This window comes from Chromobacterium sp. HL1 (assembly GCF_057418835.1).
Map to the genome: position 1 here is coordinate 4,521,723 of NZ_CP162399.1, position 54,469 is coordinate 4,576,191.

At 65.1% G+C, this 54,469-nt stretch carries 58 protein-coding genes and 1 pseudogene (2 of these 59 only partly in view); 13 read left to right on the plus strand and 46 right to left on the minus strand.

Annotated elements, in window-relative coordinates; genetic code table 11:
- Positions 1–219, plus strand: partial view of a TatD family hydrolase gene (locus tag AB1Z25_RS20605; protein WP_107800978.1) — the 3' end only. Its footprint begins 576 nt before the window's first position; 219 of the gene's 795 nt are visible here — the last part of the coding sequence; the start codon falls outside the window, past its left edge; the stop codon is at positions 217–219.
- A gap of 16 nt (positions 220–235) precedes the next feature.
- Here the strand turns inward: AB1Z25_RS20605 and AB1Z25_RS20610 are convergent, their stop codons facing one another.
- The 22 genes from AB1Z25_RS20610 to AB1Z25_RS20715 all read right to left on the minus strand — a co-directional run bounded on the left by AB1Z25_RS20610 (position 236) and on the right by AB1Z25_RS20715 (position 17,039).
- Positions 236–1,867, minus strand: coding sequence for a methyl-accepting chemotaxis protein (locus AB1Z25_RS20610; RefSeq protein WP_107800979.1), 1,632 nt, complete (start codon positions 1,865–1,867; stop codon positions 236–238).
- Positions 1,868–2,069: 202 nt separating this feature from the next.
- Complete coding sequence (locus AB1Z25_RS20615) at positions 2,070–2,423, minus strand: DUF2069 domain-containing protein (RefSeq protein WP_107800980.1); 354 nt, start codon at positions 2,421–2,423, stop codon at positions 2,070–2,072.
- Entirely contained in the window at positions 2,420–3,160 is a 741-nt protein-coding gene (tatC, locus tag AB1Z25_RS20620) for a twin-arginine translocase subunit TatC (protein ID WP_107802034.1), read from the minus strand. Before tatC ends, AB1Z25_RS20615 begins: the two co-directional genes overlap by 4 nt.
- 72 nt (positions 3,161–3,232) lie before the next feature.
- Positions 3,233–3,733 carry a Sec-independent protein translocase protein TatB gene (tatB, locus tag AB1Z25_RS20625; protein ID WP_107800981.1) on the minus strand — a complete coding sequence of 167 codons (501 nt, stop codon included), beginning with the start codon at positions 3,731–3,733 and terminating at the stop codon, positions 3,233–3,235.
- A gap of 14 nt (positions 3,734–3,747) precedes the next feature.
- Complete coding sequence (tatA, locus tag AB1Z25_RS20630) at positions 3,748–3,957, minus strand: Sec-independent protein translocase subunit TatA (RefSeq protein ID WP_043589548.1); 210 nt, start codon at positions 3,955–3,957, stop codon at positions 3,748–3,750.
- A gap of 72 nt (positions 3,958–4,029) precedes the next feature.
- A complete protein-coding gene (locus AB1Z25_RS20635) occupies positions 4,030–4,356 on the minus strand; it encodes a histidine triad nucleotide-binding protein (protein ID WP_107800982.1) in 327 nt (108 codons plus the stop codon).
- Positions 4,357–4,378: 22 nt separating this feature from the next.
- On the minus strand, positions 4,379–4,705 hold the full coding sequence (locus AB1Z25_RS20640; protein WP_043589545.1) for a phosphoribosyl-ATP diphosphatase: 327 nt from the start codon (positions 4,703–4,705) through the stop codon (positions 4,379–4,381).
- 124 nt (positions 4,706–4,829) lie between these two features.
- Positions 4,830–5,222, minus strand: coding sequence for a phosphoribosyl-AMP cyclohydrolase (gene hisI, locus AB1Z25_RS20645; protein WP_107800983.1), 393 nt, complete (start codon positions 5,220–5,222; stop codon positions 4,830–4,832).
- Between the two features lie 118 nt (positions 5,223–5,340).
- The gene (gene hisF, locus AB1Z25_RS20650; protein ID WP_019103912.1) at positions 5,341–6,105 is read right to left on the minus strand and encodes an imidazole glycerol phosphate synthase subunit HisF; all 765 of its coding nucleotides are present in this window, start codon (positions 6,103–6,105) and stop codon (positions 5,341–5,343) included.
- Positions 6,106–6,182: 77 nt separating this feature from the next.
- Positions 6,183–6,923 carry a 1-(5-phosphoribosyl)-5-[(5-phosphoribosylamino)methylideneamino]imidazole-4-carboxamide isomerase gene (hisA, locus tag AB1Z25_RS20655; RefSeq protein ID WP_107800984.1) on the minus strand — a complete coding sequence of 247 codons (741 nt, stop codon included), beginning with the start codon at positions 6,921–6,923 and terminating at the stop codon, positions 6,183–6,185.
- A gap of 20 nt (positions 6,924–6,943) precedes the next feature.
- A complete protein-coding gene (hisH, locus tag AB1Z25_RS20660; protein WP_107802036.1) occupies positions 6,944–7,585 on the minus strand; it encodes an imidazole glycerol phosphate synthase subunit HisH in 642 nt (213 codons plus the stop codon).
- 82 nt (positions 7,586–7,667) lie between these two features.
- Positions 7,668–8,261, minus strand: coding sequence for an imidazoleglycerol-phosphate dehydratase HisB (gene hisB, locus AB1Z25_RS20665; RefSeq protein ID WP_107800985.1), 594 nt, complete (start codon positions 8,259–8,261; stop codon positions 7,668–7,670).
- 3 nt (positions 8,262–8,264) lie between these two features.
- Positions 8,265–9,335 carry a histidinol-phosphate transaminase gene (hisC, locus tag AB1Z25_RS20670; protein WP_337882520.1) on the minus strand — a complete coding sequence of 357 codons (1,071 nt, stop codon included), beginning with the start codon at positions 9,333–9,335 and terminating at the stop codon, positions 8,265–8,267.
- 99 nt (positions 9,336–9,434) lie between these two features.
- Complete coding sequence (locus tag AB1Z25_RS20675) at positions 9,435–10,424, minus strand: ABC transporter substrate-binding protein (protein WP_235085897.1); 990 nt, start codon at positions 10,422–10,424, stop codon at positions 9,435–9,437.
- Between the two features lie 60 nt (positions 10,425–10,484).
- Positions 10,485–11,777: a histidinol dehydrogenase gene (gene hisD, locus AB1Z25_RS20680; RefSeq protein ID WP_107800988.1), complete on the minus strand. Its 1,293-nt coding sequence runs from the start codon at positions 11,775–11,777 to the stop codon at positions 10,485–10,487.
- 10 nt (positions 11,778–11,787) lie between these two features.
- Positions 11,788–12,429: an ATP phosphoribosyltransferase gene (gene hisG / locus AB1Z25_RS20685; protein ID WP_107800989.1), complete on the minus strand. Its 642-nt coding sequence runs from the start codon at positions 12,427–12,429 to the stop codon at positions 11,788–11,790.
- A 55-nt stretch (positions 12,430–12,484) separates the two neighbouring features.
- Positions 12,485–13,201, minus strand: a complete 717-nt coding sequence (locus tag AB1Z25_RS20690) for a flagellar brake protein (protein WP_227105543.1) — start codon at positions 13,199–13,201, stop codon at positions 12,485–12,487.
- 93 nt (positions 13,202–13,294) lie between these two features.
- A complete protein-coding gene (locus AB1Z25_RS20695; protein WP_227105544.1) occupies positions 13,295–13,882 on the minus strand; it encodes an SCO family protein in 588 nt (195 codons plus the stop codon).
- Positions 13,882–14,781, minus strand: coding sequence for a heme o synthase (locus tag AB1Z25_RS20700; RefSeq protein ID WP_019102802.1), 900 nt, complete (start codon positions 14,779–14,781; stop codon positions 13,882–13,884). The genes AB1Z25_RS20695 and AB1Z25_RS20700 overlap by 1 nt, the downstream gene beginning before the upstream one ends.
- 26 nt (positions 14,782–14,807) lie before the next feature.
- The gene (locus AB1Z25_RS20705) at positions 14,808–15,824 is read right to left on the minus strand and encodes a COX15/CtaA family protein (protein ID WP_486636074.1); all 1,017 of its coding nucleotides are present in this window, start codon (positions 15,822–15,824) and stop codon (positions 14,808–14,810) included.
- Between the two features lie 74 nt (positions 15,825–15,898).
- Positions 15,899–16,426, minus strand: coding sequence for a hypothetical protein (locus tag AB1Z25_RS20710; RefSeq protein ID WP_107800992.1), 528 nt, complete (start codon positions 16,424–16,426; stop codon positions 15,899–15,901).
- Positions 16,410–17,039, minus strand: a complete 630-nt coding sequence (locus tag AB1Z25_RS20715; protein ID WP_486636075.1) for an SURF1 family protein — start codon at positions 17,037–17,039, stop codon at positions 16,410–16,412. The genes AB1Z25_RS20710 and AB1Z25_RS20715 overlap by 17 nt, the downstream gene beginning before the upstream one ends.
- Positions 17,040–17,130: 91 nt before the next feature.
- On the opposite strand from AB1Z25_RS20715, the gene AB1Z25_RS20720 reads away from it, so the two are divergent.
- Positions 17,131–17,328 (plus strand): DUF2909 family protein, encoded by a 198-nt coding sequence (locus AB1Z25_RS20720; RefSeq protein WP_019102806.1) that lies wholly within the window; start codon positions 17,131–17,133, stop codon positions 17,326–17,328.
- A 57-nt stretch (positions 17,329–17,385) separates the two neighbouring features.
- Here AB1Z25_RS20720 and AB1Z25_RS20725 read toward each other — a convergent pair whose 3' ends face one another.
- The 7 genes from AB1Z25_RS20725 to AB1Z25_RS20755 form a co-directional block, all read right to left on the minus strand.
- On the minus strand, positions 17,386–18,249 hold the full coding sequence (locus AB1Z25_RS20725; RefSeq protein ID WP_227105548.1) for a cytochrome c oxidase subunit 3: 864 nt from the start codon (positions 18,247–18,249) through the stop codon (positions 17,386–17,388).
- A 21-nt stretch (positions 18,250–18,270) separates the two neighbouring features.
- On the minus strand, positions 18,271–18,447 hold the full coding sequence (locus AB1Z25_RS20730; protein WP_081544914.1) for a DUF2970 domain-containing protein: 177 nt from the start codon (positions 18,445–18,447) through the stop codon (positions 18,271–18,273).
- Entirely contained in the window at positions 18,444–19,001 is a 558-nt protein-coding gene (locus AB1Z25_RS20735; protein WP_253313901.1) for a cytochrome c oxidase assembly protein, read from the minus strand. Before AB1Z25_RS20735 ends, AB1Z25_RS20730 begins: the two co-directional genes overlap by 4 nt.
- 10 nt (positions 19,002–19,011) lie before the next feature.
- Positions 19,012–20,649, minus strand: coding sequence for a cytochrome c oxidase subunit I (ctaD, locus tag AB1Z25_RS20740; RefSeq protein WP_107800996.1), 1,638 nt, complete (start codon positions 20,647–20,649; stop codon positions 19,012–19,014).
- A 38-nt stretch (positions 20,650–20,687) separates the two neighbouring features.
- Positions 20,688–21,740: a cytochrome c oxidase subunit II gene (gene coxB, locus AB1Z25_RS20745; protein ID WP_253313900.1), complete on the minus strand. Its 1,053-nt coding sequence runs from the start codon at positions 21,738–21,740 to the stop codon at positions 20,688–20,690.
- A gap of 240 nt (positions 21,741–21,980) precedes the next feature.
- The gene (bioD, locus tag AB1Z25_RS20750) at positions 21,981–22,619 is read right to left on the minus strand and encodes a dethiobiotin synthase (RefSeq protein WP_107800998.1); all 639 of its coding nucleotides are present in this window, start codon (positions 22,617–22,619) and stop codon (positions 21,981–21,983) included.
- A 297-nt stretch (positions 22,620–22,916) separates the two neighbouring features.
- Positions 22,917–24,725 (minus strand): 2-isopropylmalate synthase, encoded by a 1,809-nt coding sequence (locus AB1Z25_RS20755; protein ID WP_107802039.1) that lies wholly within the window; start codon positions 24,723–24,725, stop codon positions 22,917–22,919.
- A 235-nt stretch (positions 24,726–24,960) separates the two neighbouring features.
- Between AB1Z25_RS20755 and asd the strand changes: the two genes are divergently transcribed.
- Complete coding sequence (gene asd, locus AB1Z25_RS20760; RefSeq protein ID WP_486636076.1) at positions 24,961–25,803, plus strand: archaetidylserine decarboxylase; 843 nt, start codon at positions 24,961–24,963, stop codon at positions 25,801–25,803.
- A gap of 128 nt (positions 25,804–25,931) precedes the next feature.
- On the opposite strand, the gene ilvC is transcribed toward asd, so the two are convergent.
- From ilvC to ilvB, 3 genes are read right to left on the minus strand one after another with little or no spacing between them, the layout of a single operon-like run.
- On the minus strand, positions 25,932–26,948 hold the full coding sequence (gene ilvC / locus AB1Z25_RS20765) for a ketol-acid reductoisomerase (RefSeq protein WP_048407995.1): 1,017 nt from the start codon (positions 26,946–26,948) through the stop codon (positions 25,932–25,934).
- 59 nt (positions 26,949–27,007) lie between these two features.
- A complete protein-coding gene (gene ilvN / locus AB1Z25_RS20770; protein WP_019101853.1) occupies positions 27,008–27,499 on the minus strand; it encodes an acetolactate synthase small subunit in 492 nt (163 codons plus the stop codon).
- 11 nt (positions 27,500–27,510) lie between these two features.
- Entirely contained in the window at positions 27,511–29,277 is a 1,767-nt protein-coding gene (gene ilvB, locus AB1Z25_RS20775; RefSeq protein ID WP_107801000.1) for a biosynthetic-type acetolactate synthase large subunit, read from the minus strand.
- Positions 29,278–29,472: 195 nt separating this feature from the next.
- On the opposite strand from ilvB, the gene AB1Z25_RS20780 reads away from it, so the two are divergent.
- The 4 genes from AB1Z25_RS20780 to AB1Z25_RS20795 are packed head-to-tail and all read left to right on the plus strand — an operon-like array spanning position 29,473 to position 31,330.
- Positions 29,473–30,039 carry an RNA polymerase sigma factor gene (locus AB1Z25_RS20780; RefSeq protein ID WP_107801001.1) on the plus strand — a complete coding sequence of 189 codons (567 nt, stop codon included), beginning with the start codon at positions 29,473–29,475 and terminating at the stop codon, positions 30,037–30,039.
- Positions 30,036–30,401, plus strand: coding sequence for a DUF3619 family protein (locus AB1Z25_RS20785; protein ID WP_107801002.1), 366 nt, complete (start codon positions 30,036–30,038; stop codon positions 30,399–30,401). The genes AB1Z25_RS20780 and AB1Z25_RS20785 overlap by 4 nt, the downstream gene beginning before the upstream one ends.
- The gene (locus tag AB1Z25_RS20790; RefSeq protein WP_235085878.1) at positions 30,394–30,783 is read left to right on the plus strand and encodes a DUF3106 domain-containing protein; all 390 of its coding nucleotides are present in this window, start codon (positions 30,394–30,396) and stop codon (positions 30,781–30,783) included. Before AB1Z25_RS20785 ends, AB1Z25_RS20790 begins: the two co-directional genes overlap by 8 nt.
- Entirely contained in the window at positions 30,770–31,330 is a 561-nt protein-coding gene (locus tag AB1Z25_RS20795; protein WP_235085876.1) for an RDD family protein, read from the plus strand. The genes AB1Z25_RS20790 and AB1Z25_RS20795 overlap by 14 nt, the downstream gene beginning before the upstream one ends.
- Here AB1Z25_RS20795 and AB1Z25_RS20800 read toward each other — a convergent pair whose 3' ends face one another.
- Positions 31,331–32,224: a LysR family transcriptional regulator gene (locus AB1Z25_RS20800; protein ID WP_486636077.1), complete on the minus strand. Its 894-nt coding sequence runs from the start codon at positions 32,222–32,224 to the stop codon at positions 31,331–31,333.
- A 112-nt stretch (positions 32,225–32,336) separates the two neighbouring features.
- On the opposite strand from AB1Z25_RS20800, the gene AB1Z25_RS20805 reads away from it, so the two are divergent.
- Together AB1Z25_RS20805 and AB1Z25_RS20810 are read left to right on the plus strand one after the other, a co-directional pair.
- Positions 32,337–32,765: a carboxymuconolactone decarboxylase family protein gene (locus AB1Z25_RS20805; protein WP_107801006.1), complete on the plus strand. Its 429-nt coding sequence runs from the start codon at positions 32,337–32,339 to the stop codon at positions 32,763–32,765.
- 132 nt (positions 32,766–32,897) lie between these two features.
- Positions 32,898–33,395, plus strand: a complete 498-nt coding sequence (locus AB1Z25_RS20810) for a MarR family winged helix-turn-helix transcriptional regulator (RefSeq protein WP_107801007.1) — start codon at positions 32,898–32,900, stop codon at positions 33,393–33,395.
- A gap of 91 nt (positions 33,396–33,486) precedes the next feature.
- On the opposite strand, the gene AB1Z25_RS20815 is transcribed toward AB1Z25_RS20810, so the two are convergent.
- Both AB1Z25_RS20815 and AB1Z25_RS20820 read right to left on the minus strand, forming a co-directional pair.
- Positions 33,487–34,128: a lytic transglycosylase domain-containing protein gene (locus tag AB1Z25_RS20815; protein WP_107801008.1), complete on the minus strand. Its 642-nt coding sequence runs from the start codon at positions 34,126–34,128 to the stop codon at positions 33,487–33,489.
- 7 nt (positions 34,129–34,135) lie between these two features.
- Positions 34,136–35,845, minus strand: coding sequence for a proline--tRNA ligase (locus tag AB1Z25_RS20820; protein WP_235085872.1), 1,710 nt, complete (start codon positions 35,843–35,845; stop codon positions 34,136–34,138).
- Positions 35,846–36,154: 309 nt separating this feature from the next.
- Between AB1Z25_RS20820 and kup the strand changes: the two genes are divergently transcribed.
- Positions 36,155–38,020, plus strand: coding sequence for a low affinity potassium transporter Kup (kup, locus tag AB1Z25_RS20825; RefSeq protein ID WP_107801010.1), 1,866 nt, complete (start codon positions 36,155–36,157; stop codon positions 38,018–38,020).
- Between the two features lie 62 nt (positions 38,021–38,082).
- On the opposite strand, the gene ampD is transcribed toward kup, so the two are convergent.
- Both ampD and AB1Z25_RS20835 read right to left on the minus strand, forming a co-directional pair.
- Complete coding sequence (ampD, locus tag AB1Z25_RS20830) at positions 38,083–38,670, minus strand: 1,6-anhydro-N-acetylmuramyl-L-alanine amidase AmpD (protein ID WP_486637355.1); 588 nt, start codon at positions 38,668–38,670, stop codon at positions 38,083–38,085.
- Positions 38,671–38,718: 48 nt separating this feature from the next.
- Positions 38,719–39,102 (minus strand): annotated as a pseudogene (locus tag AB1Z25_RS20835) (GNAT family N-acetyltransferase); the annotation flags it as partial.
- 234 nt (positions 39,103–39,336) lie between these two features.
- Here AB1Z25_RS20835 and AB1Z25_RS20840 point away from each other — a divergent pair.
- Positions 39,337–39,870, plus strand: a complete 534-nt coding sequence (locus AB1Z25_RS20840) for a hemerythrin domain-containing protein (protein WP_107801012.1) — start codon at positions 39,337–39,339, stop codon at positions 39,868–39,870.
- Between the two features lie 90 nt (positions 39,871–39,960).
- Here the strand turns inward: AB1Z25_RS20840 and tal are convergent, their stop codons facing one another.
- The 3 genes from tal to phoB all read right to left on the minus strand — a co-directional run bounded on the left by tal (position 39,961) and on the right by phoB (position 43,346).
- The gene (tal, locus tag AB1Z25_RS20845) at positions 39,961–41,022 is read right to left on the minus strand and encodes a transaldolase (protein ID WP_486636078.1); all 1,062 of its coding nucleotides are present in this window, start codon (positions 41,020–41,022) and stop codon (positions 39,961–39,963) included.
- Between the two features lie 320 nt (positions 41,023–41,342).
- Positions 41,343–42,650, minus strand: a complete 1,308-nt coding sequence (phoR, locus tag AB1Z25_RS20850; protein ID WP_107801014.1) for a phosphate regulon sensor histidine kinase PhoR — start codon at positions 42,648–42,650, stop codon at positions 41,343–41,345.
- Positions 42,651–42,656: 6 nt separating this feature from the next.
- The gene (gene phoB, locus AB1Z25_RS20855; RefSeq protein ID WP_048412957.1) at positions 42,657–43,346 is read right to left on the minus strand and encodes a phosphate regulon transcriptional regulator PhoB; all 690 of its coding nucleotides are present in this window, start codon (positions 43,344–43,346) and stop codon (positions 42,657–42,659) included.
- Positions 43,347–43,776: 430 nt separating this feature from the next.
- Here phoB and AB1Z25_RS20860 point away from each other — a divergent pair, with 430 nt between their 5' ends.
- A complete protein-coding gene (locus AB1Z25_RS20860; RefSeq protein ID WP_019100282.1) occupies positions 43,777–44,220 on the plus strand; it encodes an Lrp/AsnC family transcriptional regulator in 444 nt (147 codons plus the stop codon).
- Between the two features lie 95 nt (positions 44,221–44,315).
- Here AB1Z25_RS20860 and gap read toward each other — a convergent pair whose 3' ends face one another.
- The 6 genes from gap to AB1Z25_RS20890 all read right to left on the minus strand — a co-directional run bounded on the left by gap (position 44,316) and on the right by AB1Z25_RS20890 (position 52,887).
- The gene (gap, locus tag AB1Z25_RS20865) at positions 44,316–45,329 is read right to left on the minus strand and encodes a type I glyceraldehyde-3-phosphate dehydrogenase (protein ID WP_107801015.1); all 1,014 of its coding nucleotides are present in this window, start codon (positions 45,327–45,329) and stop codon (positions 44,316–44,318) included.
- A 231-nt stretch (positions 45,330–45,560) separates the two neighbouring features.
- The gene (gene nagE / locus AB1Z25_RS20870) at positions 45,561–47,243 is read right to left on the minus strand and encodes an N-acetylglucosamine-specific PTS transporter subunit IIBC (protein ID WP_227105579.1); all 1,683 of its coding nucleotides are present in this window, start codon (positions 47,241–47,243) and stop codon (positions 45,561–45,563) included.
- 159 nt (positions 47,244–47,402) lie between these two features.
- Entirely contained in the window at positions 47,403–49,907 is a 2,505-nt protein-coding gene (gene ptsP / locus AB1Z25_RS20875) for a phosphoenolpyruvate--protein phosphotransferase (RefSeq protein WP_486636079.1), read from the minus strand.
- Between the two features lie 124 nt (positions 49,908–50,031).
- The gene (locus tag AB1Z25_RS20880; RefSeq protein ID WP_235085859.1) at positions 50,032–51,054 is read right to left on the minus strand and encodes an SIS domain-containing protein; all 1,023 of its coding nucleotides are present in this window, start codon (positions 51,052–51,054) and stop codon (positions 50,032–50,034) included.
- On the minus strand, positions 51,035–52,156 hold the full coding sequence (gene nagA, locus AB1Z25_RS20885) for an N-acetylglucosamine-6-phosphate deacetylase (RefSeq protein WP_486636080.1): 1,122 nt from the start codon (positions 52,154–52,156) through the stop codon (positions 51,035–51,037). The genes AB1Z25_RS20880 and nagA overlap by 20 nt, the downstream gene beginning before the upstream one ends.
- On the minus strand, positions 52,153–52,887 hold the full coding sequence (locus AB1Z25_RS20890; protein WP_019101073.1) for a GntR family transcriptional regulator: 735 nt from the start codon (positions 52,885–52,887) through the stop codon (positions 52,153–52,155). The genes nagA and AB1Z25_RS20890 overlap by 4 nt, the downstream gene beginning before the upstream one ends.
- Before the next feature lie 438 nt (positions 52,888–53,325).
- Between AB1Z25_RS20890 and AB1Z25_RS20895 the strand changes: the two genes are divergently transcribed.
- Positions 53,326–54,469, plus strand: partial view of a lytic polysaccharide monooxygenase gene (locus AB1Z25_RS20895; protein WP_486636081.1) — the 5' portion only. The gene runs 20 nt beyond the window's last position; only the first 1,144 of its 1,164 coding nucleotides appear in the window; it begins with the start codon at positions 53,326–53,328; its stop codon lies off the right edge, out of view.

The following is a 54,469-nucleotide window of genomic DNA, read 5'->3' on the forward strand; positions in this document are numbered from 1 at the left end:
CGCATCCGCCGGCTGGCGGCCACGCTGCCGCTGTCCGGCCTGGTGCTGGAAACCGACGCGCCGGACATCCGCCCCGAGTTCGCCCAGGACCGGCCCAACGAGCCGGCCCATCTGGCCGCCTTCAGCGCGCAGCTAGCCGAGCTGCGCGGCCTGCCGGAGACGGCGCTGCGCCAGGCCTTGTACCGCAATAGCCTGGAGGCGCTGGGCATCGCCGGCTGAGATGAAGCCCCTTCCCTCAGGTGCGGAAGCGCCTGAGATTGGAGTCCAGATCCACCGACAACTGCTGCAGCTCCTGCGATAGCTGGCTGGCCTGGCCAGAGGCCTTGGCGGTGCTCTCGTTCATCTGCGCCATCTGCTCCACATTGCCCGCCACCAGCTGGCTGGCGTGGCTTTGCTCCTTGATCGCGTTGGCGATGTCGGTGATGCGCTCCACCGAGTGCTGGGACAGCTGATGGATTTCACGCAGCGACTCGGCCACGCTGGAGGTGCTGCTGACGCCGCTCTCGATGCGGGCGTTGGCCTGCTGCATGCTCTGGTAGGCGCGCTGGGTATCGGTCTGCACCCCTTCGATATGGGTGGAAATCTCGGTGGTGGCCTGGCTGGTGCGCTCGGCCAGCTTGCGCACCTCGTCCGCCACCACCGCGAAGCCGCGGCCCATCTCCCCGGCCCGCGCCGCCTCGATCGCCGCGTTCAGCGCCAAGAGATTGGTCTGCTCGGCGATGTCGCGGATCACCCGCACGATGTCGCCGATATCGCTAGAACGCTGATTGAGCTGCCCCATCACCGTGGAGGTTTCGGTAATGCCGCTGGCGATCAGCTGGATCTCGCTGGCGGCTTTTTCCGCCAGGCCGTTGCCGCGATCCGCCTGCGCCATGGTCTGGCGCGCCTGGCCTTCCACATCGCGGGTATTGTCCGCCACCAGATTGATGCTGACCGACATCTGCTCGATCGCCGCCGCGCCGCTGGCGGCGGATTCCGCCTGATTGGCCGCGGCGCCGGACACCTGGGAGCTGACGTCCGCCATCTGCCCCGAAGCGCTGGCCAGTTGCGTGGCGTGGCCCTGGGCTTCCTGCACCAGCCGGCGCACGGTGCCGACCAGCGAGGCCAGCGATTCGCCGACGCTGCCCAGCTCATTGCGGCCGAAGTCCGGCAGTTCCAGGTTCAGATCGCAGGTTTGCGCCAGTTGCTGCGCGGAATCCCGCATCTGCAGCAAGGGCACGCGGATGGAGCGGATGATGTACCAGGACACCACCAGGCTGGCCAGCAGGCCGACCGCCACCGTGGCCAGCAACTGGCTGCGCACCGCGTCCGCGGAGGCATCGATCTGGCCGCGCAGCCCCGCCACCGCGTCGGAAGCGCCCTTGGCCAGTTTGGCCGAGACCTCTTCCATCTGGTGGATGCTGCCCTTGTACTGGCCAAACGCCTTGTTGGCGTCGCTGGTGCTGGCCAGTTCCTGCTTGTCCACCTTGGCGCCCACCGTCTTGAAGCCGTCGGCGTAGCTGTTGAGCAGCCCGTCCAGCGTCGTCAGCTGCTGGGCGGCGTCGCCGTTCAGCGGATGGGTGCCGGCGCTCTTGATCGCCGCGTGCGCGCCGTCCAGCGTCTTGCTCCATTTCCCGCTGTACTCGCTCCGCTTGGCGGCGTCGCCCAGATTGATGAAATAGTCCTTCTCGAAACGCCGCAGATTGCCCATATGCTGCTGCAACTCCACCACGTCGCGGTAAAAGGCCAGTTCATGAGTGCTGACATCCTCCACCCGGCTGGAAATGCTGCCCAACCCCATGAAGGCCAGCAAGCTGGTCACCGCCAGCGCCACCAGCAACAAGGCGAAACCCAGGGTGATCCGGGCCGCAATCGTCATATTCCGCATTTACACACTCCCCAACCAAACTATGTTTTTTTGGATTCCCGCCGATTCAAGTCCGCGGTTTCGCCGCGATGGTAAACCAAGCCGTTCACGGTTTTCACCGCATGACTCCGGCAAGTTTCACACTCTGCGCCCGGCATGCGCGGTGGACGCAAAAAAAGCCGTCAGCATGAGCTGACGGCTTCCTTTTGGCTGCGCGCAAGGTCTACTGCGGCTGACGCGACAACTTGAAGGTTCTGGCAAAGCCCAATACACAGACGAAGAATAGTCCGCTTAAGAAGATTTCGCCCCATGCAAGTTGTTGCGACAGACCGCGATCCGCCCAACCGCGCATCACGCCCTCGGTGAAATAAGCCAAGATGAACATGCTGGCCCATTGATAGGTGTACAGGCGCTGGGCCAGGATGCCGCGCAGCGGCAGCAGCAGCACCGCCGCCTTGAGCGCCAGTAGCGAGCCGCCCGGACGCAGCGGCGCCAGCCACAGCTCCCAGGCCAGGCACAGCAGGATCAGGGCGATCAGCGACGCCGACGCGCCGTAATGCCAGGCGTTTCGATTCATGAACCATCCTCCAGCAAAGGGCGCTCCTTCTTGCGGCCCAGGAACACCGCCAACAGAATGCCCGCCTCGTACAACAGCCACAGCGGCACCGCCAGCAGGGTTTGCGACAGCACGTCCGGCGGCGTGACGACGGCGGCCACCACGAAGGCGCCGACGATCACGTAAGGCCGGCCCTGGCGCAGTTTTTCCACCGACACCACGCCCATGCGCACCAGCAGGATCACCACCACCGGCACCTCGAAGGTGACGCCGAAGGCCATGAACATGCCGAGCACGAAGGACAGGTATTTATCGATGTCGGTCATCATGCTGACCCCGACCGGCGTCACCGCCGACATGAAGCCGAACACCACGGGGAAGACCAGGAAGTAGGCGAAAGCCATGCCGGTGAGGAACAGCAACAGACTGGCCACTACCAGGGGCAGCACCAGCCGTTTCTCATGGTGGTAGAGCCCGGGCGCGACAAAGGCCCAGATCTGGTACAGGGTATTGGGCAACGAGATCAGGAAGGCCACCAGCATGGTCACCTTGACCGGTACGAAGAACGGCGCGGTGACGTCGGTGGCGATCATGTTCGCCCCCTTAGGCAGCGCGTCCAGCAGCGGCTTGGCCAGCAGATGGTAGATGTCCCCGGACCAATGGAACAGGCCGAGAAACACCAGCGCGACGCCGAGCAGCGCCCGTACCAGACGGGTGCGCAACTCGATCAGATGCGCGAGCAAGGGTTGTTCATTCATGCGCGGGATGTCCAATGGATTCAGGAACGGCCGGAGCGGGCGCCAGTCCCGCCCGGCCGGGTGCGGCCAAGCTCAACGCGGCGATGGCGGATCGGCCGGCTGGGGAGCCGGCGCCGCCGGCGGCAAGTCGTCGAACAGGTCCAGCTGGTTCTCGTCCTTGACCGGCGCCGCCTCGGCCTGCGCCTCGACGTCGGCCGGAAGCGGGTCCAGCAGATCCGGCTGCAGGCCGCCGTGGATGAGATTGGCCGCCTCTTCCACCGGCGCGCGCGCCTCGTCCGCCAGGGAACGCAGTTCGGCGCTGTTCTGCTCCATCGCCTCGCGCACGCCCCGCACTTCGGAGTCGAGCTGGCCTTTGAACGACTGCGCCGCGTCCTCGATGTCCTGCCGCAATTCGTTCAGGCCGGTCAGATTGGCCTGCTGCTGGATGTCGGACTTCACCGTGGCCACGAAACGCTGGGCGCGGCCCACCAGCGCGCCCAGGGTGCGCGCCACCGTGGGCAGGCGCTCCGGCCCCAAGACCACCAGGGCCACCACGCCTATCAACAGGATTTCGCCAAAGCTGATTTCAAACACGCTTGAGCCGCGCCTTATTTCTTGTCGGCGTCGCCGTCGATGATGCGGCCGGTTTCAGCCGGCTTGTCCTTGGCGGCCTTGTCGTTCTCGCCGTTCATGCCTTCCTTGAAGCCTTTGACCGCGCCGCCCAGATCTTCACCGATATTGCGCAGTTTCTTGGTGCCGAACACCAGCACCACGATCAGCAATACCACCAGCCAGTGCCAGATGCTGAAAGAACCCATGATTCACTTCCTTATCAAATCGAATTAGTACGCGGAGGCCGCCCGGCCTCCCGCTTCGGGCCCGCGGGCCGATCAGTTATTCTTGTGGCCGAACACATGCACGTGCAGGTGGAACACTTCCTGCCCGCCGCCGCGGCCGGTGTTGATGCCGGTCTTGAAGCCGCCCTCCAGGCCCTGCTCGCGCGCCAGCTTGGGCGCCAGGGTCAGCATCTTGCCCAGCACCGCCTCGTGCTCGGGGCCGCAATGGGCCAGCGAATCCACGTGCAGCTTGGGAATCAGCATGAAATGCACGGGAGCGATCGGACGGATGTCGTGGAAGGCCAGCACATCGTCGTCTTCGTAGATTTTATTGGCCGGAATCTGCCCGGCCACGATTTTGCAGAAGATGCAGTCTGTCATTATTGTCGGCTCTCGCTCAATCTTAAGGGGTGGGGGCGCGGGAGGCCTTTTCATCCAGGCCGGAAATACCCTCGCGCCGCTTCAACTCCATCAGCACGTCCTCGGGCCGCAGGCCATGATAGGTCAGCAACACCATGCTGTGGAACCACAGGTCGGCCACTTCGCGCACCAGATGCAGCTTGTCCTTGTCCTTGGAGGCCATCAGCGTTTCCGCCGCCTCCTCCGCCACTTTCTTCAGAATGGCGTCCTCGCCCTTGTGAAACAGGGACGCCACATAGGAAGACTGGGAACTGGCCTCGCGCCGCGCTTCCAGCGTGTCCGCGATGGTTTTCAGCACATCCTGGCTCATGTCGCTATTCCTTTACGCCGCAACCCCGGCAAGTATATGTCGTTCCGATGGCAAAACGATAACAATCGCCTTGCCGGCAGCCATTCTAACGGCCAGCCGCCGCAAGGCGTTGACCGCGCGCAAGTCAGGCCTTGCCGTAGATGGCGCCCGGGTCCTTCAAGACCGCGTCCACCACTTCCCAATCTTGCCGCGCCGGATCGAAGCGGCGGTAGAAGCAGCTTTCGCGGCCGGTATGGCAGGCGATGCCGCCGGCCTGCTCGATCTGCATCACCACCACGTCGCCGTCGCAGTCCAGCCGCAACTCCTTGACGCTTTGCAGGTGGCCGGAGTCCTCGCCCTTCTTCCACAGCTTGCCGCGCGAGCGGCTCCAGTAATGGGCTACGCCGGTTTCAGCGGTCAGGGCCAGGCTGTCGCGATTCATCCACGCCACCATCAGCACCCGGCCGCTGGCGGCATCCTGGGCGATGGCGGCGACCAGGCCCTTGTCGTCCCATTTGACTTCATCCAACCAATTCATGGCTCACCTTTAGAAGGCCGCGCGCCTTGGCTATGAGTGGCGGCGCGGCAAATGATTCAGCGCGGCGCCCGCTTCGCCTCAAATTAAGACGCCGGCAAGAGTGTCGATCGGAAAGCGCTCACAGCCGCACTTCGATGCCGGCGTCCCGCATCGCCTGCTTGGCCTCCGCCACCGTGTGCTCGCCGAAATGGAAAATGCTGGCGGCCAGCACCGCGTCAGCCTTGCCCAGTTTGACCCCGTCCACCAGGTGCTGCAGCGTACCCACGCCGCCGGAGGCGATCACCGGAATGTCCACCGCTTCCGACACTGCGCGCGTCAGCTCCAGATTGAAGCCTATCTTGGTGCCGTCGCGGTCCATGCTGGTCAGCAGGATTTCGCCCGCCCCCAGTTGCTGCATCTGACGCGCCCACGCCACCGCGTCGATGCCGGTGCGCGTGCGGCCGCCGTGGGTGAACACCTCCCAGCGGTCGTTCTCCGGCGTCACCGCCTTGGCGTCCACCGCCACCACAACGCACTGGCTGCCGAAGCGATCGGCCGCCTCGCTCACCAGCTGCGGCCGGGTCACCGCCGCGGTGTTGATGCTGACCTTGTCCGCGCCGGCGCTGAGCAGGCGGCGGATGTCCGCCACTTCCCGCACGCCGCCGCCCACGGTCAGCGGAATGAACACCTGCTCCGCCACCGATTCGATCACGTGCAGAATGATGTCGCGCTGGTCCGAGCTGGCGGTGATATCGAGGAAGGTCAGTTCGTCCGCGCCCTGCTCGTTATAGCGGCGGGCGATTTCCACCGGGTCGCCGGCATCGCGCAGACCCAGGAAGTTGACGCCTTTGACGACGCGACCGGCGGTCACGTCCAGACAGGGGATGATGCGTTTGGCAAGCATATGGGGTCCGGCAAACGGCCAACCGGCCCGAACAGTGCGTACGGGCCGGCATGGCTTGATAAGTCGAGAACAGGCTCTCAGTCCGACAATTCGTCGGCCAGCGTCTGCGCGGCGGCGAAATCGATGCCGCCCTCGTAAATCGCGCGGCCGGTGATCGCGCCTTCGACGCCCTCGTCCTTCACCGCGCACAAGGCGCGGATGTCGTCGAGATTGCTCAGGCCGCCGGAGGCGATCACCGGGATGGTCAGCGCCTGCGCCAGCTTGACGGTGGCGTCGATGTTGACGCCGTTCATCATGCCGTCGCGGCCGATGTCGGTGTAGATCACCGAATTGACGCCGTAGTCCTGGAAGCGTTTGGCCAGATCGATCACCTTGTGGTTGGTGACCTTGGCCCAGCCGTCTATCGCCACCATGCCGTCCTTGGCGTCCAGGCCGACGATGACCTGGCCGGGGAAGGCGTCGCAGGCATCGTGCAGGAAGCCCGGGGTCTTGACCGCGGCGGTGCCGATGATCACGTAGGCCAGGCCCATGTCCAGGTACTTCTCTATGGTGTCCAGATCACGGATGCCGCCGCCCAATTGCACGGGGATTTCATTGCCGACTTCGCCCAGAATATCGCGGATCACCGCCAGATTCTTGGGCTTGCCGGCGAAGGCGCCGTTGAGGTCGACCAGATGCAGGCGGCGAGCGCCCTGATCGCGCCAATGGGCGGCGACTTGCACGGGGTCGTCGGAGAAAACGGTGGCATCGTCCATCACGCCCTGTTTCAGGCGTACGCATTGACCGTCTTTCAGGTCTATCGCGGGTATGAGCAGCATGGTGCTAAATCAAACGTGAGTTAAACACTGCCATCCCAGGCCAGGAAGTTCTTCATCATCTGAAGGCCGGCCCGGTGGCTCTTTTCGGTGTGGAACTGGCTTGCGAAAATGTTCTCACGACCGACAATACAGGAAAACCGCTCAGGGTATTCACTTTCCGCCAACGTCAGGCCCGCATCGGCCGGCGCAAAGTGGTAACTATGCACAAAATAGAACCGCTCGCCGTCGGCGATGCCGGCGAACAAGGGATGGACCCGCGTCTGGAACACCTGGTTCCAGCCCATGTGCGGCACTTTCAAACGCTCGCCCTCGGCGTCGCGCAGCCCGGCGGCAAAACGCGCCACCTTGCCGGGGAACAGGCCCAGGCCTTGAGTCGGCCCCTCCTCGCTTTCCTCGAACAATAGCTGCGCGCCGACGCAGATGCCAAAAAACGGCTTGTTCTTGGTGCTTTCCCTTATCGCCTCGGCCAGCCCGTGCTGGTTCAGCTCGCGCATGCAGTCCGGCATCGCGCCCTGCCCGGGGAAGATCACCTTGTCCGCCTTGAGCACGGCTTCCGGCTCGCTGGTGAGGAAGATGTCCGCGCCGATGTCGTTGACGGCCTGCGCCGACTTGAGCACCGAATGCAGGTTGCCCATGCCGTAATCCACTACTGCAACTTTAATCGCCATCCTGCAAGCTCGCTTCGGGGTGTGGCGGCGCTCCGGCCAAATGCGGCCAGAGCCCTGAAAAAACGGCGCGCCCGACTTATGCGGTCAGCGTGCCCTTGGTGGACGGCGTCTGTCCGGCCATGCGTTCGTCCGCCTCACAGGCCATGCGCAAGGCGCGGCCGAAGGCCTTGAAGATGGTCTCGGCCTGGTGATGGCTGTTGACGCCGCGCAGATTGTCTATGTGCAGCGTGACCATGCTGTGATTGACGAAACCGTGGAAGAACTCGGAAAACAGGTCGACGTCGAACTGGCCGATGCTGGCGCGGGTGTATTCGACCTGGTATACCAGGCCCGGACGGCCGGACAGGTCGATCACCACCCGGCTCAGCGCCTCGTCCAGCGGCACATAGGCGTGGCCGTAGCGGCGGATGCCCTTCTTGTCGCCTATCGCCTTGGCGAAGGCCTGGCCCAGGGTGATGCCGATGTCTTCCACCGTGTGATGGGCGTCGATATGCAGATCGCCGTGGGCGACCACGTCCAGATCGATCAGGCCGTGGCGGGCGATCTGGTCCATCATGTGATCGAGAAAGGGCACGCCGGTTTCAAAGCGGCCTACGCCGGCGCCGTCCAGATTCAGGCTGACGGTGATCTGGGTTTCCAGGGTATTGCGGGTAACGGTTGCGGTTCTCATGGCTCAGGCGAAGTAAGCGTCCAGGGCCGCCAACATGGCGTCGTTTTCCTGCGGCGCGCCCACGGTCAGGCGCAGGCATCGCTCCAGCAAGGGGTGGCTGCCGTGCAGTTGCTTGATCAGGATGCCGCTGGCCTTGAAATGCTGGTACAAGGCCGGCGCGTCCGGCACCCGGATGGTGATGAAATTGGCTTCCGACGGGAAGGCTTCGATGGCGGCGTGGCGCGCCAGCCCGGCGGCCAGCCGGCCGCGTTCCTCGCACAGTTCCGCGGCCTGGCGGTTGAACACCTCGATATGACGCAGCGAGAAGCGCGCGGCGGCCTGGGTCAGCACATTGACGTTGTACGGCGGGCGCACCTTGTCCAGCTCCCGGATCCAGTCGGCGGGGCCGGCGGCGTAACCCAGGCGGATGCCGGCCAGGCCCAGCTTGGACAGCGTGCGCATCACGATCAGATTGTCGCGCAGGCCGGCCAGATTCATGAAGCTGTCGCTGGCGAAAGCCTGATAGGCCTCGTCCACCACCACCAGGCCGGGCGCGGCCTCGCAGATCGCTTCCACCTCGGCGCGGGCGAAGCGAGGGCCGGTCGGGTTGTTGGGGTAGGACACGAACACCACCGCCGGCTGATGCTCGGCGATGGCCGCCAGCGTCGCCGGCAGGTCCAGGCTGAAATCGGAACGCAGCGGCACGCCGACGTAGTCCAGGCCGGAGAATAGCGCGTTCATCTTGTACATCACGAAGGACGGCTCCAGCGCCAACAGCTTGGCGCCGGGACGGGCCAGCGCCTGCGCCACCAGGGTGATCAGCTCGTCGGAGCCGTTGCCCAGCAGCACTTCGGCTGGCTCCGGGATGGAAAACGCCTGCTTCAGCTGGGCTTTCAGCGTGCCGCCGGACGGGTCCGGATAACGGTTGACGGCGACGTCGGCCAGCGTCCGCGCCAACTCCTGGCGCAGCTCGGCCGGCAGCGGCCACGGATTCTCCATGGCGTCCAGCTTGATGTAGCCGTCGGCGGAGGCTACCGGGTAGGCGCTGATGGCGGCGATCTCATCGCGCACCAGCTGTCGGACGGACTTTTTCATGACTTCGCAATCGGCCTGGCGGCCAACAAAAGCCCCGCGGGCGGAGCCGTGTTATCGGAAAAGACGAAAAGCTATAGTAGCGTGTTCATTCGCTTTCAGCTACTCGACCCAATTCGCCCGTTCCCGCAGCCGCGCCGGCAGCTCTATGCGGTCTCGCGCCAGGCCTTCGCGGCTGAAAACATAGCGGCCTTCCGACGGCGTCACCGGGAACAGGCTGGCCACCGGCTTGCCGTGGAACAACACTTGCTCGGCCAGCTTGGCCGCCTCGCGGCCCTGCTCGTAGCCGGACAGCACCAGGCCGCCGGCGGCCTTGTCCTTGCCCACGGCGAAATCCCAGAACGCGAACAGCGGCAGCTTGGCGTGGGCGGCGGTCCAGCGCAGCACTTCATCGCCGGGCACCACCTTGCCGCCGGCGTCGCGCAGGGTGAAGTAAAGGCCGACCCAGACCGCCTGATAGCGGCCGGCGGCGCCCAGCACCCGCCGCTGCCAGTCCGCGTAGGAGCCGGTCAAGGCCAGGTCGACGTGGATATTGGCCAGCAGCATGGTGTCGCGGCCGACGAAGGTCTCGTCGCGGATGATGCGCGAGGTGAGATCGTCGTCGAACAGCACCAGCGCGCTGCGCAGGCCTTTGACGGTTTTGCCCAATTCGAAGACGCTGCGCAGAATCAACGGCCGCTCCAGCACGCCGCTGACGCCCGACGCCGCGCCCGGGAAGTAATTGCGCGGATTGTTGTTGATGCCCAGATAGATCACCGGGACGCCCCGCTGGGCCAGCTTGCTGCCCACTCTTTGCAAGGCGGCGTCGTCGCCGACGATGACGAGCTCAGGTTTTATTTTCGCCGCCATCGCCAGCGCTTCGTCGGCGCGCGCCTGATGCTGGGCCGGCGGCAGACGCTTGGTGTCCATCGCGTAATAGCTCAGCTGCGCGCGCTTGCCCAGGCGCTCCTGCAGGGCGCGGCGGTAATCCTGATCCCAGGGGTAGTCGCTGTGATAGCTCTCCACCACCAGCACCCGCGGTTGCGCCCCTGCCGCCGCGGACAAGAAAAAGGCCAGACAGAGTCCGGCCATGATGCGTTTCAGCCCAGCCATCGCCTTCTCCGGTTACCTATCCAGATTAAGCGATGAAGCGGCGTTTCGCCTCCAGCGGCGCTAGGCGTCCAGCCTCAGCTCCGCCGCGCGCGCATGCGCGCTCAGGCCTTCGCCGTGGGCCAGCAGGCTGGCGACCTGGCCCAGCGTCTGCGCGCCGGCCTGGGACACCCGGATCAGGCTGCTGCGCTTCTGGAAGTCGTACACGCCCAGCGGGCTGGCGAAACGCGCGGTGCGGCTGGTGGGCAGCACGTGGTTGGGGCCGGCGCAATAATCGCCCAGGCTCTCCGAAGTGAAACGGCCCATGAAGATGGCGCCGGCGTGACGGATCAACGGCAACAGCTCGTCCGGATGGGCCACCGACAATTCCAGATGCTCGGGCGCGATGTAGTTGGCGATCTCACAGGCTTGCGCCAGATCGCCGACCTGGATCAGCGCGCCGCGATTGCCGAGGCTGGCCTCGATGATGGCGCGGCGCGGCATCTGCGGCAGCAGTCTGGCGATGCTGGCCTCGACCTGGGCGATATAGTCCGCCGACGGGCACAGCAGGATGGCCTGGGCGATTTCGTCGTGCTCGGCCTGGCTGAACAAATCCATGGCCACCCAGTCCGGCGGGGTGTCGCCGTCGCAGATCACCAGGATTTCGGACGGGCCGGCCACCATGTCGATGCCCACCACGCCGAAGACCCGGCGCTTGGCCGCGGCGACGTAGGCGTTGCCCGGGCCGGTGATCTTGTCGACCTGGGGCACGGTCTCGGTGCCGTAGGCCAAGGCCGCCACCGCCTGGGCGCCGCCGCAGGTGAACACTTTATCCACGCCGGCGATGTAGGCGGCGGCCAGCACCAGGTCGTTGCGCTCGCCGTCCGGCGTCGGCACCACCATGATGATTTCGCCGACGCCGGCCACCTTGGCCGGCATCGCGTTCATCAACACCGAGCTGGGATAGGCGGCCTTGCCGCCCGGCACGTAGATGCCGACGCGGTCCAGCGGCGTCACCTGCTGGCCCAGCAAGGTGCCGTCCTCGTCCTGATAACTCCAGGAATGCGCCAGTTGCTTCTCGTGATAGCGGCGCACCCGTTCCGCCGCGGTGCTCAGCGCGTGGCGCACCGGATCGCTCAGCCGGTGGAAGGCGGCTTCCAGTTGCTCGCGCGACAGCGTCAGATCGGCCATCGAGACCGCGCGCATGCGGTCGAAGCGGTTGGTGTAGTCGATCACCGCGGCGTCGCCGCGCGCCTTGACGTCGTCGCAGATGGCGGCGACGGCGGCGTCGACGGCCGGGTCCTGCGCGGTTTCAAAGGCCAACAGCGCCTGCAGGCGGGCGGTGAAATCGGCTTGGGAAGAGGACAGTTTCAGCATGGAGCGGACCTCAGGCCGGCACGGCGCCGGCGAATGCGTCCAGCACCGGCTGGATCACGTCGTGTTTGAGCTTGAGCGCGGCCTGGTTGACCACCAGCCGCGAACTGATGTCGACGATGTGTTCGACCGCGACCAGATCGTTGGCGCGCAGCGTGCCGCCGGTGGAGACCAGGTCCACGATGGCGTCGGCCAGGCCGACCAGCGGCGCCAGCTCCATCGAACCGTAGAGCTTGATGATGTCCACATGCACGCCCTTGCGGGCGAAATGCTCGCGCGCGATCTGCGGATACTTGGTGGCGATCTTCAGGCGCGCGCCGCGGCGCACCGCGGCCTCGTAGTCGAAGCCGTTCTGCACCGCCACCATCATATTGCATTTGGCGATATTGAGATCCAGCGGCTGGTACAGGCCGGCGCCGCCGTGCTCGATCAGCACGTCGCGGCCGGCGATGCCCAGATCGGCGGCGCCGTACTGGACATAGGTCGGCACGTCGGACGCGCGCACGATCACCAGCCGCACGCCCGGATGGTTGGTGCCGATGATCAGTTTGCGTGAGGCTTCCGGGTCCTCCGCCGGCAAAATGCCGGCGGCGGCCAGCAGGGGCAGGGTCTCTTCAAAGATGCGCCCTTTGGACAGGGCAATAGTCAGCTTCATGATGTCTTGCGGCAAGGATGACGAAATCGAGGTTAAGGCGAAGCGGCGCGCGGATTCAGCCGACCAGCGCGCGGCGTTCGCGCTCCAGCAGGCCGACGTAGCGCTGGATCAGCGTCTCCATCGCCGGCGTCAGCCCCAGGTAGGAGCAACCGATGCGCACGGCCTCGTTGCCGTTGCGCAGCTTGGCGGCCAGCCGGTGACGGACTTCCAGCCCGATATGCAGCCCGCCCAGCGGTTTCAGGTCCAGCGTGCAGCGCTGGTATTGCTGGCCGATGTCGAAGCCGGGCGTGGCCGGCTGCGGCAGCCACATGCTGACGCCGCCCAGGCTGACGTCGAACAAGGCCAGGTCGATGGGCTTGTGCGGGTAATCGGCCACATGGCACATCACCGGGCTGGCCGCCGGGGTCTGGATGCGGAAGAATTCGCGGCGCTGCAGCTTGATCACCTGCTCGGGCAGATCCGCCTGGAAGGCGGGCTGGCCCTCCCAGTCTATGCGGCGCACCTGGCCGGTGACGAACTGGGTCTTGACGCCCTCCGGCGAGCAGACGAAGACATTGCGCTCGCTGGCCAGCAGATGTTCATTGGTCTCCGGGTCCGCGCCCCAGTCGAACACCAGCGTGCCCGCCTTGTGGTCCACCTCCAGGAAACGAGTCAGGATGAAGGTTTTTCCCTTATTGGAAAACACCGTCACCATGTGGCCGTTCTTGGCGATGCCGGCCAGATGATGGGCGATCTCCACCGACGTGGACAGCGTGTATTTGGCGAGGTCCAACGATGGTTGCGAGCCGGATGTTGCGCCAGCGTTATGGTCGTTGCTCACTTTGATCCGACTTTCATGTCTGCGTCAGTTTCCGATACGCCAAGTTTAGCGTAACAACTGGCCAATATCATGAGCCAAGCTCGCCGACGGCGTGCCATAGGCCTCAAACACTCGCAAACGGCCCTGTTTATCCAACAGATAGGAGCCGGCGCTGTGGTCCACGCTATAGCCGCCGCCCGGCTGGCTCACCCGCTGGGCGACGACCTTGTATTGATTCTTGATCTGCTCGACCTCGCCGGCCGTGCCGGTCAGGCCGACGAAGCTTCGATTGAAATGCGGCACATAGCCGGCCAACACCTGCGGCGTGTCGCGTTCCGGGTCTATGCTGACGAACAGCACCTGCACCTGGCTGGCCTGCTCGCCCAGCTGCTTCACCGCCGCCGCGTATTCCAGCATGGTGGTGGGGCAGACGTCCGGGCAATGGGTGTAGCCGAAGAACAGCGCCACCACCTTGCCCTGGTATTGGGACAGGCTGCGGCGCTGGCCTTGGTGGTCGGTCAGCGTGAAATCGCCGCCTATCGACGCGCCGGCGACGTCGGTGCCTTTCAAATCCAGCTTGGGTTCATTCGGCGAGCACGCGGCCAGCCACAACGGCAGCAGCAGCCAGCCGGCGAGTTTTATCAATTTGCGCATCAGGAAACGGGTATCAGCCAGTAATGGTCTATCAGCAGGGCCGCGAACAGCCAGGTCAGATACCAGATCGACCAAGCGAAGGCGCGGCGGGCCAGAGCGTCAGCATACTGGCGATGCAGGCGCACGGCAAGGAAGAGCAGCCGCGCGTCCAGCGCCAGCGCCGCCAGCAGATAGAGCCAGCCGGCCGCGCCCATCGCCACCGGCAACAGGGTGATGGCCGACAACAGCAGCGAGTACAGCAAGATGGACAGCGTGGTGAAACGCTGGCCGTGGGTCACCGGCAGCATGGGCAGCCCGGCGCGGGCGTAATCGTCGCGGCGGTACAGCGCCAGCGCCCAGAAATGCGGCGGCGTCCAGGCGTAGATGATCAGGAACAGCACCAGCGCGAACGCGTGCACCTCCCCGGTCATCGCCGCCCAGCCCAGCACCGGCGGCATCGCGCCGCTGGCGCCGCCGATCACGATGTTCTGCGGCGTATTGGGCTTGAGCAGCAGGGTGTAGACGATGGCGTAGCCGACGAAGGTGGCCAGCGTCAGCCAGGCGGTCAAGGCGTTGACCAGGCCGGCCAGCAAGGCCATGCCGATGCCGCCGGCGGTCAGCGCGATGATCAGGGTCTCGGCCGCGCCGGCCTCGCCGCGGGCGGTGGCGCGCCAGGCGGTGCGGCGCATATTGGCGTCCACCGTGCGCTCCACCAGGCAATTGATCATCGCCGCCGCGCCGGCCACCAGCGCGATGCCGGCGGTGGCCGGCAACAGGCGCGCCGGATCCGGCCAGCCCGGCCCCGCCAGAAACATGCCGATCACCGCGCAGAACACGATCAGCCCCACCACCCGGGGCTTGGCCAGTTGCATCAAGGCGACCGCGTGCTGGCGCGCCTGCTGAAGCTCCGCTGCGTTCATGTTTTTTCCCCCTCAGGATGCGGCGCTCAAACCCATTCGCGATGGTTTTTGGAAAGACGGGGCAAAGGCCCGACCGGCCGCGCCTGCGCAGCGCGCGCCGGCCTCAGCCGCAGCGCCAGCAGGCTGCTGATCAGCAGCAGACAGGCGGCGCCGGCGTTGTGCAGCACCGCCACCGGCAAGGGCAGCGCCAGCAACACATTGGCGACGCCCAGCCCGATCTGCAGCGACAGCGCCGCCAGCAAGCAACACAGGTGGCCGCGCAGCGCCGGCAGCCGCCAGCCGGCGCGCGCCGCGCTCAGGCACAAGACGGTCACCAGGGCGGCGCCCAGCCGGTGCAGCCAATGCACCGCCACCAGATTGCCCACCGCCAGCGGGCTGCCGTCCGGCGCCTCGCCCAAGGCGCGGAACAGATGGAAAGCGTGTTCGAAGCGCATCTGCGGCCACCATTCGCCATTGCAGGCGGGAAAGCCCTGACAGGCCAGCGCGGCGTAGTTGGTGGACACCCAGCCGCCCAGGGCCAATTGCAAAGCCACCACCAGCGCCAGAGCGCGCGTCAGCCAGCTCAACGACGCCGGCGCGTCCACCGGAGCGAGCCGCGGCGACAGCGCCAGCCAGGCCAGCAGCAGCAGCACCGACACGCCCCCGATAAGGTGCAGGGTGACGATGGCCGGCTTGAGCAACAAGGTCACCGTCCACATGCCCAGCAAGCCCTGGAGCAGCACCACCGCCAACAGCGTCCCGGCGACCCGGCGGTGGCGTTTCCGCCGCCACGCCTGCCAGCCGATGGCGACGATCAGCGCGCCGAGCGCGCCGGCCAGATAGCGATGGCTCATTTCCTTCCAGGCCTTGCCCAGGCTGACCGGGCCGTCCGGGCTCTGGGCTTGCTGTTGCTGAATGCGTTCCGCGGCGTGATGCGGGGAGATCTGGCCGTAACAGCCCGGCCAGTCCGGACAGCCCAGCCCGGCGTCGGACAGGCGCACATAAGCGCCGAAAGGCACGACCACGCATGCCAGGATGAATGCCAGCCAGATCAGTCGCCTCATGCTGCTCTCCCCTTGTCGAGCGGCCAAGAAACTGCGGATGTCGCGGGCCGCGCGGGCGCCGCGGCTTAACGAGCTCAACCGATGCCGTTATTGGTTTTCAGCACGCGGCCTATTTCCTGGATCACTTTCTTGGGATCGGCGGCGTCGGGATAGAACAAGACCTGGTTGCCCAAGGGGTCCACCAGGTAGTAGCCGCCGCCGTCGACGTCCGTCTGCGCGGTTTGCACGATGTGGGTGGCGTCCACCTCCTCGTGCGCGGCGCTCTCCTGCCAGCCCAGCCGGGTCAGACGGCCGGCGGCCTCGCCCTGCGCGCGCTGGATCTGGCGCATCGCGAAAAAGCGCTGCTGGCAGCGTGTCTGGCAGCCCGGTTCTATCCTGGCCGCCAGTACCCATTTGCCGCGCGGCCATCCTTGCGCGCCGGTCAGCGCGAACGGCCGCGTCGGCAGCAATTGGCCGTAGCTCTTGCCGCCCTGCGGCGGCATCAGCCGGTAAGCCGCCCAAGAGGCGAGCACCGGCGCCAGGCAGATGGCCGCCATCAGCAGCAGCTTGAGCCGGCCACGGCGCCGGGACGGCTCGGGGGACGCTTCATCGACGCGGCTCATGGGAACGTCTCCTCAGCGAATGCAAGGACAGCAGCAATAACAGGCCCAGCAGCAGCCACTGCGCCGCATAGGCGTAATGGCGCTCCGGCATGAATTCCGGCAGCACCGGCCAATGCCGCAGCGGGTCCGGCGAGTGCTCCAGCACCACCACGCCCTGATGCCAATGGCCGGGGTAGCGCTGGCGCAGCGCGGCCATGTCGATGGCGTCGACGCGGCCCTCCACGCCGGCCACCGCGCCGGGCAGCACGAAGTGGCGCGGCAGCGGCATCCAGTGTCCGCGCAAGGTCAGCGTTTTCGGATCGACGGCGGGCGGCGTCACGCCGTCGGCCAGCCAGCCCAGGTCCAACAGGGCCATCGCGCCGTCTTCCAACCGCCAGGGCTGCAGCATGCGCCGGCCCTTGACCTCGCCCAGATAGCAGTTTTCCAACAGCAAGGCCGGGCCGGCCGGCTGCGCGCCGGGCAGCGCCACCCGGCTGAATTCCGGCTGCGGGCGGGCCTCGCGATAAATCAGGCTGACCGGCGGCACGCCGATGGCGCTGGTCAGCGAGCGCAATAATTCGGCCTTTTCCTGCGCGCGCTGCCATTGCCAGGCCGCCAAAAAGAAAGGCAGCACCGCCATGGCCAATAAACACAGCCAAACCAGCCGTTTGCCGCTAGACTTCAAAGCTGTAGATCGACGGCCCAATCGACCGGGGGATTCCGCAATGAAACTTGTCATTCTGTTCTTGCTCGCCTGCATCGTGCTTGCCCTGTTCTGGGGCCTGACCGGCCTGCTGAAGTCCGATCAAGGCTCTCAACGTCTGGTTCGCTCCCTCACTTTGCGCATCGGCCTGTCCATCGGCCTGTTCCTGCTCTTGCTGCTGGGCGCGCTGTTCGGCTGGTGGCGCCCTCATCAAGCTTAGCCGAGCCGGCCGCCCTCGTCCCGGTGCGGCCCCTGGCCTTTGGTCCGGCCGCGCGGTTCACAGCCAGTAGACGAAGACGAACAGCAACAGCCACACCACGTCGACGAAGTGCCAGTACCAGGCCGCCGCCTCGAAGGCGAAATGATGCTGGCCGTCGAAATGCCCGCGCATCACCCTCAGCCACACCACCGCCAGAATGATGGTGCCCAAGAGCACGTGCAGGCCGTGAAAACCGGTCAGCATGAAGAAAGTCATGCCGTAAGCGCCGGAGGCCAGGCTCAGATTCAACTCGCTCATCGCGTGGCCGTATTCGTACATCTGCAGGCAGAGGAACAAGCTGCCCAGCAACACGGTCAACAGCAGCCCCAGCTTCAATTGCGCGCGCCGGCCTTGCAGCAGCGCCCAATGCGCCCAGGTCACCATCGCGCCGGAACTCAGCAGGATCAGGGTATTCAGCGCCGGCAGGCCCCAGGCCCCCATCGCCTGATAGGGCTTGGTGATGCCCGGCCCGGTCAGCAGCGGCCAGGACGGCTCGAAATCCGGGTACAAGATTTTGTAGTCCATCTCGCCCAAGGTCGGCACCGACACCACCCGCACCCAGTACAAGGCGCCGAAGAAGGCGCCGAAGAACATCACCTCGGAGAAGATGAACCAGCCCATGCCCCAGCGGAAGGACATGTCTTCCTTGCCCTGGTAGTCGCCGTGCCGGCTTTCGCGGATCACATCGCCGAACCAGCCGAACAACATATAGATCAGTATCAGCGCGCCCACGCCCAGCGACAGCTTGCCCAGCGGCTGGCCGTTGACGGCGAAAGCCGCGCCCAAGCCCAGGCAGAACAGCGCCACCGCGCCCACCGCCGGCCAGCGCGATGGCTGCGGCACAAAGTAATGCGTCTGTTCCCGCTCGTTCGCTGTCGTCATTGCGTTCTCCCTGCACACCGATTAGGACGTGGCCAGCCGCACCACCAATAGCAACACACCGATAAAAGTCGCCGCCAGCAGCAGCGCGGTCAGTATCAGCTGCAGCGGCGAGAGCTTGCTGTCCTCGCGCGCGTCCGCCTTGCGGCGCACGCCGAAAAAGGCGGACAACACCGCCAAAACGCCTTGCCATGCCCTCATGAGCCCGCTCCCGCATTGCCCGGCACGTCAAACACGGTATAGGCCAGCGTGATGCTGTCTATTGAGGCCGGCAAGCGCTTGTCGACGACGAACACCACCGGAAAGCGTCTGGTTTCGCCGGGCGCGAAGGCCTGCTGGCGGAAGCAGAAGCACTCCAGCTTCTTGACGTACTCGCCGGCGGCGGCGGGCAGATAGCGCGGAATCGCCTGCCCCACCACCCGCTGACCGCTGGCGTTGGTGATTTCGTACTCCACTTGCACGAACTGGCCGGGCTTCACCTTGAGCCGGGTCTGCAAGGGCCGCACCTGCCACGGCAGGCCGGCCTGCACCGTGGCGTCGAAAGTCATGTCCACCTCGTGCGCCGCCGCGCCGCCGCTTGTCGCCGTGTCGTCCAGGCTGTCCGCCTTGACCACGTCGTTGAGGCCGGTGACTTCGCACACCACCTTGTACAGCGGGATCAGCCCCCAGGCGAAAACGAACATCAGCAAGGCCACCACCGCCAGTTTCTTCATCAGCTGGCGGTTGCTGCGGCCCTGCTTGGCGGCGGCTTCCATCGCATCGTCCTCAGTGGTGCTCGCCGCCGGTGCTGGACACCACCACGCCGTTTTCAATCACCTCCAGCTGCGGCGCTTCGGCGAAGCTGTGATAGGGCGCCGGGGTGGGAATCGCCCACTCCAGCGTATTGGCGCCCTCCCACGGATGCTGCGGCGCGGGCTTGCCGTGGCGCAGCGAGCGCAGGATGTTGTAGAGGAAGATCAACTGCCCCAGGCCGAACATGAAGGCGCCGATGCTGGCCAGCTGGTTGAACTCGGTGAATTGCAGCGCGTAGTCGGGAATCCGCCGCGGCATGCCGGCGAGGCCGAGGAAGTGCATGGGGAAGAAGGTGACGTTGAACCACAGCAAGGACCACCAGAAATGCAGCTTGCCCAGGCCCTCGTGGTACATCTTGCCCGTCATCTTGGGAAACCAGTAATAGATGGCGGAGAACAGGCTGAACAGCGCCCCGGCCACCAGCACGTAATGGAAATGGGCGACCACGTAGTAGCTGGCGTGCAGCTGGATGTCCACCGCCGCCACGCTGAGGGTGACGCCGGACAGGCCGCCTATGGTGAACAGCAGGATGAAGCCGATGGCGAACAGCATGGGCGTTTCAAACGTCATGCTGCCCTCCCACATGGTGGCCACCCAGTTGAACACTTTGACCCCGGTGGGCACCGCGATCAGCATGGTCGCGTACATGAAGAACAGCTGGGCGGTGGCCGGCATGCCGGTGGCGAACATATGGTGCGCCCACACCATGAAGGACAAGATGCCGATGCTGGAGGTGGCGTAAACCATGGAGGCGTAGCCGAACAAGGGCTTGCGGGCGAAGGTGGGAATCACCTGGCTGACGATGCCGAAGGCCGGCAGCGCCATGATGTAGACCTCGGGATGGCCGAAGAACCAGAACACGTGCTGATACAGGATGGGGTCGCCGCCGCCGGCGGCGTTGAAGAAATGGGTGCCGAAGTGACGGTCGGTCAACACCATGGTGACCACGCCGGCCAGGACCGGCATCACCGCGATGATCAGGTAGGCGGTGATCAGCGAGGCCCAGGCGAACATCGGCATCTTCATCATGGTCATGCCCGGCGCGCGCAGATTGAGGATGGTGACGATGATGTTGATCGACCCCATGATGGAGCTGACGCCCATGATGTGGATGGCGAAGATGGTCATGTCCATGCCCATGCCCATCTGGGTGGACAAGGGCGCGTACAGCGTCCAGCCGGCCGCCGCCGCGCCGCCGGGCACGATGAAGGACAGCAGGAGCAGCAGCGCCGCCGGCGGCAGCAGCCAGAAGCTCCAGTTGTTCATCCGGGCGAAAGCCATGTCCGGCGCGCCTATCATCAGCGGCAGCATCCAGTTGGCCAGGCCGGTGAAGGCCGGCATGATGGCGCCGAACACCATGATCAGGCCGTGCAGGGTGGTGAACTGGTTGAACAGCTCCGGCTGGAAGAACTGCAGGCCGGGCTGGAACAGTTCGGCGCGGATGCACAGCGCCATCACCCCGCCGGACAGGAACATGATGAAGGAGAACCACAGATACATCGAACCGATGTCCTTGTGGTTGGTGGCCGCCAGCCAGCGCATGATGCCGCGCGGGCGCTCGTGATGCCCCGGCGCGTGCCCGGCATGGCCGGCGTCATCGACAATTGCCATATCGCTCTCCTTGCATGGGTTCGCCGCCGCTCCCGGCCTCAGCCGGTGGCGCCGCGGGCCGCCTTGATCTCTTTGGGCTGCACCAATTCGCCGGTGTGGTTGCCCCAGGCGTTGCGCTCATAGGTGATCACCGCGGCGATGTCGGTATCCGACAGCTGCTTGCCCCAGGCTTGCATCGCCGGGTTTTTCTGACTGCCGAACAAGACGATGTGGATGTGCGCCGGCTTGTCGGCGATGGCTATCTTGGAACCGTCCAGCGCCGGGAAGGCGCCGGGCAGGCCCTTGCCGTTGGCCTGATGACAGGCGACGCAGTTCTGGGCGTAGACCTTTTCGCCGCGGGCTTTCAGATCGGCCAGCGTCCACACCTTGTTGGGATCGTCCGCCGCCGCGGCCATTTGCTTTTTCTTGGCTTCCAGCCACTTGGCGTAGTCGTCCGGCGTCTTGGCCTCCACCACGATGGGCATGTAGCCGTGGTCCTTGCCGCACAACTCAGAGCACTGGCCGCGATAGGTGCCGGGCTTGTCTATGCGAAACCAGCTGTCGCGCAGAAAGCCGGGAACCGCGTCCTGCTTGACACCCAGCTGCGGCACCCACCAGGAGTGGATCACGTCGTTGGCGGTCAGCAGCAGCCGCACTTTCTTGCCGGTGGGCACCACCAGCGGCTCGTCCACTTCCAGCAGGTAATTGACCGGTTTGGCCGCGGCGTTGGCGATGGCCTCGCGCGGCGTGGACAAATGGCTCATGAAGCCGAAATTATCGTCCAGATAGTCGTAACGCCACTTCCATTGATAGCCGGTGACCTTGACCGTCATGTCCTCGCCGCGCGTGCTCTTCTGCGACAACACCGCCTTGGTGGCCGGCCAGGCCATGCCGATCAGGATCAGCAGCGGAATCACCGTCCAGATGATTTCCACCGTGGTGTTTTCATGGAAGTGCTTGGCCTGATGGCCGGCGGCTTTGCGGTGGCGGACGATGGCGTACATCATCACCAGGAACACCAGCGCGAAGATGACGCAGGTGATCACCAGCAACATGGTGTGCAGGTCGTATTGCTGACGGGCAATGGGAGTGACGGGGGCTTGCAGATTCAACTCGGCCGCTGACGCGCAGGATATCGGCAGCCAACAGCAAAGGACGCGCATACAGGACATGGAGCCCCCCTAGAAATCCTCAACTGACATGAAATGGTGCTGACTGGTCCGGTCTATTCCCATGACCGGTTAATGGCATGCTAGAAAAAAAGGTCAAGGAAAACAAGAAAATGTCTTGCGGCAACGCAATAAAATATTACGGATGGGAATCGCTGCGCGCGCCGTTCCGCGCCCGGCGGCTCAGTTGGATTCGCCGGCCAGGTGCGGCACTTCCAGCAATAGCGGCGCCGGCATGTGTCTTTGCAGGGTTTCCAGGTTCTGCTCGTAGGCCTGTTGCTGCGGCACCACTCGATTGGCCACCCAGCCGGCCAGCGGCAGGCCGGCGTCCAGCACCGCGCGCGCGGTCAGCAAGGCGTGGTTGATGCAGCCCAGCCGCATGCCCACCACCAGAATCACCGGCAGTTGCAAGGCCTTGGCCATATCGGCCATGAACAGCCGGTCGGACAGCGGGGCCATCCAGCCGCCCGCCGCCTCCACCACCACCACGTCGGCGCAGGCGGCCAATTGCTGGTAATGGTCAACGATCACGTCCAGCCGGATGTCCACGCCGGCCTCGCTCGCGGCGATATGCGGCGACACCGGCGGCAGGAATCGATAGGGGTTCATCAGTTCCAGATCGGACTGGCCGGTGGCGGCGGTCAGCCGCGCCACGTCGTCGTTCCACCAGCTGCCGTCGGCCAGCAGTTCGCAGCCGGAAGCCACCGGTTTCATCGCCAGCACGCGCTTGCCTTCGGCCTGCCATTGGCGGATCAATTGCACGGCGACGTGGGTCTTGCCGATTTCGGTATCGGTGCCGGTGATGAAGAAGGCTGCGGACATGGGCGCTTTCCGTAATGGGGAAGGAGAGAGCTGGCAGTCTAGCGCCGGCCCGTCCGCGCGTAAAACGCAAAAACCCCGGCTCCGCCGCGCAACGACGCCGACCTCATGGGTCGGCTGTCCGCCGCGCGGCCTTGTGAGCCGGGGCAAAAAGGGTCGGCCTTGTGGGCCTGATGGACTTCACACTCGATAAAGTGAACTCCCTGGGCCGGACGGTCTAACGCTGACTGCACGCCGACAAGGACGGGATGGAAAACCTTGTCGACGACGCGCCGCGCTGGCCGCCTCGGCCGGAAAACCTCATACCAGCGCTTGTGCGTTCAGCTTTTGCTCCTGGTTCATCAATTTGTTCAAGGCCGACAAATAGGCCTTGGCCGAGGACACGATGATGTCGGTGTCCGCGCCCAGGCCGCTGACGATGCGGCCGTCTCGCGCCAGGCGCACCGTCACTTCGCCTTGGGATTCGGTGCCCTTGGTGATGGCGTTCACCGAGTACAGTTCCAGTTCCGCGCCGCTGGCGGCCACGCTTTCAATCGCCTTGAAGGCGGCGTCCACCGGACCGGAGCCGCTGGATTGGGCGCGGCGCTCTTCGCCGTGCGCCAGGAAGACGATGGAGGCCACCGGCGCTTCGCCGGTTTCGGTGGCGATCTTCAAGGACACCAGTTTGTAATCCTCTTCGCGGACGGTGCTGAACTCGTCCGACACCAGCGCGTGCAGGTCCTCGTCGAAAATCTCGCGCTTGCGGTCCGCCAGCTCCTTGAAACGGGCGAAGGCGGCGTTCAGCGCTTCTTCGCTGTCCAGCACGATGCCCAGCTCGATCAGCTTGGTCTTGAAGGCGTTGCGGCCGGACAATTTGCCCAGGGTCAGGCGGTTGGTGCTCCAGCCCACCGATTCGGCGGACATGATCTCGTAGGTTTCGCGGTGCTTGAGCACGCCGTCCTGATGAATGCCGGACTCGTGGGCGAAGGCGTTGGCGCCGACGATGGCCTTGTTGGGCTGCACCGGATAGCCGGTCACCGTGGACACCAGCTTGGAGGCCGGCACGATCTGGGTGGCGTCGATGCCGGTTTCCAGCGCGAACACGTCCTTGCGGGTGCGCACCGCCATCACCACTTCCTCCAGGCTGGCGTTGCCGGCGCGCTCGCCCAGGCCGTTGATGGTGCATTCCACCTGGCGCGCGCCGCCCAGCACCGCGGCCAGGCTGTTGGCCACCGCCATGCCCAGGTCGTTGTGACAGTGGGCGGACCAAACCACTTTGTCGCCGCCCGGCGTCTTGGCGATCAATTCGCGGAAGAAAGCCTCGGTGATGAAGGGCACCGCGTAACCGACGGTGTCCGGCACGTTCAGCGTGGTGGCGCCGGCCTTGATCACTTCGCCGAAAATGCGCGCCAGGAAGTTGATGTCCGAGCGCAGCGCGTCTTCGGCGGAGAACTCCACGTCGTCGGTGTATTCGCGGGCGATTTTCACCGCCGCCACCGCCGCCGCCACCACTTCGTCCGGGCTCATGCGCAGCTTCTTCTCCATATGGATGGGGCTGGTGGCGATGAAAGTATGGATGCGGCCGCGCGCCGCCGGCTTGATCGCTTCGCCCGCGGCGCGGACGTCGCGCTCGTTGGCGCGGGCCAGACTACAGACGGTGGAGTCCTTGATCACCTCGGCGATGGCGCGGATGGCGTCGGCGTCGCCCGGGCTCGCCGCGGCGAAACCGGCTTCGATGATGTCCACGCCCAGACGCTCCAGCTGGCGGGCAATCCGGATCTTTTCTTCCTTGGTCATCGATGCGCCCGGCGATTGCTCGCCGTCGCGCAAGGTGGTGTCGAATATATAAAGACGATTGCCCATCTGGCTATTTCTCCCTGGTCCCTGCATTGCAATTTCCGCGCCTGTCCCGACGCCGATCAGATAATCGTTGAAATCGAAGCGTTTACCCTGGCTGGCCGCCATCACCGCCAGCTTGTTGAGCTGGGCCAATGGCAGGCTGCCGCGTTCTCTCCATTTGTATATCGCCGCCCGAGTCACCGGCTCATCGGCGAACAAGCGATTCAGATCCTCAGCCAGCTGTCCCGGCCCGCCGAAGTCCGCAATCAAGCGTTCAATGTCCAATTGCATCATGTGCTCCCGCAGCAAATTTTGATCCAGCCTACCGGCAAGCAAGACATAAAGTCAAATCTGCATGCTGAAAACTGTGATTAAAACGTTACACCTGATGTCCAAGCCAAAAATATCGGACATTGTGTCTATTTTTGCCTGGCAATTGCCTAAGCTTTAAGCAAAGCGCAAGCGATCAGACGCCGGCAGATCGGTTATACTCTTGGGTTTAGTCAGATTGATCGAGGACAAACCAGTGTCCGAACGCCTGTTCGTGCTGTTGCAACATCTGATGCCCAAGCTGGCCATGACCCGGTTGGCGGGCCGCATCGCCAACTGGGAAGGCGGCAGCCTGACGCAATGGATCATCCGCCGCTTCATCGCCCGCTATCAGGTGGACATGAATGAAGCCGCCGCCAGCGATCCCTCCGCCTACGCCAGCTTCAACGCCTTCTTCACCCGCGCCCTGCACGCCGACGCGCGCCCGCTCTCGAGCGAACGGCTGGCGTGCCCGGTGGACGGCGCCATCAGCCAGTTCGGCCGTATCGAGCAGGGGCAGATTTTCCAGGCCAAGGGCCGCAGCTACTCCGCCCAGGCGCTGCTGGCCGGCGACGCCGAATCCGCGCGCCGTTTCGACGACGGCCATTTCGCCACCATCTACCTGAGCCCGCGCGACTACCATCGCATCCACATGCCTTGCGACGGCCGCCTGCTGCGGATGAGCTATGTTCCGGGCGAGCTGTATTCGGTGAACCCGGCCACCGCCCGCGGCGTGGACCGCTTGTTCGCGCGCAATGAACGCGTGGTCTGCCTGTTCGAGGGACAGGACGGACGGCCCTTCGCGCTGGTGCTGGTGGGCGCCACCATCGTCGGCAGCATGGCCACCGTCTGGCACGGCGTGGTCAATCCGCCGCGGCCGGGCCAGATCCGGCACTGGGACTACCGCGACCAGGACATCCGTCTGGCCAAGGGCGAGGAGATGGGCCGCTTCTTGCTGGGCTCCACCGTGGTCTTGCTGTTCCCGCAAGGCCCGCTGAGCTTCAACCCCGCCTGGCAAGCCGCCGGTGCGGTGCGCATGGGCGAGGCGATGGCCGACTGAAGGCTCTCACTCCAAACGCAACGGCGCCCAGGGCGCCGTTTTTCATGGGCCGGCCTTGCGTCCGCGCCGTCCACACGCAAAAAAGCCGGGAAATCTCCCGGCTTTGCTTAATGCGGCAGCCCGCGGACTCAGTTCTTGGACTGGTCCACCAGCTTGTTCTTGGCGATCCACGGCATCATCGCGCGCAGCTCGGCGCCCACTTTCTCGATCGGGTGATCAGCGGTCAGACGACGACGCGCGGTCATGCTCGGATAGTTGGTCTTGCCTTCCAGGATGAACATCTTCGCGTATTCGCCGGACTGGATGCGGTACAGCGCCTTCTTCATCGCGTCCTTGGTGGCGGAGGTCACCACTTCCGGGCCGGTCACGTACTCGCCGTACTCCGCGTTGTTGGAGATCGAGTAGTTCATATTGGCGATGCCGCCTTCGTACATCAGGTCGACGATCAGCTTCAGCTCGTGCAGACACTCGAAGTAAGCCATTTCCGGCGCGTAGCCGGCTTCCACCAGGGTTTCGAAGCCGGCCTTGACCAGCTCCACCGCGCCGCCGCACAGCACGGCCTGCTCACCGAACAGATCGGTCTCGGTTTCCTCGCGGAAATTGGTCTCGATCACGCCGCCCTTGGTGCCGCCGTTGGCCGCCGCGTAGGACAGGGCCACGTCGCGCGCCTTGCCCGACTTGTCCTGATAGACCGCGATCAGGGTCGGCACGCCGCCGCCCTTCAGGTATTCAGAGCGCACGGTGTGGCCCGGGCCTTTCGGCGCCACCATGATCACGTCGACGTCGGCCGGCGGCACGATCTGGTTGTAATGGATGTTGAAGCCGTGGGCGAAGGCCAGCGCCGCGCCCTTCTTCAGATTGGGCGCGATGTCCTTGCCGTAGACGTCCGGCTGCGATTCGTCCGGCAGCAGAATCATCACCACGTCGGCCTTCTTCACCGCCTCGGCCACTTCCTTGACCTTGTGGCCGGCCGCTTCCGCCTTCTTCCAGGAAGCGCCGTCCTTGCGCAGGCCCACCACGACGTCCACGCCGGAGTCTTTCAGGTTCTGCGCATGGGCGTGGCCCTGGGAACCGTAGCCGATGATGGCGACTTTCTTGCCCTTGATGATGGAGAGGTCAGCGTCTTTGTCGTAGAAAACTTTCATTTGCAATCCTTGATTTCGTTTGTTTAGGCGGCCCGGCCCTTGGCCGGCGCCCGCCTGCTTCAGATTTTCAGAACCCGCTCACCCCGACCAATGCCGGATGCGCCGGTACGGACCGTTTCCAGGATCACTGTGCGGTCCACCGCCTCGATGAAGGCGCCGAGCTTTTCGCTCGTACCGGTCAGCTCGATGGTGTAAGTCTTTTCCGTCACGTCGATGATGCGTCCGCGGAAGATGTCGGCCATGCGCTTCATCTCCTCGCGGTCCTTGCCGGTGGCGCGGACCTTGATCAGCATCAGCTCGCGCTCGATGTGCTCGGATTCATTGAGGTCTATCACCTTGACCACCTCGATCAGCTTGTTGAGCTGCTTGGTGATCTGCTCGATGACTTCGTCGGAACCGTGAGTGACGATAGTCATGCGCGACAGCGTCGGGTCCTCGGTCGTGGACACTGTCAGCGAATCGATGTTGTAGGCACGGGCCGAAAACAGGCCCACCACGCGGGACAATGCGCCCGCTTCGTTTTCCAGAAGAATGGATAGGATATGTCGCATACCGGCTGGCCTCAACACATATTGCCGTAGTCACGGTTGTTCTCGAAGGGCACGTTCTGCACCTCGCTCATGTGCTCGGGCAGGTCCATCTGATCCAGGCCCTTGCCGTTTTGCACCATCGGGAACACGTTCTCGGACTGGTCGGTACGGAAATCCAGAAACACCAGCCGCTCCTTCAGCTTCTGGCTGAACGCCTCCTTCAATACCGGCTCCACGTCGGCGGGGTCTTCCACCTTGAAGCCGATATGGCCGTAAGCCTCGGCGATTTTGACGAAGTCCGGCAAGGCGTCCATATAGGATTCGGAATAGCGCGTGCCGTAGAAGAACTGCTGCCACTGGCGCACCATACCCAGGTAGCGGTTGTTCAGCGCCAGCACCTTCACCGGGGTGTGGTACTGCTTGCAGGTGGACAGTTCCTGGATGTTCATCTGGATCGAGCCCTCGCCGGTGATGCAGGCGACGGTGGCGTCCGGATTGGCCAGTTGCGCGCCCATCGCCGCAGGCAGGCCGAAGCCCATGGTGCCGAGTCCGCCGGAGTTCAGCCACTGCTTGGGATTGTCGAACTTGTAGTACTGCGCCGCCCACATCTGGTGCTGGCCCACGTCGGATGTGACGATGGCCTTGCCGCCGGTGATTTCGTACAGCTTCTCCACCACGTACTGAGGCTTGATCAGCTCGGTGGACGGGGTGTACAGCAAACAGTTGTGGCCGCGCCATTCCTCAATCTGCTTCCACCAGCCGGCCAGGGCTTGAGCGTCCGGCTTCTGGCCGGATTGCTTCAGCAGGTCCAGCATGTCTTTCAGCACATGCTTGACGTCGCCGACGATGGGGATGTCCGCCTTCACCCGCTTGGAGATGGAGGACGGATCCACGTCGATGTGGATGATCTTCTTCGGCTGGCTGAGGAAGTGCGAGGGCACGCTGATCACGCGGTCGTCGAAACGCGCGCCTATGGCCACCAGCACATCGCAGTACTGCATCGCCATATTGGCTTCATAAGTGCCGTGCATGCCCAGCATGCCGAGGAACTGCGGATCGGAACCCGGATAGGCGCCCAGGCCCATCAGGGTGTTGGTACACGGCAAGCCCAGCGATTTGACCAGTTCGGTCACTTCGCCGGCGGCATTGCCCTGCACCGCGCCGCCGCCCACGTAAATAAAGGGGCGCTTGGCTTCCAACAGCAGGTTCACCGCTTTCTTGATCTGCCCCGGGTGGCCGCGGGTAGCCGGCACGTAGGAGCGGATATGCACGCTTTCCGGGTATTGGAATTCCGTGCGCTGCTGGGTGATGTCCTTGGGGATGTCAACCACCACCGGACCGGGACGACCGGTCTTGGCGATGTAGAACGCCTTTTTGATGGTAGCGGCTATTTCATTGACGTCCTTGACCAGGAAGTTGTGCTTCACGCACGGGCGGGTGATGCCCACCATGTCCACTTCCTGGAAGGCGTCCAGGCCGATGGCCGGAGACGGCACCTGGCCGGACAGCACCACCATGGGGATGGAGTCCATATAGGCGGTGGCAATGCCGGTCACGGCATTGGTCGCGCCGGGGCCGGAGGTGACCAGGGCCACGCCCACCTTGTCGCTGGAACGGGAGTAGGCATCGGCGGCATGCACCGCCGCCTGCTCATGCCTGACCAGCACATGTTTGAATTTGTCCTGCCGGAAAATGGCATCGTAGATTTCCAGCACCGCGCCGCCGGGGTAGCCGAAAACAAATTCGACACCTTCTTCCTGCAGGCAGCGGACAACCGCTTCCGCGCCCGATATCTGCATATCGCCTCTTGTCTTTGCGTTAGTTTCATCCCGTATCGGACGACCTTAGCGTATTGCTTTGAAACCGGTCAAGTGCTTTTGTGCAGGTGCAATATGCGTCTAAGCCTCGGTAAATTCAGGAAAAAAATCAGGCTTGGCCGAATCGGCGGCGCTCTGCTACCATCTTCTGTTGGCATCAACTCAAACTCTCATCCGATGGCTAGCCGCGAGGAAATGGCCGACTTCCTGGAGTCGGCGGAGAAACGCGCTTTCAAGCAGGCGTGGTATGCGGTCCAGAACGAAGACAGCGCATTGGATATCGTGCAGGACTCGATGATGAAACTGGCGGATCGCTATCCGCACGCCCCGGCGGCGGAACTGCCGCTGATCTTCCAGCGCATCCTGCAAAACACCATCCGCGATTTCTACCGCCGCAGCAAGGCGCGCCGTTTCGTCAGCACGCTGCTGTCTTCGCTGATCCCCGCCCGCGAGGAGGAGGACGGCCCGGACCCGCTGGAAGTGCTGGACGTGGCCGCTGACGAGGCGCACAGCAACCCCGAACTGTGGTGCGCGCGCAAGGAAACCGCCGTGTTGATCGAGGCCTCGCTGCAGTTGCTGCCCGCCCGTCAACGCGAGGCCTTTTTGCTGCGTTATTGGGAGGGTCTGGATGTCGCCGCCACCGCGCGCGTGATGGGCTGCTCGGAAGGCAGCGTGAAAACGCATTGCTCGCGCGCCAATCACACGCTGGCCGCCATCCTCGCGCAAAAGGGAGTGACGCTATGAAACCTTCCAATCCCCTGCCCGGCCATGTGTCCCGCGTGCTGGATCACGCCAGCGACGATCTCGACCCCGCGCTGGAACGCAAACTGCGCCAGGCGCGCGAACGCGCGCTGAGCCGCTTCGACGCCCATTCCCCCGGCGCCGCGCCCCCGCGCGAGCGGCTGGGCCTGTGGGCTCAACGCCATGTGTTGTCGCTCCGCCGCGGCGGCCTGGCCTTGGGCTTCGCGCTGTTGACCGGCGCCGGCATGATGCTGGCCGAAGACCTGCTGCTGGAGGAAGAAGCGGTGGACGCCGCGCTGCTGGCGCAGGATCTGCCCTTCGAAGCCTTGCTGGAACCGCATTTCAGCCGAGGCCTGCATGAATAGCGGCCGCCGCCTGCTGCTTGCCCTGTGCCTGAGCGGGCTGCTGACGCCGGCGGCCAAGGCCAGCCCGCCGGCCAACCCCAGCTGGGCGCAGTTGAGCGCGGAACAGCAACAGGTGCTGGCGCCGCTGGCCACGGAATGGGACCGCTACGCGCCGTATAAAAAGCAGAATCTGCTGGCCATCGTGCCGTCCTTCCAACAGCTGCCGGAGGCCCAGCGCCAGCGCGTGCAACAGAAGCTGAAAGCCTGGTCCGAGCTGAGCCAGCAGCAGCGCGACGAAATCCGCGCCAACTGGAAAGCCTTGCAGCAGATGCCGCCCGAACAACGCCGGCAGGCCATCCAGCGCCTGCAACAACAACATAAAGCCCAAGATGCCTCCCGCTGACGCCCCCGCCCTGACTCCTCCGACACTGAAACGCAGCCTGGCCAGCCTGTTCTACGAATTGCTGCTGGTCGCCGCGCTCTTGCTCACCGTCACCGCGGCGCTGACCCCGTTGCAAACGCTGATCGGCCAGGGGCCGCTGTTCAAGGCCCTGCTGAAAGGTGTGCTCGCCGTCGCGCTATTCGGCTACTTCGGCTATTGCTGGGTGCGCAGCGGCCAGACCGTGGCGATGAAGACCTGGCGCATCAAGCTGGTCAACGCCCGCGGCGGCGGCATTGTCTGGAAGCAGGCGGCGGCGCGCTACCTGATCGGCCTGACCTTGTTCGTCGGCATGCCGGCGGTGTCCTACCTAGGCTGGGCCAATGCCTACGGCCACCAGCCGCAGGCGCTGTGGCTGGCGCTGAGCTGGTGCCTGGTGCCCTTCCTGGCCAAGTTCTACGACCGCGACAAACTCTTCCTGCACGACAGACTGGCCGGCACCCGGCAGATCGTGCTGCCCAAGCCGCCGCATCCGGGCAAGAAGCGGCGCGGCGAGCCCACGCCGGGCTGACTAAGCCCGCGCCAGCAAAGGCTCTGTCTCGGCGAACTCCGCCAGAACGTCCAGCAAGACCCGCACCCGCGCCGGCGGATAACGCCGTTGCGGCCATACCGCGTACACCGGCTGCGCCGGCATTTCCCAGCCGGCCAAGACCTGCCGCAAGCCGCCTTCCGCCAACTGACGGTGGCACAGGCTATGGGGACAGACGGCAACGCCGACGCCGGCCTCGGCCAAGCGGCGCGGCAGCAGCATATCGTTAACCCGCAGCCGCGGCGGCGGCAACTCCCATTCCGCGCCGTCGTCCCGGCGCCGCAAATGCCAGCGCTCGAACGGCTCCGCCACCAGCAAGGCGTGACGCGCCAGCGCCTCCGGCGTCCGCGGCTCGCCTTGCGCCGCCAGATAGGCCGGCGCGGCCACCAGCAAAGTGCGCACCCAGCCCAGCCGCCTTTGGTTCAAGCTGGAGTCCGGCTGCTCCCCTACCCGCAAGGCCAGGTCCGCCATGCCGCTGAGCAGGTCGTCGATGGCGTTGTTCAGATGCAGCTCCAAGCGCAAGTCCGGATAGTCTCTGAGCATCCGCCGCCACACCGGCACCAGGACGTCGTTGCCCAGACTCAGCGGCGACAGCACCCGCAGCACGCCCTTGACCTGGTGCAGCGAATCGGCCAGCGACGCGGCGGTCTGGCTCAGCGATTGCAGCAAGGGCCGGCATTGCTCGTAGTACTGCCCGCCTTCCGCCGTCAGCTCCATCCGCCGCGCGCTGCGGTGCAGCAGGCGACAGCCCAACTCCCGCTCCAGCGCCTGCAAGCGCCGCGACAGGGTGGCGGTGGGCACGCCTAGCCGCCGAGCGGCGGCATTCAGGCTGCCGGCGTCGACAATGCTCACGAATAACTGCAGATCATCCAGCATGATTTCATTTTTGGAATTTGAATTCGATATTTTAAGTCTATTTACATAAATGATTTTTGCCTAGACTGGCCTTGCAGCTCGCCGCTGCGACTCTCTCTTGAAAGGAATTGCCATGTCTCTGCGCCTGCCCTACACCCAACTGTCCCCCGCCGCCTACCAAGGGCTGGCCAGCGTCAAAGCCAGCCTGCAGCACAGCAGCCTGGGCCTGCCCTTGATCGAGCTGGTTTACCTGCGCGTATCCCAGATCAACGGCTGCGCCTTCTGCCTGAAAATGCACGCGTCGGCCCTGCGCGCCAGGGGGGAAAGCAATGAACGCATCGATTCTCTGGCCGGCTGGCGCGTCAGCGAGTTGTACAGCGCCCGCGAACGCGCGGCGCTGGAATGGGCGGAATCGCTGACCGACATCGCCGTCACCCAGGCGCCGGACCAGCACTATCTGCCCTTGCAGGAACACTTCAGCCCGGAAGAAGTGGCGGACCTGAGCTTCGCCATCGCCCTGATGAACGCCTTCAACCGGCTGGCGGTCAGCATGCGTCAGTAAGCGCGCTTCCCGCTGGTGCGGGTGATGACTGAAGACTATTATTTCACGTGAAGATAAACTAACTTCAAGCCGTGCTAATCTCTGCGCCCGGTAGTCATCCAGTTGTCACCCACACATCAGGAACCGTCAGTGATGCAACAAGCACCAGACCAGATTGACCGTATCGTGGCCCTGTGGCGCGAGGTTCGCCCGGACTTGGACCCGTCCTCCACCGAAGTGGTCGGCCGCATTGTGCGAATGGAGTACTTCGTCACCCGCCGCGTACTGCACGATTTGGCGCGCCACAATCTGAATGTCGGCGAATTCGACGTGTTGGCCGCGCTGCGCCGCGGCGGCGAGCCGTTCCAGCTGTCCCCCAATCAACTGCAAGGCATGGTGCTGATTTCCTCCGGCGCGCTGACCAACCGCATCAATCGTCTGGAAGAAGCCGGCCTGGTGACCCGCTCGCCGGACCCGGGCGACCGCCGCGGCGTGATCGTGACGCTGACGCCCAAGGGCTTCGAGGTGATCGAGGACGCCGTCGGCAACCATCTGTCGGCCGAGGCCGAGTTGATCGAGATGCTGGACGCGGAAGAACGCGCCACGCTGGCGCGCTTGCTGAAAAAGATGCTGCAAACCCAGGAGGATTGAAATGCGCGCGCCCTCCTGTAGCCTGCCGCGCTGAGCGGACAAAAAAAACCGGCCTGGATTCCAGAGCCGGTTTTTTTTTTGCATCCGCGCTTCAGCGCAGCAGCGGCGGCGCGGCGCCCGCCGCCGCCGTTTTCACCGGCAGCGGCGCCACCCAGTGCCAGCGGCCTTTCCAGGCCCCCATCACCAGATTGGGATACTCGGCGCGGCCCAGGCTGCCGTTGTAGCGGCCCAGCGCGCGGAACAGATTGCCGCGCTCGATATCCAGGTAGTAACGCAGAATGGTGCAGCCGTAGCGCAGATTGGTGGTGAGATCGAACAGATTGTGCTGCGCATTGCCTATGCTGCGCACCCAGAACGGCATCACCTGCATCAACCCGCGCGCGCCGGCGCCGGAGATCGCGTACTTGTTGAAGCCGCTTTCCACCTGGATCAGGCCCAGCACCAGCTGCGGGTCCAGGCCGGCGCGGGTGGCCTCGTAATGGATGGCGGTGAGCAGACGCTCGCGCGTCCATTTATCCGGAATCCGCTTGGCCAGCCGGCTGGACATCTCTCCCAGCCAGGCGTCGGCCTCGCGCTGGTCGTCGAACACCAGCCGCGGCGCGTTGGCGTCCGACACCGAACGGCGCATGGTGGAAGCGACGTTGGCGGCCAGCGCCTCTTCCTTCTGCGCGCCGGCCCACGCCGGCATCGCTGCCAGCGCGGCCAACAATACGACGATGCCGGATCGGATCATAAGACGGTCACAGCCCCAGTTTGGCTAGCACTTGTTCCAGCATAGCATCGGCGGCCAGCGCGCTGGCCTCCGCGTCGCGACGGTGCTGGTACTCGACCTTGCCTTCCTTCAGGCCGCGGTCGCCGATGGTGACCCGATGCGGCGCGCCGATCAGTTCCCAATCGGCGAACATCGCGCCCGGGCGCTCGCCGCGGTCGTCCAGGATCACGTCCACGCCCTTGGCCAGCAGGCCTTGGTACAAGGCGTCGGCGGCGGCCTTCACCTCGGCGGAACGGTCATAGCCCACCGGGCAGATCACCAGGGCGAACGGCGCGATGGCGTCCGGCCAGATCATGCCCTTGTCGTCGAAGTTCTGCTCGATCGCCGCGCCCAGAATGCGGGTGACGCCGATGCCGTAGCAGCCCATCTCGAACGGCTTGGGCTTGCCGTCCTCGTCCAGGAAGGTGGCGTTCATCGCTTCCGAGTACTTGGTGCCCAGATAAAACACATGGCCCACTTCGATGCCGCGCTGGATCGCCAGCTCGCCCTTGCCGTCCGGCGAGGCGTCGCCGGCCACCACATTGCGGATGTCCATCACTTCCGGCTCCGCGCAATCGCGGCCGAAGTTGACGCCGGTGTAGTGCTGATCGTCCTCGTTGGCGCCGGTAATCATGTCGGCCATCTTGGCGACGGTGCGGTCGGCGATGACGCGGCCCTTGAAGCCCACCGGGCCCAGCGAGCCGGGATTGGCGCCGAAGGCGGCCTTGATCGCGGCCGGCGAGGCGAAAGTCAGCGGCTTCTTGATGCCGGCGATCTTCTCCGCCTTGACTTCGTTCAGCTCGTGGTCGCCGCGCACCAGCAACAGCACCGGCTGATCTTCGTCGCCGTCCACCACCACCGCCTTGACGGTCTGCTTGACGTCCACGTTCAGGAAGCCCACCAGATCGGCGATGGTCTTGACCTTGGGCGTGTGCACCTTGGCCATGGCCGCGCCGGCGGCCGCGCGTTCGCCGGCCGGGGCCACGGCTTCGGCCAGTTCGATGTTGGCGGCGTAGTCGGAACCCGGGCAGTAGACGATGGCGTCCTCGCCGGTGTCGGCGATCACCTGGAATTCATGCGAGCGGTCGCCGCCGATTGCGCCGGTATCTGCGGCGACGGCGCGGTAGCTCAGCCCCAGGCGGTCGAAGATGCGGCAGTAGGCGGCGTACATATTGTCGTAGCTGACGCCGGCGGCGTCGGCGCTGCGGTCGAAGGAGTAGGCGTCCTTCATGGTGAACTCGCGGCCGCGCATCACGCCGAAGCGCGGGCGGCGCTCGTCGCGGAACTTGGTCTGGATCTGGAAGAAGTTCTTCGGCAGCGCGCGGTAGCTGCGCAGCTCGTTGCGGGCGATGTCGGTGATCAGCTCCTCGGCGGTGGGCTGCAAGGCGAAATCGCGCTCATGGCGGTCCTTGAAGCGCAGCAACTCCTCGCCCATCTTGTCCCAGCGGCCGGTTTCCTGCCACAGGCCGGCCGGTTGCACCACCGGCAGGCTGACTTCGATTGCGCCGGCGCGATTCATCTCTTCGCGCACGATGTTTTCCACCTTGCGCACGCTGCGCAGGCCCATCGGCATCCAGGAGTAAATGCCGGCGGCCACTTTGCGGATGAAGCCGGCGCGCATCATCAGTTTCTGGCTGGCGATGTCGGCGTCGGCGGGGGCTTCCTTCAGGGTGGAAATGAAAAACTGCGATGCGCGCATGATGCGTCCTTGGCAATACGGTGTAATTGAGGGCTTGATTGTAGCGTTTGCCGCGCCTCGCGGCCAAGCCTTGCGCCGGCATCGCCGATTTGCGCTATAAAGATGCGTGTCCCGCCCCCCGCCGGCTACCCCAGATGCGGCCGCCGCGCAAGCAGACAGCCCGGACTCTGTCGTTTTACGAGAACACATCTCGGCTCTTGCGCGGCCTTTGCTTGGCTTACCCAGACCTCTGGAGTAATCTGCGCGCTCAAGAACCACCGATATTGCTGTGCAGCAATATACGGTGACGAACAATTCCATTGGATGCTTATGCAGGATCACAACAAACAGGCCATGGCTGGCCTGACCCTGGCCGCCTTGGGCGTGGTATACGGCGACATCGGCACCAGCCCGCTGTATACCCTGCGCGAATGCTTCACCGGCCAGGGCATCCCCACCACCCCGGAAAACATCTTCGGCATCTTGTCGCTGATCTTCTGGTCGCTGATTTTCGTGGTTTCCATCAAGTACGTGGCCTTCGTGCTGCGCGCCGACAACCGCGGCGAAGGCGGCATCATGGCGCTGATGGCGCTGGCCCGTCATTACACCACTCACGCCGCGCGCTGGAAGATCGTGCTGCTGGGCTTGTTCGGCGCGGCGCTGTTCTACGGCGACGCCATCATCACCCCGGCGGTGTCGGTCTTGTCCGCCGCCGAGGGCATGGAGCTGATTTCCCCGGCGATGGAAAGCTATGTGCTGCCGATGGCCATCGGCGTGCTGACCGGCCTGTTCCTGCTGCAACGCTTCGGCACCGCCAGCGTCGGCCTGCTGTTCGGCCCCATCATGCTGGTCTGGTTCTCCGTGCTGGGTCTGCTCGGCTTGCACCAGATCGTTCAAGCGCCGCAAGTGCTGCAGGCGCTCAATCCCTACCACGCGCTGCACTTCATCGGCCACAACGGCTGGGGCTCCTTCCTGACCCTGGGCTCGGTGGTGCTGGCGCTGACCGGCGCCGAGGCGCTGTACGCCGACATGGGCCATTTCGGCAGCTCGCCGATCCGCCGCGCCTGGTTCAGCCTGGTGCTGCCCGGCCTGGCGCTGAATTATTTCGGCCAGGGCGCGCTGCTGATGCAAAACCCGGCGGCGATCAAGAATCCCTTCTTCCTGCTGGCGCCGGACTGGGCGCTGCTGCCGCTGATCGTGATGGCGACGCTGGCCACGGTGATCGCGTCGCAGGCGGTGATTTCCGGCGCCTACTCGCTGACCCGCCAGGCCATCCAGCTGGGTTACTGCCCGCGGCTGGAAGTGCAGCACACCTCGGAAAAAGAGATCGGCCAGATCTATATGCCCTTCATCAACTGGGCGCTGCTGATCGCGGTGATGGTGGTGGTGCTGACCTTCAAGACTTCGTCCAGCCTGGCCGCCGCCTACGGCATCGCCGTCACCGGCACCATGCTGATCACCACCTGCCTGTTCTTCGTGGTGGCCCGGGTCAACTGGCGCTGGCCGCTGCCGCTGGCGCTGGGCGTCACCCTGATGTTCGCCACCATAGACCTGGGCTTCTTCAGCGCCAACATCCATAAAGTGGCCGACGGCGGCTGGCTGCCGCTGGTGCTGGGCATGGTGATCTTCACCCTGATGAGCACCTGGAAGCAGGGCCGCGAGCTGCTGTTCACGCGCCTGCGTGACCAGGCGCTGCCGCTGGACAGCTTCATCGAGAACCTGGAAGCCTATCCGCCGACGCGGGTGCAAGGCACCGCGGTGTTCCTGACCAGCACCTTGCACGGCGTGCCGCACGCGCTGCTGCACAATCTCAAGCACAACAAGGTGCTGCACGAGCGGGTGGTGTTGATGACGGTGCGCACCGAAGACGTGCCCTATGTGGCGGAAGAAGACAGACTGGAGATCGTGCAGATGTCGGCTTCGTTCTGGCGCGTGGTGGCCCGCTACGGCTTCAAGGAAGACCCGAACGTGCTGCAGGTGCTGGAAGACTGCACCGCCCAGGGCCTGGCCTTCGAGCTGATGGACACGTCCTTCTTCCTGTCGCGGGAAACCATCGTGTCCACCGAGCGTCCGGGCATGTCTCGCCTGCGCGAGAAGCTGTTCGTGTGGATGAGCAAGAACGCGATGCGCGCCACCGACTTCTTCCAGGTGCCGACCAACCGGGTGGTGGAGCTGGGCGCGCAAGTCGAGCTGTAAGCCCTCCCGCCCCGCTCCCAAGCCGGACCGGCCCTGCCTGTCCGGCTTTTTCGCGCCTGACTCTAGCGTTGCAGGCCGCTGTCCGCCTCCGCCCGCGCCCAATCGAAGAACGGGCCGGGATCGGTCTTGCGCCCCGGCGCGATGTGCTCGTGGCCGATAATGGCGCCAAGCGGCAGCTTGCTCCGCAATGCCCGCGCCAGCGCTTGCAGCGTCCGGTATTGCGCCTCGCTGAACGGCTCGAAATCGCAGCCTTCCAACTCCACGCCGATGGAAAAATCGTTGCAGCGCTCACGCCCCCGCCAGCTGGACACGCCGGCATGCCAGGCGCGCCGCGTCACCGGCACGAACTGCTGCAGCTCGCCGGAGCGACGAATGAAGAAATGGGACGACACCCGCAGATGCTGGATTTCGGCGTAGAACGGATGCTCGTCAGGATTCAGCCGGTTCTGGAACAGCTGTTCCACGCCCAAGCCGCCGTAGCGATACGGCGGCAGGCTGATGTTGTGGATCACCAGCAGTTCCGGCGCCATGCCCTCGCCGCGTTCATCGTGATTGGGCGAGGGCAGCCGGCGCGCGCCGTCCAGCCAGCCGTCTTCCAATAATTGCAAAGCAGGCGGCGGGGGCGGCTGATAATTCAAACGCCACAACATCAAGCCGTCCGGCGTGGACCAGCGCTGCTCGGCGACGAAACCGGCCTTGCGGTACAAGGACAACGCGGCGATATTGACCTCGGCGGTGTCCACGCTGACCTCGCTCTCGCCCACCAGTGCCCGGTTCAGCAGGCGATAGCCCCAGCCGGCGCGCAGCTGTTGCGGATCCACCACCACTCTTTCGATATGCAGACCGCCGTCCTCGCGGCGCGAGGCCACCAGCAGGCCGCGCAGGCTCTCGCCCTCGAACGCGCCCCAGACCGCGTCGGCGCAGGCCCGCGCCGCGGCCAGATCGGCCCACAGTAAAGGCAGGTGCGGATAGGACAGCCACTCCGCCTCCAGGCGGTGGGCGGCCAATTGCAGATCCAAGGCGCGCGCGGCCAGCGCGGCGTCCCTCAAATCCAGGCTTTTCACTTCAAACGGGGCTTGCATTCACTCTCCCTGCGCGCGTAACCGATGCAACAATCCGGTAACTGGAACAGTCCAATATCGCACTTGTTTTCTGAGGCCCTACGCGGTATCAAGAACAACCGGGGCGGACAAGCCTTCATCCTGCATTCTACCGCTCCCGCCCGGCGGAAGGCTCGCCTTGCTTGAGCCGAATCATGGCCGCGGCCCGTTCCATGCCGCAGAATGCAGGCCGTCACCCATCACAGGAGAACGCCCATGCTGACGCTGGACTCTCTGAGCAACGCCGCCGCGCCCAGCTTCGAACAGCCGCTGGAAATGCTGCAAGCTTGTCACGACAAGATTCGCCGCTTCTGCGAGCAATTGGATCAACTGCCCGCCTACATCGAGCAACACGGCGTCAACGAGGCCGCCCGCAATACGATAGACGGCGTGGTCCGCTACTTCGATCTGGCCGGCCCCGCCCATCACAGCGACGAGGAGGACGAGCTGTTCCCGCTGATTCTGGCGCGGGTGCCCACCGCCGCCTCCCGGCTGGAGCAACTGAGCGCCGAACACGGCTATCTGCATTCCTGCTGGAACGCGATCCGCGACGATCTGCTGGCGCTGCGCGACGGCAAGATCCACCGCATCAGCCGCAACGAGTTGGAGGAGTTCGCCCGCCAGTACCGCGAACACGCCGCAGCCGAGGAAAGCTGGCTGTTCCCCACCGCCGCCTCCGCCATCAGCGCCGAGGAAATGAGCGCCGCCGGGCAGCGCATGGCGGCGCGCCGGACGCAGCAGGCCGCCTGAACGACGGCCGCTCCAGGCCGCACGCGCAAAAAAGGCTGACCGCGACGGTCAGCCTTTTTATCTTGCCACGCTCAGCGCCTGTTGACGTTCTCAGGCGGTCAGCTTCAGCAGCTGCTCGAACGCGTCTTCGAACAGCTTCAAGCCGTCCTGCTGCAGCTTCTCGCCGGCGGCGGCCAGATCCACGCCGGACGCCCCCACCGCGTGCAACAGGGTTTGCGCGTCGTCCATGCCTTCCGGCAGCGTCAACGCGGCCTGGCCGTGATCGCGGAAGGCCGCCAGCGTGCCGTCCGGCACGGTGTTGACGGTTTCGTCGCCGATCAGGCTTTCCACGTAGAGCACATCGGAGTAAGCGGCGTTCTTGGTGCCGGTCGACGCCCACAGCAGATATTGCGGACGCGCGCCGGCGGCTTTCAGCGCGGCGAACTCGGCGCCGTGGAAACGTTCGCGGTAGCGGGCGTAAGCGGCCTTGGACAGCGCGATGGCCACCTTGCCCTGATGGGCTGCGCCCACTTGCGGATCCAGCAGGCTGTCGACGCGGGACAGGAAGAAGCTGGCCACCGCCTTGATCCCGGACACATCCTCGCCGTCGGCGCGACGGGCGGACAGGCCGGCGATGTAGGCGTCCCACACCGCTTCCACTTGCGGCAGCGAGAACAGCAGGGTGATGTTGACGTTGACGCCTTCGCGCGTCAGCGCCTGAAACGCGCGGATGCCGGCGGCGGTGGCCGGAATCTTGATCATGGCGTTGGGGCGGGCGATTTCCGCCCACAGGCGGCGCGCCGCGGCCAAGGTGCCGGCCTCGTCGTTGGACAGCTCCGGCGACACTTCCAGGCTGACATAGCCGTCGTTGCCCTGGCTGGCGTCGTACTGGCCGCGCAGCAGATCGCAGGCGGCCTGGATGTCCGGCACCACCAGCGCTTCGTAACGCGCCTCGGCCGACAGGCCGGCGTCCGCTTTCAGGCGGGCCAGGTCGGCCTGGTAGCTGGCGTCGCCGCTGATCGCCTTGTAGAAGATCGCCGGATTGGAGGTCACGCCGGCAATGCCGTCGTCGGCCAGCAGGCGAGCCAGTTCGCCGGAGGCGATCAGTTCGCGGGACAGATTGTCCAGCCAGATGCGCTGGCCGAAGGGGCGGATGGATTGCAGTCGATTCATGGTGGAACGATCCAGAATAAAGTCAGGGCGGACCCGGCGTCGCCGAGCCGGCCGGTGGTGGCCGCGCCATAGAGCCTGTTCAGAGTCTCGCGCACAAGGGCGAGACAAGACGAAAACAGCCGAGGAAGCGGAATGCACATACGGTACATGAGCATTTCGAAGCGGGTTTCTAACGCCGTATCGCCGAAGCGCAGCAGACTTTGAACAGGTTCTAAAATCGGCGGGCTAAAACGGACATCCTAACCCGCTTGGAGCGGCGCGCCAAGAGCGCCGACCCAAGCTTGCAAGAATACGCCGCATGCGGCCCCGCGGCGCGGCGCTCAGGCCGCTTGCGAGCCGCTGCGGCGGTCGCGCGGGAACACCGCGGAAAACACGCTGCCCTTGTCCGGCTCGCTTCTGATCTCCAGCCGCGCATGGTGGCGCGCCAGCACATGCTTAACGATGGCGAGGCCCAAGCCGGTGCCGCCGCTGCCGCGCGAACGGCCGCGGTCCACCCGGTAGAAACGCTCGGTCAGGCGCGGGATATGCTCGCGCGGGATGCCGATGCCGGTGTCGCTGACGGAGAAGCGCAGCTGCTCGCCCTCCTCCTTCCAGCTCAGCGTGATGCAGCCGCCCTCCGGCGTGTAGCGCACCGCGTTGGACACCAGGTTGCCGAAGGCCGAGTGCAGCTCCTGCTGGCTGCCCCACAGCCAGGCGTCGCTGTGCCGGTCCAGCTTGACCTGATGGCGGCCGTGGGACAGGCCCTCGGCCTCCACCATCAGCGTGTCCAGCATGTCCTGCATGTCCACCCGCTCCGACACCGTCGCCTTGGGGCTGTTCTCCAGCTTGGACAGGGTCAGCAAGTCCTCGACCAGGCTTTGCATGCGCCGCGACTGCTCCATCATCATCGGCAGAAACTGGCGGAAGGTGGCGTCGTCCACCTGCGGCATGTCTCCCAGCGTCTCCAGAAAGCCGCCCACCACGGTCAGCGGCGTGCGCAGCTCGTGCGAGACGTTGGCGACGAAATCCTTGTGCACGGTCTGCACCCTCTCCAACTGGGTGATGTCGCGGGTCAGCAGCAGCTTGCGGGTGGAGTCGAAGGGCACCATCTGCAAGGAGATCACCAGTTCGCGCGGCTGCACGAAGTTGAGCACCAGCGGCTGGCTGAAGCGCGCCTCGTTCATATAGGCGTGAAAGGCCGGTTGGCGGATCAGGTTGAGGATCTGGTTGCCGACATCGCGTTTGCGGTCCAGACCCAGATGCTCCACCGCCATCGGGTTGATCCATTCGATGCGGTCGTGCTCGTCCAGCACCACCACCCCGTCCGGCATCGCCTCCCCGGCATTGATGAAGCGCTCCAGCGCGTGGGTGAGCTTTTTCTGGCTCTGGCTCTGGGTGCGGGTGGTGCGGTACAGCGTCATGAAGATGGTGTGCCAGACACCGAAGCCGTCAGGCACCCGCTCCGGAGTCGGCCGTTGCAGCCAACGCAGCAGCAGCGCCACATGGTAGAGATTGAAGGCCAGCCAGCCGCCCAGGCAGATGGCCACCGCGATCAGTCCGTCTTCCGCCGACGAGCCCAGCCAGAAGCCGAGGCCGATGACGGCGGTCGCCAGCAGCGAGGCCAGCGTGCGTTTCAGAAATTCAGGCATCAGGCCTCACTGCTGGGTGGAAAAGCGATAACCGGTGCCGCGCACGGTCTGGATCAGCGTGTCGTGCCCGGTGCCCTCCAGCGCGCTGCGCAGCCGGCGGATATGCACGTCCACGGTGCGCTCTTCCACGAACACATGGTCGCCCCACACCTGGTCCAGCAGTTGGGAGCGCGAATGCACGCGCTCGGGGTGGGTCATGAAGAAGTGCAGCAGGCGGAATTCGGTGGGGCCCAGATCGATGACGCCGCCGTTGCCGGTGACGCGGTGGGTGACCGGGTCCAGCCGCAGGCCTTGCACATCCACCGCGTCGTCGGTCATCTGCGGCGCGCGGCGGCGCAACACCGCCTTGATGCGCGCCAGCAGCTCGCGCGGCGAGAAGGGCTTGGTGATGTAGTCGTCGGCGCCGGTTTCCAGGCCGGTGATCTTGTCCTGCTCGTCCGAGCGCGCGGTCAGCATGATGATGGGCACGTGGCGGGTGCGCTCGTCGGCGCGCAGGCGCTTGGCGATGTCCACGCCGCTGGCGCCCGGCAGCATCCAGTCCAGCAGCACCAGGTCAGGCAGCGCGTTGCGCACCAGCGTCAGCGCCGCTTCGGCGGTGCTGGCCCGCAGCACATGGTGGCCGGCCTGCGCCAGGTTGAAGGCAATCAGCTCCTGGATTGCCGGTTCGTCTTCAACAAGCAAGATATTGGCTGGCATGGTTGATCCATTCCCGTTTGAGTGTGTGGCAAGGATAAAAACGGGTGATTACAAAAATATGACATTTCGTCAAACTTTCCCACTTTGGCGCAGATTATTTTAACGCGCCAGCCGTAGACGCCTCAGCAAGCCAAAAAAAACGGGCCTGTTGCTGTGAACAGGCCCGGAATGGTCGTCGTCAATACAGATTTGATCTGACTAGAGACCAGGGACAAAGAGATCACCAGGACAGTTTCAAATGAGAGCGTTTTGGGACAATTCTCATCCGCAACGGATCTGGACAGGCGGGCCGCGGGACAGTGCGGCCAACCCTGATACGGCCAGCATTTTACGTAGCAAACAGGCGTTTTGATCAGATGGTTGATTGGATTTTCAGCCATTACGCCTTTTTTTATAAGTTTGTTTCGTCATATTTCCTTATAATCGAAGAATGGATAAATTTGATAGAAAAATCATCGCCGCACTGCACGAAAACGCCCGAATCAGCTTCGCGGAACTGGCCCGGCGGGTGAATCTGTCGCCGCCGGCGGTGGCGGACCGGGTGAGCAAATTGGAGCGCGGAGGCGTGATCACCGGCTACCGCGCCACCATCGATCCCAACAAGGTGGGCATGCCCATCTGCTGCATGATAGAGCTGACGGTCAAGCATCTGGAGTACTTCGCGGTGATAGAGGAAATCCGCACCATGCCGGAGATCATCGAATGCATGTCGGTGACCGGCACCAGCGGACTGATGATGAAAGTGGTGGTGGACAATATGCCCACGCTGCAGGCCTTGATCGCGCGGCTGATGCAGTTTGGCGACACCAAGACCTCGATCGTGATCGAGGTGCCGGTGCCGCCGCGGCTGCCGGATCTGCAGCAGGATGAATAAACCGGCGCCGTCCCAAGCGCCCGCTCCTGGCGCCGCGCCATGAAAAACGGACAGGCAAGCCTGTCCGTTTCTTGAGCCGGAACCCCGCTGGGCGCTTACTTGGCGGCCTGCCAGGCCACCGCGGTATCGATCATGCGGTTGGAGAAGCCCCATTCATTGTCGTACCAGGCCAGCACTTTGACTTCGCGGCCGCCGATGACGCGGGTCAGCGTGGCGTCGAAGGTGCTGGACGCCGGGTTGTGCAGGAAGTCGCAGGACACCAGCGGCAAGGTGTTGACGCCCAGCACGCCCTTGAGCGGGCCTTTGGCGGCGTCGCTGATCAGCTGGTTCACTTCTTCCTTGCTGGTATCGCGGCCGGCGGTGAAGGTCAGGTCCACCAGCGAGACATTGCTCACCGGCACGCGCACGGCGAAGCCGTCCAGCTTGCCCTTCAATTGCGGCAGCACCAGGCCCACCGCGGCGGCGGCGCCGGTCTTGGTCGGGATCATGGACACGGCGGCGGAACGGGCGCGGCGCAGGTCTTTGTGATCGGTGTCCAGCAGCACTTGGTCGTTGGTGTAAGCGTGCACCGTGGTCATCAGGCCGCGCTCGATGCCGATGGTGTCGATCAGCGGCTGCACCATGGGGGCCAGACAGTTGGTGGTGCAGGAGGCGTTGGAGACGATGGTCATCGCGCTGCTCAGCTGCTGGTGGTTGACGCCGTAAACCACGGTGGCGTCCACGCCTTCGCCGCCCGGAGCGGAGATCAGCACTTTCTTGGCGCCGGCCTGCAGATGCGCGCCGGCTTTTTCGCGGGTGGTGAACAAGCCGGTGCATTCCATCACCACGTCCACGTTCAATTCTTTCCACGGCAGCTCGGCCGGGTTGCGGATGGCCAGCAGTTTGATCTTCTTGCCGTTGACCACCAGGTGATCGCCGTCCAGCGCCACGGAAGCGGCGAACGGACCGTGCACGCTGTCGTAACGGGTCAGGTGTTCATGCAGCTCCGGCGAGGCCAGATCGTTGATGGCGACAATCTCGATGTCCTGATCGGCATAGCGCTCTTGCCATGCACGCACAATCATGCGGCCGATGCGGCCGTAACCATTGATAGCAACTCGCAACGTCATGATGCATCCTCCAAGTTGAAATGGCGCAAGGTCATCTTCCCGTGCCCTGCGCCACCACTGTCCGCCTGATTCCGCTTGTAATCAACTCGCTACATAAGTAGTGGGCGAATTACCAACATCGGCAGTGCGGAAATTGCGCCCAAGCTTGCCGTGCGTCAAATTCCGCCGGGCGACGCCCGGTTCTCAAGGCCTGTCCGAGGCCCCGCGACGCGCGGCGCATGGAAGCGACGCTCAGCCTTGCAATGCGGCGGCGTAATCGCCCGCGTCGCTATTCAATACTATATGCAATAGCGTGCCGGAGAAGGCGGTGACGCCGCTGGCCCCCAGTTGTTGCAGGGCGGCCTGGTCCACCAGCTCCGCGTTGGCCACTTCCACCCGCAGCCGGCTGCCGGCCACGGCTTCCACCTTGAGCACATTGGCCGCGCCGCCCAGCGCCGCCAGCCAGCGTTCGCGGTCTATGCCGACCACCTCGCCCAGGGCCTGCGCCGGCGCGGCCGCGCCCGCTTGGACGGCCGCCTCGGCGTCCGGGTTGCCCAGCGCGACGCGGATTTCGTCGGCGATCAGGTCCGCCTCCGGTCCCAGCACCACTTGCACGCTGCCCGCGGCCGGCTTGATCAGGCCGCGCGAACCCAGCGCCTTGAGCGCGGCTTCGCTCACCTTGTCGTTGCTGGCCACTTGCAGACGCAGACGGGTGGTGCAGGCGTCCACGGACTTCAGGTTGGCGGCGCCGCCCAGCGCGGCGATGAAGGCGCGCGCGCGGTCGCTGCCGGCGGCCACCGCCGCCACGGCCACCATCGCGTCTTCGCGGCCCGGGGTTTTCAGGTCGAATTTCTTGATGAAGAACACGAACAGCACGTAGTAGAGCGCGAAGTAGCCGATGCCCACCGGGATCAGCAACAGCGGCTTGGTGGACAGGCCGAAGTTCAGCAAGTAGTCGAACAGGCCGGCGGAGAAGCCGAAGCCCAACTTGATGTTGAGCGCGTGCATCAAGGCCATGGCCAGGCCGGTCAGCACCGCGTGGATGGCGTACAGCGCCGGAGCCAGGAACATGAAGGCGAACTCCACCGGTTCGGTGACGCCGGTCAGCATCGCGGTCAGCGCCATCGAGAACAGCAGGCCGCCGACGGCTTGCTTGTTCTCAGGCTTGGCGGTGCGGTACATCGCCAGGCAGGCGGCCGGCAGGCCGAACATCATCACCGGGAAGAAGCCGGACATGAACATGCCGGCCGTCTTGTCGCCGGCGAAGAAGCGGGTCAGGTCGCCGTGCACCACCTTGCCGGCGGCGGAGGCGAAATCGCCCACCTGGAACCAGACAATGGTGTTGAGGATGTGGTGCAGGCCGGTGACGATGAGCACGCGGTTGAGCACACCGTAGGCGAAGACACCGATCTCGCCGGCGCCGATCAACCAGCGGCCGACGCTGTCGATGCCGGTCTGCACCGGCATCCAGACATAGCCCAGCACCGCGCCCAACAAGAGCATGGAGAAGCCGGTGACGATGGGCACGAAGCGCTTGCCGCCGAAGAAGGCCAGGTAGCTGGGCAGCTTGATGTCCTTGTAGCGGTTGTACAGCGCCCCGGCCACCAGGCCGGACAGGATGCCGGACAGCACCCCCATATTGATTTTCTCGTCTATCACCTTGAGCACCGCGGTGATCACCAGATAGCCGATGGCGCCGGCCAGGCCGGAGGTGCCGTTGTTGTCCTTGGCAAAGCCCACCGCCACGCCGATGGCGAAGATCAGGGCCAGGTTGCCGAAGATGGCGTCGCCGGCCTGGGCCATCATCTTGATGTTGAGCAGGTCCGGCTGGCCCAGGCGCAGCAGCAAGCCCGCCACGGGCAGAACGGCGATCGGCAGCATCAGGGCGCGGCCCAGCTGCTGAATGCCAGCGAATTTATTGTCAGAGGTACTCACGTCTCGTCTCCCAGTGTATGGACGCCGATGGGGGCATGGCGCTCCAGGCTGCTACCTTCTTGTGTGTCTGTACCGCTCGCTGCCGCGTGTCCCCGCGGCATGCGATGACCTCAAAACCACTTCATAAAAGCCCCGCGCGCGCCTGCGCGCCGGGCCGATTCAATCTTCCGGCCACCATTCGGCGGCCTGCGCGCGCACCGCGGCGGCGGAGTCCAGCGTCAGCAATTGCTCGGCGCGCTTGCGGCAAGCCTGCTGGTCCAGCGTCCTCACCTTGGCCTTGATCTCCGGCACCAGGCCGGGGCTGACCGATAGTTCGGCGACGCCGAGGCCGACCAGCACCGGCGCGGCCAGCGGGTCCGAAGCCAGGGCGCCGCATACGCCCACCCATTTGCCGTGCTGGCTGGCGCCGGCCACCGTGCGTTCGATCAGCCTCAGCAGCGCCGGGTGCATCGCGTCCAGGCTGGCGGCCAGCGAGGCGTTGCAACGATCCATCGCCAGCGTGTATTGCGTCAGGTCGTTGGTGCCGATGGACAGGAAGTCGGCCTCGGCGGCCAGTTGGTCGGCCAGCAGCGCGGCGGAGGGCACTTCCACCATCACGCCCAGCTGCGGCCGCTCGCTCAGCCCCGCTTCCTCGGCCAGCGCGTCGATGCGCTGGCGCAAGCGCCGCAGTTCGCCGACATCGGCGATCATCGGCACCAGGATGCGCAGCAGGGACAAGGGCCGCAGCATCAGCAGCGCGCGCAGTTGCTCGTCCAGCATCTCCGGATGGGCGAAGCCGGTGCGGATGCCGCGCAGGCCCAGCGCCGGATTCGGCTCCGGCGGCAGGGTCAGATAGGGCACTTCCTTGTCGCCGCCCACGTCCAGCGTGCGGATGATGGCGACGCGGCCCTGTAATTCGTCCAGCACCGCCTGATAGGCGTTGGCCTGTTCGTAGCGATCCGGCGCGTCCTGACGGTCGATGAACAGAAACTCGGTGCGCAGCAGGCCGACGCTGTCGGCGCCGTGGCGCACCGCTTCGCGCGCGTCCTCTTCGTTGGCGATATTGGCGGCCACCTCGACGCGCACGCCGTCCAGCGTCACCGCGGCGCCGTCGGCGTCCGCGCGCATATCGGCGCGGCGGCTCTCGCGCTCCGCCATCGCCTGCCGGGCGGCGGCCAGCAGGGCCGCGTCCGGCGCCGGATGACAGCCGCCTTGGCTCGCATCCAGCAAGACTTCGCTGCCGGCGTCCAGCCGCAACACCTGAGGCCCGCAAGCCACCAGGGCCGGGATGCCCAACGCGCGCGCCAGGATGGCCACGTGGCCGGTGGCGCCGCCGGCGGCGGACAGGATGCCGGCCACCCGCTCGCGCGGCAGCCGGGTCAGTTCGGAAGGCGCCAGGTCTTCGGCCACCAGAATGGAGGCCGGATACAGTGCGGGCTCGCTTTGGGCGTCGCCCAACAGGGCTTTCAGCACTTGGCGTTCAATGTCTTTGAGATCCGCCACCCGTTCGGCCAGCAAGGGGCTGCCCAGGCCGGACAGCACGCGGCATTGCGCGCGCACCGCCTGACGGAAGGCGTGGCCGGCGCTGTGGCCGGCGGCGATGTCCCGTTCCGCCGCGTCCCGCAATTCCGGATCGTCCACCAGCGCCAGATGGGCGGCGAAGATGTCGCTTTGCGAGGTCTGGCCGCGGCGCAAGGCTGTGTCGATGGCGGCGGCGATGCCGGCGCTCACCTCGGCCAGCGCCCGGCGCAATTGCTCGCGCTCGCTGTCGGCGTTGACCGCGAACTCCGCCACCTGCGGCTCGAAGGCGTCGAGACGCACCACCTGGCCGATGGCCAGGCCCGGCGCCGCGCACACGCCGCCTATCCAGCCGGCCGGCAACGAGCGCGCCGGCGCGCTCGCCAAGGGCGCGGGCCCGCCGTGGCCGGATTCGGTGCGGGTCTGCAGCGCGGCGATCACCGCCGCGGCCGCGGCGGCCGCGTCCTCGCCCTGCGCCAGCACCGCCACATCGTCGTCCTCGGCCACGCCCAAGCCCATCAGGGCCACCACGCTGCGAGCGTTGGCCGCCTGGCCTTTGAACTCCACCCGCACGCTGGCGCGATATTGACGCGCCGCGTTCTGCACCAGCGCCGCCGGCCGCGCGTGCAGGCCGCCGGCATGGCGCACCGTGGCCTGACCGCGGCTTTCCGCGCCCTCGGCGCTGGGGGCCTCGTCGGCCGCCGCGCCGCCGGACAGCGTCAGAAACACGCTGCGGCCCGCCTGCTGCCAGCCCTCGCCCCGACTTTCCAGCGCATAAGCCTCGCCATTGGCGATCACCACCATGGTCAGCAGCGACGGCGCGCGCCGCGCCACCGCGTCCAGATCCACCTCGATCAGGGGCTGGCCCTGACGCACCGCGTCGCCGGCCTTGACCAGCGGCTTGAAGCCCTCGCCCTCCAGCTTGACGGTGTCGATGCCGATGTGGATCAGCACTTCCGCGCCGTTGGCGGCTCGCAGCGTCAAGGCGTGGCCGGTGCGCGCCAATTGCGCCACCTCGCCGTCACAGGGCGCCAGCAGGGTGCCGGACAGCGGCTCGATCGCCAGGCCGTCGCCCATCATCAAGCCGGCGAAGACCGGATCGGGCGCGCGGCTCAGCGGCACGGACGGCCCGTCAAACGGGGCCAGGAGTTCGAGCGTAGCGGACATGGGGGGCGTCTCCATTCTTACTGACTGATGTGTCTCCGCGGCCGGCGCGGCTTCCGCTGGACGCCGTTCGCGGCGCGCCCCGTTCGTGCAGACGGTCGGGGCGCGGTTTCAAGCAGGACCGGACTCAGCGCGTGCAAGTCACTTTGGACAAGTGGCGCGGCAGATCCGGGTTCAGGCCGCGCGCCTCGGACAAGCGCGCCGCCATCAGGTAGAAGCTCTGGATCGCCAGCAGCGGATCCAGCGCCTCGTCGTCGGCCAGCGCCAGGGTCAGGTCGCGGCTGGCGATATTTTCCGGCGCCGCCAGCAGCACCTTGGCGCCGCGGCCGCGCATCTCCTCGGCCAGATCGATCAGGCCCTGTTGCTCCGGCCCGCGCGGCGCGAAGATCAGCAGCGGATAGCCGTCGTCGATCAAGGCCATCGGCCCGTGCTTGATCTCGGCGCCGGAGAAGGCCTCGGCCTGGATCGCGCAGGTTTCCTTGAATTTGAGCGCGGCTTCCAGCGCCACGGCGAAGCCCAGGCCGCGGCCCACCACCATGATGCGTTCGGCGTCGCGCAAGACGTCCACCGCCGCCGTCCAGTCCTGGCGCGTGGCTTCGGTCAGGCGCTGCGGCAGATTGGCCAGCGCGGCCAGCAGCGCGTCGTCCGCCTGCCAGTGAGCGACCAGGCGCGCCACCGCGGACAGCGAGGTGATGTAGCTCTTGGTGGCGGCCACGCTTTTTTCGTCGCCGGCGCACAGAGGCACCACCCATTCGCAGGCGGCGGCCAGCGGCGATTGATGCTTGTTGACCAGCGCCGCGGTGCGCGCGCCGGCGGCGCCCAGCGCCTTCATGGTGTCGATCAGGTCTGGGCTTTGGCCGGACTGGGACAGGGCCACAGCCAGCTGGCCTTTCACCGCCAGCGGCGCGCGGTGCAGGGTCACCAGCGACATCGGCAAGGACACCACCGGCACGCCCAGCCGCTGCATCGCCAGATAGGCGAAGTAGTTGGCGGCGTGATCGGAACTGCCGCGGGCCACGGTCAGCGCCAGGCTGGGGCGTTCCACCGCCAGCGCGCGTCCCAGCGCGGCCAGCGCTTCATCGGCGTACATGTGTTGCGCGGCCACCGCCTCGGCGGCGTACAGCGCTTCTTCAAGCATCAACGAGGCCAATCTGTTCTCCCTCTACATAGACTTGCTGCAAATTCAAATCCGCGTCCATCGTCACGATGTCGGCCCAGGCGCCGACGGCGAGCCGGCCGCGATCGGCCAGGCCAAGGTAGTCGGCGGGATAGAGCGACAGCCGGTGCGAGGCGTCCGCCAGCGGCAGGCCGATGGACACCAGGTTGCGCAGCGCCTGGTCCATGGTCAGCGTGCTGCCGGCCAGGGTGCCGTCGGCCAGACGCACGCCGCCCATGCACTTGGTCACCGAGTGCGAACCCAGCTTGTATTCGCCGTCCGGCATGCCGGCGGCGGCGGTGGAATCGGTCACGCAGTAGAGGCGCGGAATCGAGCGCAGGGCGGCCCGGATCGCGCCCGGATGGACGTGGAGCAGATCCGGAATCAATTCGGCGTATTCGGCGTGCGCCAGCGCCGCGCCCACCATGCCGGGCTCGCGGTGGTGCAGGCCGCTCATCGCGTTGAACAGATGGGTGAAGCCGGACGCGCCTTGCTCCAGCGCCCGCACCCCGTCCTCGTAACTGCCCAGGGTGTGGCCCAGCTGCACCTTGACGCCCTGCTCCGCCAACTGGCGGATGATGTCCATATGACCGGCGATTTCCGGCGCCAGCGTGATCAGCGACACCGGCGCCAGCGAGCGGTACCAGTCCACCTGCTCCATCACCGCGCGGCAGGCGTCGTCGGGCTGGGCGCCCAGCTTGCCGGGATTGATGTAGGGGCCTTCCAGATGCACGCCCAGGATGCGGGCGCCGCCGGGCTGGCGTTCGCGACAGGAGGAACCGAGCGCGCGCAACACCTGCTCGATGTCGATCGGCGGCGCGGTCATGGTGGTGGCCAGCAAGGATGTGGTGCCGAAGCGGGCGTGCAGCCTGGCCACGCTCTCGGCGGCGCGGCCACCCTCCATGATGTCGACGCCGCCGCCGCCGTGGACGTGCAGGTCGATGAAGCCCGGCAGCAAATAACGCTCCACCGTTCGGCCGGAGGCCAAGCGCGCGTCTATGGCCTCGATGCGGCCGTCGGCAGCCAGTTTCAATTCGCCGTCCATCCAGCCGGCCTCGGTCAGGATGCGTCCTTGCAGCACTCGGTTTTGGGTCATCGTCTCAGTTCAGCAACAAAATCGTAGTAGTCGTTACGGCAATAGGTATCGGTCAATTCAATCGCGATGTTCTCGGCGTTGAAGCCGATGCGGGTGATCAGCAACATCGCTTCGCCGGGGCGGATGCCGGCCAGCGTGGCGATGTCGCCGGAGGCGTTCACCGCGCGGATATGCTGCAGCGCGCGCACCACCGAATGGCCGCTGGCGTCCAGATGGGCGTACAGCGAGGTGCCCACTTGCTGCGGCTCCGGCAGATACGCCACCGGCAGCGTCGTCATCTCGATCGCCATCACCACTCCGTCGGCCAGCCGCTGGCGCTTCAGCCGCGACACCTGCGAAGTGGGCGACAGCCCCAGCTTGATCACTTCTTCATTGCTGGGCGCGAACACGCCGCGCTCCAGCCACACCGACGACGGCACGAAGCCGCGCTGGCGCAATTGTTCGGTAAAGCCGGTCAGCCGCGACAAGGGCTGCTCCAGCCTCGGCGTGATGAAGGTGCCCGAGCCCTGGCGCCGGCGAATCAAGCCCTGCTCCAGCAGCACATCCATCGCCTTGCGCGCCGTCACGCGCGAAATGCCCAGTTCTTCGGAAAACGTGCGCTCCGACGGCAGCGCCTCATCCGCCTGCCACCAGCCGGCGTTGATGGCGTCGGCCAATTTCCGCGACAACTGCAGATACAGCGGCGTGGTCAGGGTTTCATCCGGTTTCAATGCAAGCCAGCGATTTTCCATGGTTGTCTGCAAGTGGTCTGAAAACCCCAGTGTATAACCTGGCTCCCCGGCTGGCATCTTCCACGCTGACGCGAGTCGATTCCGGCCTTCTGGCTTACCGCGAACGTTAATACCACATTAATACCACGTCAATACCATTTTATTTGCGCACATCATTGTCCGCTTGCTGCATGGCAGCAAAACGACAAACAGATGATTTGGCAGGGGAAATTGCGGGAGTAATGCGTATTGACCTGCGGGACAGGTCAGGTAATGAGCGTTTTTTGCAAGAATCAAGCAGATACAAGACCACACAGTAAGTGTGGCAATAGTACCTTTCGCCAAACTTACATTAAAAATAGTCGTCTCATTTTAAATCATATGGCATTCATATGATGATTGGACTGCTCGGCAAACTGCTGGGCGCTTGCATACCACTCGTAGCTCAAAGGAGTCAGAATGAAACCACAACTGCGCCTTCCCGCCGCCCTCGCCCTGGCCTGCCTCAGCGCGCCGCTCTGGGCCCACGGCACCATGGAAGTGCCGATCAACCGCACCTACAACTGCTTCAAAGAGGGCGCGGAATCGCCGAAATCCGCCGCGTGCCAGGAAGCCCGCCGCGTGGGCGGCACCCAGGCCATGTACGACTGGAACGGCATCAACCAGAACCCGCAGGGCGACAACCACGCGGCGGTGGTGCCGGACGGCAAGCTCTGCGCCGGCGGCCAGGACAAGTTCAAGGGCTTCAATCTGGGACGCACCGACTGGCCGAAAACCAAGCTGGTGCCGGACGCCAACGGCAACTACGAGTTCGTCTACCACGCCACCGCGCCGCACTCGACCAAATACTTCAAGTTCTACGTCACCAAGAACGGCTGGGATCAGACCAAGCCGCTGAAGTGGTCCGACCTGGATCCGCAGCCCTTCCACACCGTGACCGGCAACCCGCCGCTGGACGCCAACAAGCGCTACCACATGGTGGCCAAGCTGCCGGCCGGCAAGAGCGGCCCGCACATCATCTTCAACGTCTGGAAGCGCGCGGACAGCGAGGAAGCGTTCTACTCGTGCTCCGACGTGGTATTCGGCGACGGCACCAATCCGCCGGAACCGCCGCCGGTAACCAATCCGTGGAAGGAAATCGGCAAGGTGACCGCTTATGAAAACCTGCCGAACAACAGCACCGCCACCCTGCGCGTGTTCGACGCCAGCGGCCGCGACGCCGAAACCATCCCGGTCAAGCTGGACGCCGTCAGCGGCCAGATGGCGAACTGGCCGTACGAGCTGGGCGTGAAAGTGAACGCGACCTCCAAAGCGATCCGCATCGGCGTGATGAATCAGAAGCAACGCACGGTGAGCATCACCCCGGAACGCAGCGCCACCGCCAACCGCGTGTACCTGAACGACAGCTACAAGGGCTACACCTATCAGATCGACCTGAAAAAGGGCGACGGCGGCATCAACCCGCCGCCGGTGGGCGACACCTGGAAGGAAGGCCTGTCCTACACCGCCGGCCAGATCGTCAGCTATCAGGGCAAGAAGTACCGCTGCCTGCAGCCGCACACCGCCTGGGCCGGCGCAGGCTGGACTCCGTCCACCCAACCCG

What these genes read in the sequence shown, in the direction of transcription:
- AB1Z25_RS20610 (WP_107800979.1), bottom strand. Translation starts at nt 1,867, where the DNA reads ATGCGGAATATGACGATTGCGGCCCGGATCACCCTGGGTTTCGCCTTG.
- AB1Z25_RS20615 (WP_107800980.1), bottom strand. Translation starts at nt 2,423, where the DNA reads ATGAATCGAAACGCCTGGCATTACGGCGCGTCGGCGTCGCTGATCGCC.
- tatC (WP_107802034.1), bottom strand. Translation starts at nt 3,160, where the DNA reads ATGAATGAACAACCCTTGCTCGCGCATCTGATCGAGTTGCGCACCCGT.
- tatA (WP_043589548.1), bottom strand. Translation starts at nt 3,957, where the DNA reads ATGGGTTCTTTCAGCATCTGGCACTGGCTGGTGGTATTGCTGATCGTG.
- AB1Z25_RS20635 (WP_107800982.1), bottom strand. Translation starts at nt 4,356, where the DNA reads ATGACAGACTGCATCTTCTGCAAAATCGTGGCCGGGCAGATTCCGGCC.
- AB1Z25_RS20640 (WP_043589545.1), bottom strand. Translation starts at nt 4,705, where the DNA reads ATGAGCCAGGATGTGCTGAAAACCATCGCGGACACGCTGGAAGCGCGG.
- hisI (WP_107800983.1), bottom strand. Translation starts at nt 5,222, where the DNA reads ATGAATTGGTTGGATGAAGTCAAATGGGACGACAAGGGCCTGGTCGCC.
- hisF (WP_019103912.1), bottom strand. Translation starts at nt 6,105, where the DNA reads ATGCTTGCCAAACGCATCATCCCCTGTCTGGACGTGACCGCCGGTCGC.
- hisA (WP_107800984.1), bottom strand. Translation starts at nt 6,923, where the DNA reads ATGCTGCTCATACCCGCGATAGACCTGAAAGACGGTCAATGCGTACGC.
- hisB (WP_107800985.1), bottom strand. Translation starts at nt 8,261, where the DNA reads ATGAGAACCGCAACCGTTACCCGCAATACCCTGGAAACCCAGATCACC.
- hisC (WP_337882520.1), bottom strand. Translation starts at nt 9,335, where the DNA reads ATGAAAAAGTCCGTCCGACAGCTGGTGCGCGATGAGATCGCCGCCATC.
- AB1Z25_RS20675 (WP_235085897.1), bottom strand. Translation starts at nt 10,424, where the DNA reads ATGGCTGGGCTGAAACGCATCATGGCCGGACTCTGTCTGGCCTTTTTC.
- hisD (WP_107800988.1), bottom strand. Translation starts at nt 11,777, where the DNA reads ATGCTGAAACTGTCCTCTTCCCAAGCCGATTTCACCGCCCGCCTGCAG.
- hisG (WP_107800989.1), bottom strand. Translation starts at nt 12,429, where the DNA reads ATGAAGCTGACTATTGCCCTGTCCAAAGGGCGCATCTTTGAAGAGACC.
- AB1Z25_RS20695 (WP_227105544.1), bottom strand. Translation starts at nt 13,882, where the DNA reads ATGCGCAAATTGATAAAACTCGCCGGCTGGCTGCTGCTGCCGTTGTGG.
- AB1Z25_RS20700 (WP_019102802.1), bottom strand. Translation starts at nt 14,781, where the DNA reads ATGAACGCAGCGGAGCTTCAGCAGGCGCGCCAGCACGCGGTCGCCTTG.
- AB1Z25_RS20705 (WP_486636074.1), bottom strand. Translation starts at nt 15,824, where the DNA reads ATGAGGCGACTGATCTGGCTGGCATTCATCCTGGCATGCGTGGTCGTG.
- AB1Z25_RS20710 (WP_107800992.1), bottom strand. Translation starts at nt 16,426, where the DNA reads ATGAGCCGCGTCGATGAAGCGTCCCCCGAGCCGTCCCGGCGCCGTGGC.
- AB1Z25_RS20720 (WP_019102806.1), top strand. Translation starts at nt 17,131, where the DNA reads ATGAAACTTGTCATTCTGTTCTTGCTCGCCTGCATCGTGCTTGCCCTG.
- AB1Z25_RS20725 (WP_227105548.1), bottom strand. Translation starts at nt 18,249, where the DNA reads ATGACGACAGCGAACGAGCGGGAACAGACGCATTACTTTGTGCCGCAG.
- AB1Z25_RS20730 (WP_081544914.1), bottom strand. Translation starts at nt 18,447, where the DNA reads ATGAGGGCATGGCAAGGCGTTTTGGCGGTGTTGTCCGCCTTTTTCGGC.
- AB1Z25_RS20735 (WP_253313901.1), bottom strand. Translation starts at nt 19,001, where the DNA reads ATGGAAGCCGCCGCCAAGCAGGGCCGCAGCAACCGCCAGCTGATGAAG.
- ctaD (WP_107800996.1), bottom strand. Translation starts at nt 20,649, where the DNA reads ATGGCAATTGTCGATGACGCCGGCCATGCCGGGCACGCGCCGGGGCAT.
- bioD (WP_107800998.1), bottom strand. Translation starts at nt 22,619, where the DNA reads ATGTCCGCAGCCTTCTTCATCACCGGCACCGATACCGAAATCGGCAAG.
- AB1Z25_RS20755 (WP_107802039.1), bottom strand. Translation starts at nt 24,725, where the DNA reads ATGCAATTGGACATTGAACGCTTGATTGCGGACTTCGGCGGGCCGGGA.
- ilvC (WP_048407995.1), bottom strand. Translation starts at nt 26,948, where the DNA reads ATGAAAGTTTTCTACGACAAAGACGCTGACCTCTCCATCATCAAGGGC.
- ilvN (WP_019101853.1), bottom strand. Translation starts at nt 27,499, where the DNA reads ATGCGACATATCCTATCCATTCTTCTGGAAAACGAAGCGGGCGCATTG.
- ilvB (WP_107801000.1), bottom strand. Translation starts at nt 29,277, where the DNA reads ATGCAGATATCGGGCGCGGAAGCGGTTGTCCGCTGCCTGCAGGAAGAA.
- AB1Z25_RS20780 (WP_107801001.1), top strand. Translation starts at nt 29,473, where the DNA reads ATGGCTAGCCGCGAGGAAATGGCCGACTTCCTGGAGTCGGCGGAGAAA.
- AB1Z25_RS20785 (WP_107801002.1), top strand. Translation starts at nt 30,036, where the DNA reads ATGAAACCTTCCAATCCCCTGCCCGGCCATGTGTCCCGCGTGCTGGAT.
- AB1Z25_RS20790 (WP_235085878.1), top strand. Translation starts at nt 30,394, where the DNA reads ATGAATAGCGGCCGCCGCCTGCTGCTTGCCCTGTGCCTGAGCGGGCTG.
- AB1Z25_RS20795 (WP_235085876.1), top strand. Translation starts at nt 30,770, where the DNA reads ATGCCTCCCGCTGACGCCCCCGCCCTGACTCCTCCGACACTGAAACGC.
- AB1Z25_RS20800 (WP_486636077.1), bottom strand. Translation starts at nt 32,224, where the DNA reads ATGCTGGATGATCTGCAGTTATTCGTGAGCATTGTCGACGCCGGCAGC.
- AB1Z25_RS20805 (WP_107801006.1), top strand. Translation starts at nt 32,337, where the DNA reads ATGTCTCTGCGCCTGCCCTACACCCAACTGTCCCCCGCCGCCTACCAA.
- AB1Z25_RS20810 (WP_107801007.1), top strand. Translation starts at nt 32,898, where the DNA reads ATGCAACAAGCACCAGACCAGATTGACCGTATCGTGGCCCTGTGGCGC.
- AB1Z25_RS20815 (WP_107801008.1), bottom strand. Translation starts at nt 34,128, where the DNA reads ATGATCCGATCCGGCATCGTCGTATTGTTGGCCGCGCTGGCAGCGATG.
- AB1Z25_RS20820 (WP_235085872.1), bottom strand. Translation starts at nt 35,845, where the DNA reads ATGCGCGCATCGCAGTTTTTCATTTCCACCCTGAAGGAAGCCCCCGCC.
- kup (WP_107801010.1), top strand. Translation starts at nt 36,155, where the DNA reads ATGCAGGATCACAACAAACAGGCCATGGCTGGCCTGACCCTGGCCGCC.
- ampD (WP_486637355.1), bottom strand. Translation starts at nt 38,670, where the DNA reads ATGTTGTGGCGTTTGAATTATCAGCCGCCCCCGCCGCCTGCTTTGCAA.
- AB1Z25_RS20840 (WP_107801012.1), top strand. Translation starts at nt 39,337, where the DNA reads ATGCTGACGCTGGACTCTCTGAGCAACGCCGCCGCGCCCAGCTTCGAA.
- tal (WP_486636078.1), bottom strand. Translation starts at nt 41,022, where the DNA reads ATGAATCGACTGCAATCCATCCGCCCCTTCGGCCAGCGCATCTGGCTG.
- phoR (WP_107801014.1), bottom strand. Translation starts at nt 42,650, where the DNA reads ATGCCTGAATTTCTGAAACGCACGCTGGCCTCGCTGCTGGCGACCGCC.
- phoB (WP_048412957.1), bottom strand. Translation starts at nt 43,346, where the DNA reads ATGCCAGCCAATATCTTGCTTGTTGAAGACGAACCGGCAATCCAGGAG.
- AB1Z25_RS20860 (WP_019100282.1), top strand. Translation starts at nt 43,777, where the DNA reads ATGGATAAATTTGATAGAAAAATCATCGCCGCACTGCACGAAAACGCC.
- gap (WP_107801015.1), bottom strand. Translation starts at nt 45,329, where the DNA reads ATGACGTTGCGAGTTGCTATCAATGGTTACGGCCGCATCGGCCGCATG.
- ptsP (WP_486636079.1), bottom strand. Translation starts at nt 49,907, where the DNA reads ATGTCCGCTACGCTCGAACTCCTGGCCCCGTTTGACGGGCCGTCCGTG.
- nagA (WP_486636080.1), bottom strand. Translation starts at nt 52,156, where the DNA reads ATGACCCAAAACCGAGTGCTGCAAGGACGCATCCTGACCGAGGCCGGC.
- AB1Z25_RS20890 (WP_019101073.1), bottom strand. Translation starts at nt 52,887, where the DNA reads ATGGAAAATCGCTGGCTTGCATTGAAACCGGATGAAACCCTGACCACG.